Raw genomic sequence first — 55,334 nt, 5'->3', positions numbered from 1 at the left:
GCGGGGAGCTGGCCGGGGTTGACAGCGTCGGCGCCGCGGCCGCCCATGCCGCCCCCGCCGCCGGCGCCGCCATTGCCGATGAGCCCTACGCTGCCGCCGTTACCTCCAGGCGCACCGACGGCGCCGATGTCCACGGCGTTACCGCCGGAGCCGCCATCGCCAGCTAGTCCGATAAGCCCGACGTTGCCGCCATCGCCACCCGCTCCCGTCAGCCCGCCGGACCCGCCTATCCCACCAAAGCCGATCAACGCCGCGTCGCCGCCACGCCCGCCTTGCTGGCCGAACCCGCCGATGCCGCCGTCGCCACCCTGACCGAACAACTGCCCACCCGCTCCGCCGTTACCGCCCGTACCGACCAACCCGCCGATGCTCTGGGCACTTCCGTGCCCGCCGTTGCCGCCGATGCCGACCAGGCCACCGTTGCCGCCGTTACCGCCGAGCCCGGAGATTTCGCCGTTACCGCTGTCTCCGCCTGCTCCGCCAATGCCGAACAGCGCAGTGTTGCCGCCATTACCGCCGGCCCCACCCGTTCCACCGTTGGAGGCCCCACCGTCGCCGCCACGCCCGCCGGCGCCGCCGTTGCCCCACCAGCCGCCGTCTCCACCAGTCCCCCCAGCGCCGCCGGTCCGACTTGGCCCCAGCCCCCGCTGACTTAGCGCCGCCCGCACCGCCGGAAGACCTGCCCCCGGCCCCGGCCGACCTACCACCCGCGCCTCCCGCGGACGTGGTTCCGCCCGCTCCGGGTGACCAGCAGCCTGCTCCAGCCGACCAGCAGCCCGCGCCGGCACCCGCGGTCGTCGAAGCCGGGACCCAACTGCCCGACCCAGCCGCACAGCCGGCGGATGTGCCCCCGCCCGGTGATGTCGCTAACGCGCCCTTGGAAATCCACCAGGTCGCCGATGTCGCGTACACCAAGAGGCTGTGGGACGCGATCCGGGCGCAAGACGTCAGCGGCAACGACGCGCTCGACGCGCTCGCTCAGCCGTACGTCATCGGCTGACGCCGCAAGTCAGGCCGAACCCACCCATTCGTCGGACCCATCGTCGAAAAACTGGTGCTTCCACACCGGCAACCGCTCCTTGATGGTGTCCACGAGCCGCTCGCAGGTAGCAAACGCCGCTCGACGATGATCGGCGGCGACCGCCGCGACCAATGCCGCCTCCCCGACCTGCAGGAGCCCGATGCGGTGGCTGGCCGCCACAGCCCGCACCCCGGTGGATTCGGCAGCGACCTCGGCCACTACGTCGGCAAGGACCTGTGCGGCCGACGGGTGCGCGGAATACTCCAGTCGCAACACCCGACGTCCGCCGTCGTGGTCGCGGATCATTCCGACGAACCCGACAATCGCTCCGGCGGCCTGATGGCTCACCAACTCCTCATGGTCGGCCAGAAAGATCGGCTGCTCGGTCAGCTCCGCGCGCACGACGGACGTCATCAGCGCCACTCTCCCCCGCAAGCGGGTGGTACCCCCACCTCATCGCTGCGCTCTGCATCGTCGTCGGCGCGCGTCATCAGCGCTGGTGATCTTCGCCGGCGAGCTGGTCGAGCGCATGGTCCAGCACATCGGCAAGCACCGCAAGGCCGTCGCGAACACCGCCGGGTGAACCGGGCAAATTGACGATCAGGGTCCGGCCGGCCACGCCGCACACCCCTCGGGATAGCACCGACGTCGGCACCTTCGGCAGACCGGAGCGGCGAATCGCGTCGGCCAGCCCGGGGACGATGTAGTCCAGCACCGCTACGGTCTGTTCCGGGGTCGTATCGGTCTGCGAGATGCCAGTGCCGCCGGATGTAATGATGACGTCGACGCCGTCCTCAAGCGCGTCGTGCAGCGCCTCGCCCACCGGGTTCCCGTCGGCGACCACCCGTGCCTCGACAGACGAAAACCCATGTTGCTCAAGCCATTCGGCAATAATTGGCCCACATTGATCGGTGTATACACCTTTCGACCCGCGGGTCGAGGCAATGACGATACGGGCAGATCGGGCACGCTGCGTCGTCACTGCCGCACCCAGCTTCCACTGCGGCCGCCTTCTTTGCGGAGCACCCGAATATCATCGATGCGCGCGGCCGGGTCGACCGCTTTGATCATGTCGTACAAGGTCAGGGCGGCCACGCTGACTGCGGTGAGAGCCTCCATCTCGACCCCCGTTCGATCGGTGCTGCGCACCGTCGCGGTGATCTCGATATCCGACTCGCCGACGGTGAAATCGACGTCAACCCCGGTGAGCGCGAGCTGATGGCAGAGCGGAATCAGGTCGCTGGTGCGTTTGGCCGCCAAAATGCCCGCCACCCGTGCGGTAGCCAGCGCATCACCTTTGGGAAGGCCGCCGGTCGAGATCAACGCCACCACCTGCCCCGTGGTACGCAGGGCGCCCGCGGCAACGGCGGTGCGCCTGGTGGCTCCCTTCTCCGAAACGTCGACCATATGCGCCGCTCCCCGCTCGTCCAGGTGCGACAGCGCGTCTGACCTGGCCATCCCGACGCCTACCGGTTCACGACCGTCACCGGGTGGACGTAAGGCAAGTCGTCGGCGGAGACCGGGAACACCATTTCGCCGAAGGGCGATAAGGCACCCGTGCGGTCGGTCACCAGTTCGCTCACCGCATGGTCATCCGGGTCGGTGGTCGGCCAGCCGTTGTCCACATATTTGTTGTTCTTGCGCGCCTTGCCTTCAGCGATGTCAGCCACGGGAACCATTCTGACAGGTCGCCCACCCACCCGCGGCGCAAGGCCGTCGGTCGGGCCTACGCTGATCAGCAATGACCGAACACACGCCGGACATCCCGCTGGGGTCCTGGCTGGCCGACTTGCCCGATGAACGGCTGATCCTGCTGCTGGAGCTGCGACCAGACCTTGCGCAGCCGCCACCCGGCAGCATCTCCGCGCTCGCCGCGCGCGCGCAGGCCCGCCAGTCGGTCAAAGCCGCGACCGACGAGCTCGACTTTCTGCGACTGGGTGTGCTCGACGCCTTGCTGGTGCTGCACGCCGATAGCCAGCCGGTGCCCGTCGCCAAGCTGCTGGCGCTGATCGGTGATTACGCGCCCCAGCCTGACATCGTCGCGGCGCTGGACGACCTGAAGCTGCGCGCCCTGGTTTGGGGTGAGACCGTGGTCCGGGTGGCCGCCGACGCGGCCACGGCGCTGCCGTGGCATGCGGGGCAGGTCACGCTCGAGGACCGTTCGCACACTCGGGATGAGATCGCCGCCGCGCTCGACGGGCTCGACCAGCAGCAGCGCGACGTGCTGCAGAAGTTGCTCGAAGGATCCCCGATGGGGCGCACCCGAGACGCGGCACCCGGCGCACCGGCGGACCGGCCCGTGCCGCGGCTGCTGGCGACGGGCCTGCTGCGACGCATCGATGCCGAAACGGTGATCTTGCCCCGCCACGTCGGGCAGGTGCTGCGCGGTGAACCCCCCGGGCCGATGCAGCTGACGGCGCCCGACCCGGTGGTGTCCACCACCACACACGACGACGTGGATGCCTCGGCGGCCGGCGCGGTCATCGACCTGCTACGCGAGGTCGACGTCCTGCTCGAGCACCTTGGCGCCACACCGGTAGCCGAGCTACGCAGTGGCGGACTGGGCGTTCGCGAAATCAAGCGGCTGTCGAAGGCGACCGGAATCGACGAGGCGCGGCTGGGCCTGATCCTCGAGCTTGTGGCCGCGGCCGGACTGATCGCGAGCGGCATGCCGGATCCCGAACCGCTCTATGGAGAAGGGCCGTACGGGGCGCCAACGGCGACCGCCGACCGGTTCGTCTCGATGGCCACCGCCGACCGCTGGTACCTATTGGCCACCACCTGGCTGGATTTACCGGGCCGACCGGCGTTGATCGGCAGCCGCGGTCCCGACGCCAAACCATATGGTGCCCTGTCGGATTCGCTGTTCTCGACGGCAGCTCCGCTGGATCGTAGGCTATTACTCGACGCCCTTGCCGAGCTGCCCGCCGGTGCCGGTGTCAACGCGGACTCGGCGTCGGCGGCGTTGATCTGGCGACGGCCACGTTGGGCCCGGCGGCTGCAGCCGCGACCAGTCGCCGACCTGCTGACCGAAAGTCACACTTTGGGTCTGGTGGGACGCGGGGCGATCAGTAGGCCCGGCCGTGCACTGCTGGCCGCGGACGCCGATCCCACCGCCGTGGTTGATGCGATGACGCGGGCATTGCCCAAACCGATCGACCACTTTTTGGTCCAGGCCGACCTGACCGTCGTCGTGCCCGGGCCGCTGAATCGCGACCTCGCCGAGGACTTGGCCACGGTTGCCACCGTCGAATCTGCCGGCGCGGCAATGGTGTACCGGGTCAGCGAACAGTCGATCAGGCACGCACTTGACATTGGCAAGACCCGCGACTGGATGCAATCCTTCTTCGCCGGCCATTCCAAAACTCCGGTGCCGCAAGGGCTTACGTATCTTATCGACGATGTCGCACGCCGGCACGGGCAACTTCGAATCGGTATGGCCGCGTCGTTCGTGCGGTGCGAGGATCCGGCCCTGCTCGCGCAAGCGGTCGCAGACCCTGCCGCCGAAGGGCTTGCACTGCGTACCTTGGCGCCGACGGTGGCGGTCTCCCCGGCACCGATATCCGAAGTGCTCGTCGCGTTGCGCGCCGCGGGCCTGGCTCCGGCTGCCGAGGACTCCACCGGCGCCATCGTCGATGTCCGGCCCCGCGGGGCGCGGGTGCCCGCCCCGCAGCAGCGCCGCCCCTCCCGCCCGCCGGCGCGTCCAAGCAGTGAGACGCTCAACGCAGTCGTCGCGGTGCTTCGCAAGGTGACCGCCGCGCCGTTCGGCAATATCCGCGTTGACCCCGCCGTTGCGATGTCGCTGTTGCAGCGCGCGGCGCGGGATCAGGCCACCGTATTGATCGGCTACCTCGACGCCGCCGGGGTTGCCACGCAGCGGGTGGTCTCGCCGATCACCACCCGGGGTGGTCAGCTAATGGCCTTCGATTCGGCGTCCGGGCGGCTGCGGGAGTTCGCGATCCACCGCATCACCTCGGTGGTGTCGGCCGACGACCGATAATGGGTCCCATGAGCCACGGGCCGTTGATCGTGCAGTCCGACAAGACAGTGCTGCTCGAAGTCGACAATGAATTGGCAGGCGCGGCACGCGCCGCCATCGCGCCGTTCGCCGAGCTGGAACGCGCACCCGAACACGTGCACACCTACCGCATCACGCCGCTGGCGCTGTGGAACGCCCGCGCCGCCGGCCATGACGCCGAACAGGTCGTCGATGCGCTGGTCAGCTTCTCTCGCTACGCGGTGCCCCAGCCGCTGCTGGTCGACATCGTCGACACCATGGCGCGCTACGGCCGGCTGCAATTGGTCAAGAACCCCGCGCACGGCCTGACGCTGGTAAGCCTGGACCGCGCCGTCCTCGAAGAAGTGCTGCGCAACAAGAAGATCAGCCCGATGCTGGGCGCCCGCATCGACGACGACACCGTCGTCGTGCACCCCAGCGAGCGTGGCCGGGTCAAGCAGATGCTGCTCAAGATCGGTTGGCCCGCTGAGGATCTCGCTGGTTATGTGGACGGCGAGGCGCATCCGATCGGCCTGCAGCAGGACGGTTGGCAGCTCCGCGACTATCAGCAGATGGCCGCGGACTCGTTCTGGGCTGGCGGGTCCGGCGTGGTGGTACTGCCGTGCGGCGCGGGCAAGACGCTGGTCGGTGCGGCGGCCATGGCCAAGGCCAGTGCGACCACGCTGATTCTGGTCACCAACATCGTGGCCGCCCGGCAATGGAAACGCGAGCTGGTCGCGCGGACCTCGCTGACCGAGGACGAGATCGGTGAATATTCCGGCGAACGCAAGGAGATTCGGCCCGTCACTATCTCGACGTACCAGATGATCACTCGCCGCACCAAGGGCGAGTATCGACATCTGGAGCTCTTCGACAGCCGCGACTGGGGGCTGATCATCTACGACGAGGTGCATCTGCTGCCGGCGCCGGTGTTCCGGATGACCGCCGACCTGCAATCCAAGCGACGCCTGGGCCTGACCGCCACGTTGATCCGCGAGGACGGTCGCGAAGGCGATGTGTTCTCTCTCATTGGCCCAAAGCGCTACGACGCGCCGTGGAAAGACATTGAGGCCCAAGGCTGGATCGCGCCGGCGGAGTGTGTCGAAGTCCGGGTGACGATGACCGACAACGAGCGGATGATGTATGCCACCGCCGAGCCCGAAGAACGCTACCGGCTCTGCTCGACCGTGCACACGAAAATCGCTGTCGTCAAGTCGATTCTGGAGAAGCATCCCGGCGAGCAGACCCTGGTGATCGGTGCCTACCTGGATCAGCTGGATGAGCTCGGCGCTGAGTTAAACGCTCCAGTTATCCAGGGCGGCACCAAAACCTCTGACCGCGAAGCATTGTTCGACGCCTTCCGTCGGGGCGAAGTCTCCACGCTGGTGGTCTCCAAGGTCGCCAACTTCTCTATCGACTTGCCGGAAGCCGCTGTGGCGGTGCAGGTTTCGGGAACATTCGGGTCACGCCAGGAGGAAGCCCAGCGGTTGGGGCGACTGCTGCGACCCAAGTCCGACGGCGGCGGTGCCATGTTCTACTCGGTGGTGGCCCGCGACAGCTTGGATGCCGAGTACGCCGCGCACCGACAGCGGTTCTTGGCCGAGCAGGGATACGGCTACATCATCAAGGACGCCGACGACCTCTTGGGCCCGGCCATTTAGCGCACGCCGCTATTTGGCGCGCCAGCCTAGAGCGACAGGATGGTCGCCGACGCGGTGCCCGGCGCGCCGTACACCTGGGCCAGGCCGACGCGCGGGTTGCCCGGCACCTGACGCTCGCCCGCCTCGCCGCGCAGCTGTCGCACCAACTCGTGCACCTGCCGCAGCCCTGAGGCGCCGATCGGCTCTCCGTTGGCGATGAGTCCGCCGTCGGTATTGACCGGCAGCTCACCGCCGATCTCGGTGGCGCCGTCGGCCACCAACTTCTCTTGCTCACCGTCGGCGCATAAACCCGTCTCGGCCATGTGGATGACCTCGGCGCCGGCGTCGGTGTCCTGTAGCTGGGCCAGGTCGATGTCTTCGGGTCCCATTCCGGCGGCCTCGTAGGCCGCCTTGGCGGCGTAGACCGTCGGCGAGGAGTCCTCATCCAAGGGTGCCGATGTGGCGTGCACCTCGTAGGCACCGTAGCGGCGGGTGCGAATTTCACAGGCGCGCACGTACACCGGCCTGTCGGTAAACCGGTGCGCCAAGGATGCGCGGCACATAACAACCGCGGCCGCACCTTCGTCGGGCGCGCAGAACATGTATTGCGTCAGCGGGTAGTTGAGCACGGCCGAGTTCAGGATCTCGTCTTCGGGAATCGCTTTGCGACGGAATGCGTTCGGGTTCAGCGCACCGTTGCGATAGTTCTTGGCGGCGACCTTGGCCAGCGTGGCCTGAGAAATGTTGTGGTCGTAGATGTACTTGTTGGCCTTCATGCCGAAGAACTTGGTCGTGACGAATTGCCCGTTCTGGGCATACCACTGCGGCAGCGCCAATTTGGCGGGGTCGTCGGTGAATGCGCCGCGCGGGTGCTTGTCCAGGCCGACGGCGATGCCGATGTCGTATTTGCCCAATCGGATGGTGTCGGCGGTCTGCTGAATGGCGCTGGCCCCGGTGGCGCATGCGTTGAACACGTCGGTGAACGGAATACCGGTCAGACCCACCAGCCTGGTTACCGCGTCCGGGTTGGACACCTCGTAGCTGCCGCCAAAGCCGAACTGGATGTCCTTCCACTGAACACCGGCGTCCGCCAGTGCGGACTGGATAGCCTCGGCGCCCATCTGCATCGCGGTCTTTTCGAACCGGCCGAACGGATGCAGGCCCACGCCGACGATCGCTACGTCGTTAGTCATCTCAGGCTCCTACGGGTGTGAACGCGAACGTAAGGACCTCTTCGCCTTCCTCACTTACGGTGAGCGGAACCATGGTGAGCTCGACCTCCTGGCCGAATTTCATCTTGGCCGGGTCGTTCTCGGTCAGCCTGCCCTCAACCCGGATCACAGCGTCTTCCCCCAAGCCCAGCTGCACCAGAGCCATGCCGAACGGCACAAAATCCTTGCCAGTCGCACCGATATACGGAGGTCCAGGCGGGAAGCCCTGCGTGGTCCACGTCACGACGGTGCCACGGCGCGGCAACAACACCTCGCTCATCTCTCCAACGCTGCAGCGCGGACACCGTTGCTGCACCGGGAAGGTGGTAGCGCCACAGCTGTCACAGCGACTGCCGATCAGCTGCGGGTTCTGGTCAGGCCAGGTCGAGATTTCGGGGGCGAGCGCCTTCTGCATCGAAGGATCCTCCGTGTCGAGCGGGAGAATACTGCACCTCAAACCGTACAACAGCGTTCCAAAAAAGTGGAAATCCCGTTCTCTACGGCCCCGTGGCAGCATGGCGCCCATGCCGATCACCGTGATCCTCGAACTCAAGTTCAAACCCGAAGCGGTCGCAGCCGGACGCGAGCTCATGGCCCGCGCGCTGCAGGATACCCGGGCGTTTGACGGGAACCTCCGCACCGACGTGCTTGTCGATGAAGACGACGAAGCGCGCTGGCTTATCTACGAACTCTGGGAGACGGTCGAGCACGACGAGGCCTACCGCAGATTTCGCGCCGGCGCAGGTCGACTGACGGAGCTGCCGCCATTGCTGGCCGCGCCTCCCGTCAAGACGCGGTACGTCACGACCGATATCTAGCTCAACGCGGGTATCACTTCACGTTCAAACAACTCGATGCCGGAACGGTCATAGGCGGCTTCGGGGAAGTAGCAGATCGCGTACTCACATCCCAAGTCACGAATCTTCGCCATCCGCTCGATCACCTGTTCCGGCCTACCCGTTGCCGAATCCGGGCCGCTGCCACCGGCGATCATCGCATCCGCGACCGCCTCCGGGACGGAGCCGACCATCCGGTCGCGGACCCGCTGCAGCCGGTCTTTGACGTCGGCGTCCGAAGTCCCAATCAGGGTGGTGAAGTTGCTCGATCGCACGATGGCGTCGAAGTCGGTGCCCAGCTTCTGGCAGTGCTCAGCGAGCACCCCCGACTTGTGGGCGAAAGCCGTTGGCTCCGGCGAGAAATTCGTGTATTGCGCGTACTTGGCAGCGATGCGCAGCGTCACCTTTTCGCCGCCGCCAGCGATCCACAGTGGAATACTGTTGTCCTGCAACGGCTTCGGTGCCACAATCGCGCCATCGACCTGGTAGTGCTGGCCGTGGAAGGTGACCTTGCCGTCGCGCCAGGCTTCACGCAGTATCTGGACGCCCTCGTCCAGCCTGCCCAGCCGCACCCCCGCCGATGGAAACCCGTAACCGTAAGCCCGCCACTCGTGTTCGTACCAGCCGCCGCCGATACCCATCTGGATGCGACCGCCAGAGATGATGTCGGCGGTGGCGGCCACTTTGGCTAGGTAGACCGGATTTCGGTAGCTCATCGCCGTGCACATCTGGCCGAGCTTGATCCGCGATGTAGTCGCCGCATATGCGGCCATCAACGACCACGCCTCATGTGTGGCTTCGCCCGTGGGCATCGGAACGGTGTGGAAGTGGTCGTAGACCCACAATGAGTCCCAGGCGCTCTCGTCGGCGTAGGTGGCCAGGTCACGCATCACCGCCCAGTGGTTTTCCGGTTCGATGCCGACGAGATCCATTCGCCAGCCTTGCGGAATGAAGAGACCGAAGCGCATATCTAGGCACTCTAGTGCCGTGACGATGCGACCGGAATGGCCAAGCTCACGCCCACGCCGCGCCCAACCCGAGTCGCCCGCCGTAGTCATAGCAGACGCTCGTCGGCAGTGCGCAACGGAAGTCCGACGGATACCCCCCGGGGATAATATGGCATACCACACACGAAGGGATCATCACGATGGTTGGCGACGAAGACAGCATTGCCGCAGTACTGAATCGGTTGCGGCGTGCGCAGGGCCAGCTTGCCGGCGTGATCTCGATGATCGAGCAAGACCGCGACTGCAAGGACGTCGTCACACAGCTTGCCGCGGTTTCACGCGCGCTTGACCGTGCTGGATTCAAGATCGTCGCCACAGGTCTGCGCGAATGTGCCACGGGGAAAAGGAAAAAGGGAACTCAGCCGATGACCGAGGCGGAGCTCGAAAAACTCTTCCTCGCGCTGGCCTGACACGCCGGATCTGGGCCGCAGCGGAGGATTGGCCAAGTGGCGAGGCAATGGCGCACGGTCGCGCAGGCGGTCTGCCGAGAAAGTAGCTTCCCCACTGACACGCCCGCCGCATAACCAGTGACCGCGATAGCCTTTGAGTCACCGCTCTTTTGGCGGGCTACTTCGTCGGGGCGGTGTCGCCGAGCGCGCTTATCGCGGCCTGCAGTTTGGCAGCGGCTTCATCGGCGACGGCCTGCAGCGCGTCCGACTGGCCGGCGACCTGCACCATAATTTGCGGGTCCATTGCCTCCACCAGCACCGTGTCGCGCGGACTGCCTGTGTCGGCTCGCACTACGACGTTGCACGGCAATAGCTGACCGATCTGTCGGTCCACCCCCAGGGCGCGGTGTGCCAACGTCGGATTGCATGCACCGAGGATCAAGTAGTCCTCCATGTCCTCGCCAAGCTTTTGCTTCAGCGTGGCCTTGACGTCGATGGTGGTCAGCACGCCGAAACCCTGATCGGCCAGGGCTCGAGTGGTCCGTTCGACCACTTCCTCGAACGCGGCATTCAACTTGGTGCTTAGACCCAAAGTCATCGCTACTCCTTCCCTAATTGTGTTGCAGGCGCCGATATCGGCTGCGCGCCTGGTCTTTTAGGCATGGTCGACCAGCCGCAACCGATCAAGCACCGTGGTGATGCTCTGCTCGCCGGCCATCTGAGTCCGTCCCTCACGTATATCCCACGTTACCCCCTTGGGTATATCGACATCTCTCGTAGACGATAAGCGCGGCGACCGGAAATGGGCCGAATACCACTACGACTACCAAGAAGTACTCGACGACCTCGCCCCAAGGCATCGCGCCCTGCGCCAGATGATCCGCGAGCCGTACCAAGGTCGCCGCGCTTAAGGTCGCCGCAGGGATCTAGCGGATCGCGGTCACCACCCCGACCGCCTAATGAACGAGAGACCTTTTGCCAGCGTCGATTTCAGTGCCATGCCAGCGGCGGACGTAACGATGCGCTGCACACCGGTCACCTCGGCTACGTCTCACACATTAACGCGGCGAGCCCGGCTTTAACCGAGCTATCCCGCAGCTCTTCATAAGGCGCGTCGGGAAAATGCAGGCAACAGTCCTGCAAACCCCCGAACGCGACCACCGCACAGGTGGCCTGGGCGAGGGTCGGCTCGGGACCAAACACCAGCCTGCCGAGCCGCTCGCGCCACGCCAACACGGTCTCAATGAGGCCGAGGTCGGCAAGCATCGTCAGTTCGCTCAGCACCAGCATGAGGTCCTTTCGATGCCGATAGTGGAAATCGAAATAGCCCTCCAGCAACTCGCGGGCATCGATACCGCCAAGGCTTTCCCGATCGGAGACGAACCGCTCACCCTCTTCGATCAACGGCACCAGGATGCTGCGCACGAGGTCATCCCGCGAGGTGAAGTGGTAGTACAACGCGGGCTTGGTAATCCCCAGCTCGTCGGCGATGTCCTGCAGGCTGGTGCGTTGCACCCCTTGCCGCAGGAACAGTTCACGAGCCACATCTTGGATGCGCTGCCTGGTGTCCGACCTGGGCTTGGTCACGCAAAGAGCCTAACTGACTTAACGATAGGTAAGTGACCTGCTATACTTACCAAACGTTAAGTAAGGAGGGCGGCATGCGGATTCTGATCTCGGGGGCCAGCATCTCCGGCCCGGTGTTGGCGTACTGGCTCACCCGGTACGGGTACGACGTGACCGTCGTCGAACGGGCGCCCCAACTGCGCAAGACGGGCGGCCACGCCGTCGACCTATTCCGGCCGGCCATAGAGATCTCGGAGCGGATGGGTGTGCTGCCCCAGATCGAGGCACTGGCCACCGGGACAACGGAGCTGACGATCTATCGCGAAGGCGCCCGGCGACCGTCGCACGTTGATGTCACGAAGCTTGTCGGCGCCGCATCCGACCGCCATGTCGAAATCATGCGCGACGATCTCAGCGAGGCCTACTACTGCGCCGGCAAAGACGACATCGAGTACCTGTTCGGTGACTCGATCACCGCCATCTCCCCCGACGGCGATGTGACCTTCGAACACGCGGAGTCGCGCAGGTTCGACGTCGTCGTCGGCGCAGACGGCCTGCATTCGAACGTCCGGCGCCTGGTCTTCGGCGAGGACGCCGGACGCACCCAATTCCTCGGGGGATACTTGGCGGTATTGTCAGTGCCGAGAACGCTTGCGCGCGAACGACAGTCCTTAGGACACCTCGGCGTTGGCCGCGTGGCATTGATCTACACCGCACAACCTCTGGACGATGCACGCGTGGTGTTTCTGTTCCACAGCAAGGAAGAACTTCACTACCACTACCGAGATGTCCTGCGGCAGAAGGAGTTACTGCAAGGCGCCTTCGCCGGGATGCATCCGCGCGTGGACCGCTGGCTCGAAGAGCTGGACCTCACTCCGGCGTTTTACTTCGACTCGATCACCCAGTTGCAGCTCAACACCTGGTCGCGCGGACGGGTCACCCTGGTCGGCGACGCCGGATACTGTCCTGGACCCGCTGTGGGCGGCAGCACCAGCCTCTCGGTGTTCGGCGCGTATGTGCTCGCCGGCGAACTGGCTCAGGCCAATGGAGACTACCTGCGCGCGTTCGCGGCATACGAGCGACAGATGGACGAGCCTGTGCGCCGCAGCCGCGCGTTTGCGCGCAAGGCGGCCAAGCGCTTGGTCCCGGGCTCGGCAGCCGGCGTGTGGGCGCTGACCCGCGGCGCGCAGCTCATCTCAGCACTGCCTACCGGCCTAACCAGGGCACTTGCCAGGCTAAGCGCCAGGGGGATGCGTGTGTTCGACTCGATGCAGTACAGGGACTACGGCACGCTGGTCGCCGGCTGACCTCCCACCGAAGGCGTTGCGTCGCCCTCGACGCGGCCGCCTCCTGCGCGAGCAGACGTAAAGTCCCCCGAAATCAACAGATTTCGGGGGACTTTACGTCTGCTCGGCCTAGAAGTTACGTCAACGAGGCCGGTGGCAGGAAGCGGTCGCCGTACTTCGCCGCCAGCTCACGGGCGCGGGCGACGAACGCCTCCTTGCCGGTACCGGCCGGGCCGGAGTAGCCGACGATGAACTGCGCGCTGCCACCGGTCCACGGCGGGAACCCGATACCCATGATCGACCCGATGTTGGCGTCGGCCGTAGAGGTCAGCACGTTCTCGTCGAGGCACTTCTGCGTTTCCAGCGCCTCGGCGAACAACATCCGGTCGATCATGTCCTGCAACGGCGGCTCCGACGAGCCCGACTTGAACGTCTCACGCAGGCCTGACCATAGGCCGGACCGCTTGCCGTCGACGTACTCGTAGAAGCCGGCACCCTTGAGCCGGCCGGACCGACCGAGCTCGATCATCTTCTCGACGACGGCCTCGGCCGGATGCGGTTCGTACGTGCCGCCGGCGTCTTCGACACCCTTCCGGGTGGCGACGGCGATCTTGTGCATCAGCTCCAAGTTGAGCTCGTCGGACAGCTGCAACGGCGGCGCCGGGTACCCGGCCTGCGAGCCAGCCTGCTCGATGCTCGAAGGCTCCACACCCTCGCCGAGCATCGCCAGCGCCTCGTTGACGAAGGTGCCGATGACACGCGAAGTGAAGAAGCCGCGGCTGTCGTTGACCACGATCGGCGTCTTGCCGATGGCCAGCGTGTAGTCGAACACGCGGGCCAGCGCTTCGTCAGAAGTCTTCTCGCCCTTGATGATTTCGACCAGCGGCATCTTGTCGACCGGTGAGAAGAAGTGGATCCCGATGAAGTCCTCCTGGCGCTTGACGCCGGTCGCCAGACCGGTGATCGGCAGCGTGGAGGTGTTGGATCCAAGGACCGCGTTGGGCTCGACGATGTCCTCGATCTCCTGGAACACCTTGTGCTTGAGTTCCTGGTTCTCGAAGACGGCTTCGACCACGAAGTCCACGCCCTTGAGGTCGGCCGGGTCGGCCGTCGGGGTGATGCGTGCCAGCAGAGCGTCGCTCTTCTCCTGCGTCGTACGGCCCCGCTCCAGCGCCTTGGCCTCCAGCTTCTCGGAGTAGCCCTTGCCCTTCTGCGCGGCCTCGATGCTCACGTCCTTGAGCACCACGTCGTAGCCCGCCTTGGCCGAGACATAGGCGATGCCGGCGCCCATCATGCCGGCACCGAGCACACCGATCTTGTTGATCGGTGTTTTCGCGATGCCGTCGGGCCGCGACCCGCCTGCGTTAATGGCCTGCAGGTCGAAGAAGAACGCCTGCATCATGTTCTTGGCAACCTGGCCGGTGACCAGCGAAGCGAAATAACGGCTTTCGATGCGGGTGGCGGTGTCGAAGTCGACCTGTGCACCCTCGACAGCAGCGGCCAGGATGGCCCGCGGCGCGGGCATCGGCGCGCCCTTGAGCTGCTTGCGCAGGTTCGACGGGAACGACGGCAGGATGGCCGCAAGCGCCGGCGACGACGGAGTACCGCCCGGCATCTTGTAGCCCTTCTTGTCCCACGGCTGCTCGTGCGCGTCCGGATTGGCCTTGATCCACGCCTTGGCGGCGGGCACCAAATCGTCAACACCGCTCACCAGTTCATCGATCAACCCGAGGTCCTTGGCCTTGGCCGGCTTGAACCGGGTGCCCTGCGCCAGCACGCTGACAAACGCGTTCTGGATACCCAGCATTCGCACCGTGCGGGTTACCCCGCCGCCGCCCGGCAAGAGCCCCAGCGTGACTTCGGGCAGGCCGAGCTGGCTGCCCTTGACGTCGGCGGCGATCCGGTGATGACAGGCCAGCGCGATCTCCAGGCCACCACCAAGGGCCGCCCCGTTGATGGCAGCCACGACCGGCTTGCCCAACGTCTCCAGGGTGCGCAGTTGCTTTTTGACCGTCTCGACGGTATCGAAGACGTCCCCAGCATCCTCCGGGGTCGCCTGGATCATCGTCTTGACGTCACCGCCGGCGAAGAAGGTCTTCTTCGCGCTGGTGATCACCACACCGCTGATCGAATCCTTTTCGGCGACAAGGCGATCCACCGCCTTGCCCATTGACTCGATGTAGGCGTCGTTCATGACGTTGGCCGACCCCGACGGGTCGTCCAGGGTCAGCGTGACGATGCCGTCGGCATCCTTGTCCCACTGGATTGTGTTGTCTGCCATGCGCTTAAACCCTCTCGATGATCGTCGCGACACCCATGCCGCCGCCAATACACAGCGTGACCAGTGCGCGCCGGGCGTTGCGGCGCTCCAATTCGTCGACCATGGTGCCCAGAATCATTGCGCCGGTGGCACCCAGCGGGTGACCCATTGCGATGGCGCCGCCGTTGACGTTGAGCTTCTCGTCGGGAATGTTCAGGTCTTTCTGGAACTTCAGCACCACCGACGCGAACGCCTCGTTGAGCTCGAACAGGTCGATGTCATCAACGGTCAACCCGGCGCGGTCGAGCACCTTGCGGGTGGCGGGGGTCGGGCCGGTGAGCATGATCACCGGGTCGGCGCCGCTGGTGGCGGTGGCCACGATGCGCGCCCGTGGGGTCAGACCCTGCGACTTGCCGGCAGCCTCGCTACCGATCAAGACCAGCGCCGCACCATCGACAATCCCGGAGCTGTTACCGCCGGTGTGCACGTGGTTAATCTTTTCCACCCAGTGGTACTTCTGCAGCGCCACGTCGTCGAAGCCACCCAGCGCGGCGAGGCCCTCGAAGGCCGGCTTCAGCTTGCCCAGACCCTCCTTGGTGGTGTCGGGCCGCATGTGCTCGTCGTGGTCGAGGATCAGCAGACCGTTCTGGTCGCGGACCGGCACCACGGACTTGGCGAAGTAACCGCCCGACCACGCCGCGGCCGCCTTCTCCTGGCTGCGCAACGCATAGTTGTCGACATCATCGCGGGAGAAGCCCTCGATGGTGGCGATCAGGTCGGCGCCGATGCCCTGCGGAACAAACATGACGTCGTAGTTGGTCGCCGGGTCCAACCCCATGGCGCCGCCATCGGATCCCATTGGCACTCGGCTCATCGACTCCACGCCACCGGCCAGCACGAGGTCATCCCAGCCGGAGCGCACCTTCTGAGCGGCGGTGTTGACGGCTTCGAGGCCCGATGCGCAGAACCGGTTGAGCTGCACGCCGCCGGAAGTGACCGGCATGCCCGATGCGAGCACCGCTGCGCGGGCGATGTCGCCGCCCTGGTCCCCAACGGGTGAGACGCAGCCCAAGATGACGTCGCTGATCAGGTTCTCGTCGAGGTCGGGATTGCGCTTGCGCAGCTCCTCAATCAGGCCGACGACCAGGCTCAGCGGCTTGACTTCGTGCAGCGAGCCATTCTTTTGCTTGCCACGCGGCGTGCGGATGGCCTCATAGATGAAGGCTTCTTCGGACATGTCGATTCCTGTTCCAAAAGGGGGTTTCGGATCCGTCTTAAAGAGTAGGTCCAGTACAGGCACCCTAACAGGGTTGTCGGCCAACCTGTTGGTGGGGCGGACTTCGCAGGTCAGGTACGTTACGGGCAACCCACTGGTGCCCAAAGACGTCACCTTGGTCGCAGTGGCCACATCGGTCGCTAACACCAGCAGATACACGATTTGTCCACTTCGTAGCGACAGGCCATAAACCCGCGTTCGCAACCATACGTTGTCTCTACGAGGTGGGCACCAAGTAGGTCCCTACCCGCCAGAGGCTCATGTGGCGGATGTGACAGATGCGGCACGCATTTGCCACTCGGGATTAGGCTCGACCGCGATGACGGTGGAACGATTGCGGCCATACGCGACCACGGTGTTCGCCGAAATGTCGGCTCTGGCCGCTCGCATCGGCGCGGTGAACCTCGGCCAGGGGTTCCCCGACGAGGACGGACCGCCGGCGATGTTGAAGACCGCACAAGACGCCATCGCCGCCGGCGTCAACCAGTACCCGCCGGGCATAGGAATCCAACCGCTACGCCAGGCCATCGCAGCCCAGCGAAAACGGCGTTTTGGCATCGAGTACGACCCCGACACCGAGGTGCTGGTAACGGTCGGGGCCACCGAGGCCATTGCGGCAACGGTGTTGGGCCTGGTCGAACCCGGCTCGGAGATACTGCTCATCGAGCCGTTCTACGACTCCTACTCACCGGTGGTGGCGATGGCCGGCACACACCGGGTAGTCGTACCGTTGATCCCCGACGGCCGCGGCTTTGCTTTGGACACCGACGCATTGCGGCGCGCGCTGACACCGCGGACTCGGGCGCTAATCGTCAACTCGCCGCATAACCCGACCGGCACAGTGCTGAACGCGACCGAGTTGGCGACCATTGCCGAGATCGCCGTGGCCGCAGACCTTTTGGTGATCACCGACGAGGTGTACGAGCACCTGGTATATGACGGCCACCAACACCTGCCGCTCGCCGGCTTCGACGGCATGGCCGAGCGAACAATCACCATCTCCAGCGCCGCCAAGATGTTCAATTGCACCGGCTGGAAGATCGGATGGGCTTGCGGCCCAGCCAAACTCATCGCCGGAGTGCGGGCGGCCAAGCAGTACTTGAGTTATGTCGGCGGCGCGCCATTTCAGCCGGCGGTGGCCGCGGCTCTAGATACCCAGGACGCCTGGGTGACGCAGCTACGAAGCACGCTGCAACGCAGACGCGATCGGCTGTCGGCGGGACTGACCGACATCGGTTTCGCCGTCCACGACAGCTCCGGCACCTACTTCCTCTGCGCTGATCCGCGTCCGCTGGGATACGACGACAGCATGAAGTTCTGTGCGGCACTACCCGAGAAAGTGGGCGTGGCCGCGATCCCGATGTCACCGTTCTGTGATCCGACGGCGCAACACGCTTCAAAGCAACGCGATTTGTGGAATCACTTGGTGCGCTTCACGTTTTGCAAACGCGAGGACACCCTGGACGAAGCGATCCGACGATTGTCCGTGCTGCGCGACGGGCCCGCGTTCTAGCCGTCCATAACCCGCTTTCGGAGTCCCTCCAGGGCGGCATGCAGGATTTTCTTACGAGCGATCTTGACCCAAAACTGGGGCAGCGGCGCTGACGGTTCGACAGTGATGGTGAATCGCACCCGGGTCTTGTCGTCACCCTCTCGGCTCAGGTTGTACTCGCCGTGCTGGCCGTGTTGTTGGGCCGTCCTCTTGGCGTCCCACACCATCCAGTCCGGGCCCCAGTGGTATTCGAGCAATTCGGTGTCGACGATGCCGGTGATTTTGATGGTGACTTTCACGTGGTGCGGCCGACCGTCCGGATGGGTGTCGATAACATCGACTCGTTTGTGTACCGAAGACCACGACGGCACAGCGTCCATGTCGGCGAGCGCCTCCATGATCACTTCCGGCTGCGCGTCGATGACGATTTCGCCCGATGCTTGAACGGCCACTGCTATTAAATTAGCAACGCTGTGCGGTGACGGACCACGCCGAAACGCGGATGGGTCCGGCTAATTGTCACACCGACCAGCGCGACCCGGCCCAGGCGTACGGCCACGAATCAACTATGCGGAATGGCCCGGATCGGCGTCGCCGGTGACCAACTTTTGCAGTCCCTTCATCGCGGAATCCAACACATGCTCACTGGCCCGCTTGACGACGAAACCTGGTATCGGTCCTGCCGGTTCGACGGTGATGTCGAAACGCACCCGTGCTTTATCGACGCCTTCGGGCTTGACGGTGTACTCGATGTGCTGCCCGCGTTGCTGAAAAGTTCGGCCGGCGTCCCAGCACACCCAGTCTGGGCCCCAGTGATATTCGAGAACCTCTTTATCGGTCAGCCCCAGAATTTTGATGGTGGCCTTCACATGATGAGGGCGACCATCCGGGTAATAGTCGATGACTTCCACTTGCTTGTGCAGTGGTGACCAGGACGTCAAGACGCGAGGATCTGCTAGCGCCTCCATGACCTTTTCCGGGGGCGCATCAATGACAATTTCGCGTGAGACTTGTACGGCCACTGAACTCAACGCTAGCAACGCGGCCCGGCGTAGGGACGGTGTTCGGCCCGATACTTCATTACCATCCGATTTCGTTTAAGGGTGTGGTCTTAGCCGGTGGCGGCCCAACCGGGCCGGGCGGTGTACGGGAGAACCGGGGTGCCGGCGCGGCCTGCTCGACGCCATGGGCGGCGATTAGCGTCGATCGCGCCGTCAAATGGTCGTTGGTGGCCGCTTCGCTCCAGGTCAGTACCGGCGTCACGCATGCATCGGTGCCGGCGAAGACCTGGGTCCACTCATCGCGGGTTCGGCTGGAGAACCGTTCGGCGAAGGCGTCGTGCATCTTCGGATACGAGCCGATGTCGAGCTGATTCGGCACGTCGCCGGGCGCCAGCCCTAACCCGGCCAGCAACGCCGCGAAGAACTGCGGCTCGATGGCGCCGACGGCCATGTATTTGCCATCGGAGGTCTCATAGCAGCGATAGAACGGGGCGCCGCCGTCGAGCAGGAAGGATTCGCGCTGATCGCGCAGGCTGCCAACGGCCTTCATCGTCCACATCATCTGGGCCAGCACACTGACTCCGTCCACCATCGCGGCGTCCACAACCTGGCCCTGGCCCGAACGTTCGCGCTCGTACAGCGCGACCACGATGCCCACCAGCACCAGCATGGAACCACCGCCGAAGTCGGCGACCAGGTTCAGCGGCGGCATCGGCGGCCGGTCGGCGTAGCCGAGTGCCGACAGCGCACCGGTCTGCGATAGGTAGTTGATGTCGTGGCCCGCCGTCGGCGCCAACGGCCCGTCCTGTCCCCAGCCGGTGATGCGGGCAAAGATCAGTCTCGGGTTGACCGCCGCGCAGTCGTCGGGACCGATTCCGAGCCGCTCGCAGGTGCCTGGCCGAAAGCAGTCCAGCAGCACATCGGCTTTGGCGGCCAGCGCCAGCAGCGCCTCCGGCTGCGTCTTGACGTCCAGGTCGACAATCCGCTTCCCGCGGTGCAGCAAATCGCGATCCTCGGAGGGCATCTGCAGGCCGCCCGGCCGGCGCACCCGCACCACGTCGGCACCGAGATCGGCGAGCACCATGCCGGCGTGCGGGCCCGGTCCGATGCCGCCCAGTTCGATGACCCTCACTCCAGCTAGCGGCCCCCCGTTGGTCACTGTGCCTACTTACCCTGCTGCACCTGCAGCACCCGAGTGCGCAGATCCTTGGTCGCGGCATCGATCGTCCCCTTGATGGCCCGCTTGAGCACGAAGCCGGGCAGGGGAACGTTGGGATCGACGTTGATCTCCAACTTGACCAGGGTCTCGTCACCTTTGGGAACCAACGTGTACTTTCCGTCCTGCGACTTCTGCTGAGCTGAGCTGACCAGCGTCCAGCTCACCTCGTTGTCGCCCCACGTGTAGGCCACCACCTGTTCATCGGTGATGCCCGCCGTCTTGACTTTCATCTTCACTTGGCTGGGCCGGCCGTCGTCTCCGGTCTCGAGGATCTCGGCGCTCTGATGGGGCTCGGACCACTCGGGCATCGTTTCGAAATCGGCGATGACGTCCAGGATCTCCTCCGGGCTGGCTTCGATGACGATGTCGCGGGACTCTTTGATTGCCATGGCCCGCACGATATCGAACCAACGTCCCGGCCGGAATACCCTGCCACGGGCGTACCGTCGAGGCCGTGGCTGAACCCGTTTTTACCGTCGGTGACTATCTTCTCGATCGCCTCGCCGAGCTCGGCGTAACCGAGATCTTCGGCGTCCCCGGCGACTACAACCTGCAATTCCTCGACCACATCGTCGCCCATCCAGCCATCCGCTGGGTGGGCAACGCCAACGAGCTCAACGCGGGCTACGCAGCCGACGGCTATGGCCGCCTGCGCGGAATGTCAGCTGTGGTAACGACATTCGGAGTTGGCGAACTCTCGGTGGCCAATGCGATAGCGGGCAGCTACGCCGAGCACGTGCCCGTGGTACACATCGTCGGCGGCCCGACCAAGGACGCTCAGGGCACCCGCCGCGCGCTGCACCATTCGCTCGGAGACGGCGACTTCGAGCACTTTTTGCGGATCAGCCGCGAAATTACCTGCGCCCAAGCCAATCTCATGCCGGCAACCGCCTGCAGAGAGATCGACCGGGTGCTCTCCGAGGTGCGGGAGCAGAAACGTCCCGGGTACATTTTGCTGTCCAGCGACGTGGCGCGCTTCCCCACCGAGCCGCCGGTGGACCCGTTGCCCCGCTACACCGGGGGCACCAGCCCGCGAGCGCTGTCCCTGTTCACCGACGCCGCGGCCAAACTGATCGGCGAGCACCAATTGACCGTGCTCGCCGACCTGCTCGTGCATCGCCTGCAGGCCACCGCCGAGCTGGAGGCGCTGCTGGCCGCCGACGTCGTGCCGCACGCCACGTTGATGTGGGGTAAGAGTCTGCTCGACGAGAGTTCACCCAACTTTCTTGGCATCTACGCCGGAGCGGCCAGCACCGAACGGGTGCGCCTGGCGATTGAGCAGGCGCCGGTGCTCGTGACGGCCGGGGTGGTGTTCACCGATATGGTCAGCGGCTTCTTCAGCCAGCGGATTAGCCCAGCCCGCACGATCGACATCGGGCAACACCAAAGCAGCGTGGGCGACCAGGTGTTTGCTCCGCTCGAGATGGGCGCAGCGCTGGCGGCGCTGACCAAGATCCTGGCCCGGCGCGACGTGACGTCGCCACCGGTGTCCTCCCCTCCTGCCGAACCATCACCGCCGACCCCGGCGCGCGGCGAGCCGCTCACCCAACAGATGGTGTGGGACCGGCTCTGCGAAGCGCTTACACCGGGAAACGTGGTCCTGGCCGACCAGGGGACCTCGTTCTACGGGATGGCCGACCACCGATTGCCACACGGAGTCACGTTCATTGGCCAACCCTTATGGGGCTCAATCGGTTACACGCTGCCCGCGGCGCTCGGGGCCGGGCTAGCGCATCCGGATCGCAGGACGGTGTTACTGATCGGCGACGGGGCGGCGCAACTGACCGTCCAGGAGCTCGGCACCATTTCCCGCGAAGGGCTCTGCCCGGTGATCGTGGTGGTCAACAACGACGGCTACACCGTCGAGCGGGCAATTCATGGAAAGACGGCCCCCTACAACGACATTGTCGGATGGAGTTGGACCGAGATACCCAACGCGCTGGGAGTGGCCAATCACCTTGCGTTCCGGGCGCAGACGTATGGCGAACTCGACGACGCATTCACCGCGGCCGCCGCGAATAAGGATCGCATGGTGCTAGTCGAGGTGGTGTTGCCGCGACTCGAAATCCCGCGCCTGCTAGGCCAACTCGTCGGCTCCATGTCACCACCGGAGACCTAAGTTGCCCCAACATCGACTTGTTGGGCAAAAACACGACGACCATATTGCCCAATAACTCGACGCTCGGCGGTTATTCGATCCGCATCATGTTGAGGAAACGGCCGACGAATAGCGGTGGGTAGGTCCCCACTCCCGCCCCGCTCATCCATTGGGCCGCGGCATCGGGATGGTCGATCCACTGCCGCGCGCGCTCCTCGTCGGGAAACTCCTGCAGGATCAACACTTCGTCAACATCGTCGAAAGCCTGGAATACCCAAGTCTTCCGGATGCCGGCCGCGGTGAACCTGTCCATCGCGCGCCTGACCCCAGCGGTCAGGTTCGACACGTCATCGACCGACGCGAAGGCGGCCACCACAACTCCAGGCACGGCCGGTGTGGTCCGCGGCGCGGCGATGAACTTGTCGATGATCTCGCCGGCGAAGACCGCTGGAATGTCCTCAACGCCAACAGCATCGAACCAGTCGAGAAAAATTCGTGAGCGTAACAGCTCGACGATCGGCTCGCGGCTGTGCACGCCGATCATCACCAAGACACGGCCGCGGTCGTGCGTCGACGCATAGACGAGAACGTGGTGGGCGCCGATGTCGGCGAGAGCCGGCTTGTTGCGCTCGAGTATCGGCCACACCCGACTGGGATCCGGTATCCGGTAATCCGATGCGATCACCATCGAATGAATGTCGCCGTCGGTCACCGCAATCGGTCCTTCATCACTTTCCCGGTGGCATTGAGCGGCAGGCCGTCGAGAAACTCGACGGACCGCGGTGCCTTGAAGCCCGCCATCCGCTGGCGGCACCAATCGAGCAAGTCAGCCTCCGACACCGGCGTTTTCGGCACCACGAAGGCCTTGCCCACCTGACCGAGACGCTCGTCAGGAACGCCGATCACCGCAACTTGGGCAACCGCGGGGTGCTCCATCAGGAAGCCCTCGATCTCCGCGGGGTAGGCGTTGAACCCGCCTACGATGAACATGTCCTTCTTGCGTCCGTTGATTCGCAGTCGGCCCGCCGCATCCAGGCTGCCCAGATCGCCGGTGTGCAACCATCCCTCCTCATCGATCGCCTCCGCGGTGGCAACTGGATCGTCGAGATAACCTTGCATGACACTGTACCCGCGGACCAGCACCTCCCCGTCATCCGCGATGCGCACCTCAACCCCTTCGCAGGGCAGGCCGGCGGTGGTGGCCACGTCCTCGAAGGAATCGCCCGGCCTAGACAGCGTGACGTTGCCGGCCTCGGTGAGCCCGTAGCCGGTCATCAACGTCTGGAACGGCAGCTCGCCATGGATGCGACGGACCAGCTCGACCGGGATGTCCGCGGCCCCCGTTACGCCGGCCCGCAAGGTCGACAGCTTGGACTTGTCGCTAACCGTCAGCAGCGAGTGGTACAGCGTCGGCGGGCCGGGCAGCATCGTAATACGTTCGCGTTCAACGAGATCCACCACCGTGTCGATGTCGAAAACCGCGACGGGTACCATCGTCGCCCCACGCAGGAAGCACGTGATGAGGCCGGCTTTCAAGCCGAACGTGTGGAAGTACGGGTTGATCTGCAGGTAGCGGTCGCCCTCGCGCAGATCCGCCAGTGTCGCCCACTCGTCGTACATCCGCAGCGTTTGGCGATGATTCAACATCGCACCCTTTGGGCGGCCGGTAGTGCCGGAGGTGAAGATGATGTCCGAGATGTCGCTACCGCTCACGGCCCGCTCGAACGGCGAACCTCCGGAGAGGAAGTCAGATTTCAGATCGATGAGCGGTGTCCCCGCGGGCGCGGTGTAGTTCTCGCTCAGAAATCCCTTCTGCACCAATACGGCCTTCGCCCCGCTGCGGACGATGATGTCGCCCGCTTCTTCCGTCTTGAACCGGGTGTTGACCGGCACCAGCACACCGCCCGCGGTGAGCAACCCGAACGCTGCGACGATCCACTCGGCTGAGTTTGGCGCCCAGATGGCGACCCGGTCACCCTTGTCGATACCGATCGACGCGAACGCGCCTGCAGCACAACGTATTCGCTCGACGACCTCAACGAACGTGAGGCGCAGCCCACCGTCGACAACCGCCTCCGCGTCACCGAAGCGGTCCGCCGCGCTCAAGACCATCTCGGGGATGGTCTCCCATATCCGATTGGCCGGCTCCTCCTCATCGCGCTGCGCGCTCTGCATCGTCACCGCCCGGGCGTCATGTCGTGACGAGTCGACCGAGATTGCCGCCCATGATCTTCGCCTGATGCTCAACCGCCAGGTGTGACAGCGCGTTGACGTAGAACGTCGGCTCGGCCAGCCCTTCGGGGTGCGGCCAGTCCGAGCCGTACAGCACCCTATCCACGCCGACGAGGTTGACCAGATCGTCGATGCCGTCCTCGAAGAACGGGCTGACATGGATGCGGCTCTTGACCATCTCGACCGGGTCACTCGGGAAGACTTCCGGGGCCTTCCGGTAGACCTCGGCCAGGCCGTCCAGCAGCGGCGTCATCCACTTCGAACCGGCCTCTACGATCGCGACCTTCAGCTTCGGGTGGCGGTAGAGCGCGCCGTGGATCACCCACGAACCCACCGCATCCTGGATCGGCCGCCACTCGTTGAGGATGCCCATCGCATTGGTTTGGAACGGCAGCATTTCCTGTTCGGCGCCGTCCCATTCGGAGGTGTACCGGGAGTAGCCGCTGTCGCTGGAGTGCATGCCGACCAGCACGTCGTGCTCGACGACCCGCTCCCAGAACGGGTCGAACTCGGGTACCGCGAACGACCGCGGGCCGCGGAAGCCGGGGACGGGAGCCGGGCGGACCAGGATGGCGCGGGCGCCGCGCTTGACCGCCCACTCCAGCTCCTCGATCGCCTTCTCGACGATCGGCAGCGTGATGACCGGGGTCGTGAAAATCCGGTTCTGGTAGTTGAAGCCCCAGACCTCGTCGAGCCATTCGTTCAGCGCATGGATCAGGACGTGGATGGCAACCGGGTCGTCGCGCAGCCGTTCCTCGAGCAGGCTGGCCAGCGTCGGAAACATCAGGGTGCGGTCCAGCCCCAGCTCGTTCATCTTCTCCAGGCGCGGGCCGGGCTCGAAGAACGCCGGGATCGCGCGCATCGGCTCACCGAACAGCTCGCGCTTGGATTTGCCGTCCGGGTTGCCGTACTTGAAGTACTCCTCCCAGGCGCCCGGGCGGGCGACGACTTCGAAGGTCGGGTTGGGGATGTAGTTGCTGATGTGGCCGAGGATCGCGATCTTGGTGCGGCCGTTGATCTGCACGTACTGGACGAAGTCCTTGTACTCCTTGGGCAGGAACTTGGTCAGCGCCTCCGGCGGCTCGTAGAGATGGTTGTCCGCGTCAAAGATCGGAAACGGGACCTCTTCCCGGTGTGACAGTTGCCCCATGAAATCCTCCTTCGCATATTATGAGAATACTATTCTCTACAGGTGCGCAACCGCAACGTGGCCCCGGCGCCCGGACCGCACCGGCGCAGCACGGTTCAGCACGTGGCGATGATCTTGAACGTTGCGGTAGTCGGTTCACTCGGCTTGTCGACTGGGTAGCCCTCCGCGGTACCGGTGATCGTGAATTTGTCGCCGCTCAGGCTCATGGCGGCGTCGCCGCCTCCGCCCCGCGAGTACATGCCGGTGAAGCCGCCCACATTTTGGATCTGTACGGACTCGGCGGTGGCCCGTTCCGCACGTCCATCCACGACGACGGTGGCCCCGGCAGAGTCGCCGCCAATGTGAATCGTCCGGTACCACTGCACCTGCGTGCACTTGACGACATTGAACTTCGCGTCGGTTCCGTTGACCGTGACAGATGCCGTGCCATTGAGCGGGGTATGCGACGGTGAGGCGCAAGCCCCGACGGCAGCGGCAGCCAGCGCGGCAACGGCCGCTGCGATTCGGTTCCGCATCGGGCCGCCTCCATCCTCGGTTAGAAAGTTCTTCGGCCTGCGGCGATGATGTTATTCTCCTATTTAGAGAATGCCAATATCGGCTGTCTTCGTCCAAGGAGCAACGACGCATGGTGGACCCGGAGTACAGCGGTGTTTCGCCCGAGAGGCGATAGCATCCCTTGCACGGCTGTGGGTTGCCGACGCACACTGGCGGGCCGCCGAGCGGGTGACGAACCGCATCGCCGGTCCGGGCCCGGAAGCTAGAGGAGCGACATGATGTACAGGTTGTTGTGCGCGGGCTCGGCGATGTTGGTTGCTGTCTTGGCAGGGGGGGCGGGCCTACTGGTATGCACCGGACGGGCACTTGCCGATGACCCGGTCATGCATCACGTCAAGTACACCATCACCGCAAAGAATCCGATCTACGCCAACATCTATTACATCGATCAAGAACCGACGATCTTCTCCGATTACAGCCACGATCCCTACCGGTTCACCCCCAACGTCCAAGCCGACATCGCCCCGGGCAAACCCTGGAGCTACGAACTGAATTTGGCGAAACCCGAATACTGGGCCATGGTCGTCGTCAACACCGGCCCTGAGCCCAGCACGCCGGAGTTTCATTGCGACCTGTCGGTGGACGGGGCCGTCGTCGTGTCCAAGGACGGGCCCAGGGGCGTGCTCTGCTCGATCCGCAATTGGTGAACTAGCCAGGCCTCTGGTACGCCCGCAATCGGCTGCGGCTCGCCTTCGAGGCGGCGCAGATAACTTTCCACCAGCTCCAAGGTTTCGGCGTGACCGGCCGACATGCCCACCGCCTGCTCCAGCACCAGCATCCGCGACAGGCTGCTCATGAGCACGGTGAACACCCCCGGGGGCACATCCTTGCTTTCCACCCCGTAACGCTGCAGCGCGGCCGTCACCGCTCGCTGCTCTTCCTCGCGGAAACGCTCCGCGTAGTAAGCGATTTCGGCCCGCAGTTCCTTTCGGTGATTGGCCAGCGCCATGAATTCCATGGAAATCCGGGTAAACGCGGGATCGGTGCCGAACCGCCACAGCGCCCACAACGGCTGGGGCGATTGCAGCGCCTGCGCCTGCACCTGAAGTCCCTCTTCGGCGCGGCGGCGGAAGACCGCGACGAACAACTCCTCCATGGTGCGGAAGTAGTAGTGCACCAGCTGAGGTTTCAGCCCCGCTTTGTTCGCTAGCCGGCGCGACGTCACGGCGGCGTAGCCCTCTTCGACCATCAATTGCTCGGCCGCGTCGAGCAGCAGGCCGCGGTTCTTTGCGTCCGGCGCCCCGATCCTGCGGGCCGATGTCATGTCGCCACTCGCTCTCCAAACCCAATGTCGAACACGCCGATCGTACTGTCGCCCGGGGGCCGCGACCTTGACCACGACATTACCGTCATGCTAAGCAGGTGCTCAGCACACTATGGCATTCGGGGCGGCGCCAAGCTTCCGCCGCCTTGCAGTCGGTCGGGCAAAATTCGGCAAGCCAGCTCCGGGAGGCACGCACGACATGACCAGCACCTACGAATCGATCGACTTCTTCACCGACCCATCCCTGGTACCGGATCCACACCCCTACTTCGACTACCTGCGCAGCCAGAACCCGGTGCTGCGGCTGCCGCACTACGGGGTCGTCGCCGTCACCGGTCACGAGGAAGCCACCGAGGTCTACAAGGACCCCGAAACGTTCTCGAACATCGTCGCGCTGGGAGGCCCGTTCCCGCCGCTGCCGTTCCAACCCGACGGTGACGACATCAGCGCCCAGATCGAGCAACACCGCAGCTACTTTCCGATGTTCGAGCACATGGTCACCATGGATCCGCCGGACCACACGAAGGCACGGTCGGTGCTGAGCAAGCTGCTGACGCCGAGCCGGCTCAAGCAAAACGAGGAGTTCATGTGGCGCCTCGCCGACCGCCAGCTCGACGAGTTCCTCAGCAACGGCGAGTGCGAATTCATCTCCGAATACTCCAAACCCTTTGCCACCCTGGTGATCGCCGACCTGCTCGGTGTTCCGGAGGACGACCACAAGGATTTCCGCAGTGTCTTGGGCGCCGGCCAGGTCGGCGCGTTGGACCACGAGTCGATCGGCATCAATCCGCTCCAGTGGCTCGACGAGAAGTTCTGTTCCTATATCGAAGATCGGCGACGCGAACCGCGCGACGATGTGCTTACGCCGATGGCGACGGCGAAGTATCCCGACGGCTCCACACCAGAGGTCATCGAGGTGGTGCGCACGGCGACATTCCTTTTCGCCGCCGGGCAGGAGACCACGGCCAAGCTGCTCAGCGCCGCGCTACAGGTGCTGGGCGATCGCCCCGACATCCAGCAACAGGTGCGCGATGACCGCAGCCTGATTCCAAACTTCATCGAGGAATCGCTGCGCATCGAAAGTCCCGTCAAGTGCGACTCGCGGCTAGCCCGCCGTGGCACCACAATCGGCGGTGTCGACATCCCTGCCGGCACGGTGGTGATGGTGCTACCCGGCGCGGCCAACCGCGACCCCCGTCGGTTCGACAACCCGCACGAGTTCCGCCTCGACCGCAAAAACGTCCGCGAGCACATGTCTTTCGCCCGCGGCGTGCACTCCTGCCCGGGAGGACCGCTCGCCCGCGTGGAAGGCCGGGTATCCATCGAACGCATGCTGGACCGCATGGCCGACATCAGCATCAGCGAGGTCAACCACGGACCAAGGGGCGATCGCCGCTACACCTACGAGCCGACCTACATCCTGCGCGGGCTCAGCGAACTTCACCTCACCTTCACGCCGACGGGTTAGGCGAGCGCCAACCCGACGACGTAGCAAGTGAAGAGACTCACGCCGATCAGCACGACCCAGGCGTCCGTGATGCGGCATAGCAAGGCGGGAGCTTGGCGCACTTCCATAAACTCCCGAAAGATGATGCGCACCTTGATAAGAGCGATCACGATCACGCTCGACGTGACCACCACACTAGGTCTCAGCGATCCATTGACCGAGTGGTCAATCCACAGATAGGCCAGCGTGAACCCCGCCAGGATCAGCCAAACGACCAGCAGCCTCTTGTTGAATTTCAACTTCACCGATCACCTCACCATGTACAGCAGCGCGAAAATGAGCACCCAGAGGAAGTCGACGGTGTGCCAGTAGGTGGCGCACGTTTCGACCAGCTCCTGGGATCGCCGGGCCGGACTGCGGAGCTGATAGACGATGACACCGAGGACGATGAAGCCAATCAGCAGGTGTACGAAGTGGATTCCGGTGAGGAAGAAGTAGTAGGTGAAGAAGTCATTGCTGTCCGGCCCGTTTCCCGTGCCGACCAACCGGGCCCACTCGAAAACCTTGAAGAACAAGAATATTGCGGCGCATGCGACGGTGATATAGACGTCTCTGAGCGCCGCCCGGTGGGCGCCGGCACGCGATGACTGGACACACCGCGCCACCGACCAGGAACTCAGCAGCAAAACGAGGGTGTTGAACACACCGATGCGTAGATCCAGATGCGCCTGGGAGTGCAGGAACAGCACAGGGTTTCGGGTGCGATAGAACAGGTAGAAGGCGAAATACCCTGTGAAAACCAAAGTTTCGAACAACACGAAAGCCCACATGTCCGGCTGGCCCGGCACGAATGTCGCGCGCTTGTTCTCATCTGCGAGGTCGGTCATGAAGTCGCCGCCCGCTTCATCGTCCGTTTTCGAGCCAGGCCGGGCTTGAGTGTTGGGAGGGGCCCGGTACCAAAGTCTTCGCGCCGGATCATCTGAAAGAGCATGACGATAAACGTGACTTGGTAAATGCCGAACACGACCATGTCCAGCCACCACGCGATCTGCCCATTCCAGGCCAGTACGCCGCGCTGGAAGATCCAGCAGGGTGCCACGACGACCTCGGTAAGCGCGTTGCACAGATTCAGGTAGCCAAACCATTTGGGGAACACCCGATTCTTGTCGATCAGAATCGCGACCATCCAGATCAGCGAGCCGATCAGGAAGACCCCCATGGTGCCGTCGAACGACAGGAACGCGAAGTCGTAGAGCCAACCGATCGCCTCGGGGTCACGCTCGGGGCGCAGCGTCCCGACGATCAGCGCGATGCACAGGAGCAGCAGGCCGGGAACCGCGCTGAGCGAGTAGATGAGCAGATACGCATACCCGAAAGCGCGGCTGACCGACATGCGGCGCATCGAATACGCAATGAGCGCATTGTTTACCGCGGTCATGCCGGTGATGGCGAATACGACGCCTAAGCCAATCGGTATTCCCAGCTGTCGTTCATGGAACCAGTGGACCTGCGTCGCGAGGTCCCAGGTGGGTTGCGGCGGAGGCTGGACTTGCGCCACCACAAAGACCATCGGAAAGAAGAGGTTGTAGAAGACGACCATGATCCACCACGCCACCCACAGCTCGCGCTTGGGGTTGTGCCGCAGGTGCCAGGCGATCCGGCGATGCAACCGGCCGGAGGGGGGCCCGGCCTCGGAGTTGCCGCCCGACCCCGGCCGAGTTATCACGGTACTCATGGGGCGTCCAGTTCTTCTGCGCGCCTTGGGATCTCGGCACGCTCCCGATACACCGCATGGCCCAGGACGACACCCATCACGACCACCCAGACGCCGATGGCGACATTTTTCAACCAGAACGACAACCCACCGTCCCACGCCAGCGGACCGGACAACGACACACCGACGAATGCTGCCGGCACCAGCGCCGCCGCAACGAGAAGGTTGAAGTGGGCCACCCAGCGCGGCAGCACGAGGTTTGCAGGATCGTCGAAATAGATTGCGAGGGCAAGAATCACGCTTTGTCCGATCAAAAACGGAACCAAGATCGTGAAGGTGATCCAGGCGAAATCATTGAGCAACTGTGTCAGCTCCGGACTTCGTTCCGGGCGAAACGCGGCCAGTAGCCAACAGACATTAGCGATGAGAAACAATGTGGGACCGCCGGCTACGCAACCCAGCATCGCGTAGGAGAAGATCGGCGTGCGATGGGCCATCCTCCGGATCTGCATCACGGTCAGCATCAGGATCGGGATGAGGCTCGCGCCGAACCAGTTGAACAGGATCATGCTGTGACGGACACCCGACGGGTTTTCCCGGTAGAACGCCGCGACCTGCTCCGCCGACATCGTCGGCGACATCGGCGGCCTGAAGCCGGGAAACAGAAAAAACGCCGAGATCCAGATCAGCACCGTCACGGGCAGCGTCCACAGCAGGATCAGCTCACCATCGATTCGTCTCGGTGCGTAGCGCGCCTCACGGGCTTCGGACATTGGTGACTCCCTCCGGCGGTGTGATCGCTCCGCCCGTGAGCCGAAAGTAGCCGATCGGCTAGGACAGGTCAATAGCCGATCGGCTAGGCTCTCGGTGTGGTTCCGAACCAGACCCGGAGCAAGTTCCGATTCATCACGCGCAGCCCGGCACAGACGCGCATCCTGGACGCCGCGCTGAAATTGATCGCCGAGCACGGTGTCGGCGGCACCTCGCTGCAGATGATCGCCGACGCCATCGGGGTCACCAAGGCTGCCGTCTACCACCAGTTCAAGACGAAGGAGCAAATCGTCGTCGCGCTCACGGAACGCGAACTGGGCGGTCTGGAGGAGGCGCTGGAGGCCGCCGAGGCCCACGACGATTTCCCCCGGGCACGCGAGGTCTTGCTGGGCCGGGTCATCGACATGGCCATTGAGCGTCGCGGCGCGGCGAGCACCCTGCAGTTCGATCCGGTCATTGTGCGGCTACTCGCCGAGCAGGAACAGTTCCAGCACTTTATTCGGCGGCTCTACGGCGTGCTGGTCGACAATGCGTCCGAGGACGCCCGGGTCTCGGCGGCGGTCCTCTCGGGCGCCATCGCCGTCGGCGTCATGCATCCCCTGGTCGCCGACGTTGATGACGACACGCTGCGTGCGCACCTGCTGCGGATCACCAACCGTCTGATCGGTGCGCCCGAGGCGTAGGTTTCGCCACGGATCCAACAGGCCGCTCGACGACATTCGGATGCCGGAGTGGCCAGCAGCCTGGTGATAACGTGGTTCTCCGTGCACGAACCAACGCGACCGGGGGGTCAACTTGCCGTCGTGGCGGCGTCCACCGGGAGCACCTGACCCCGCCGCCGAGGACGACTCCGGCCGCGAGGAAGCACCCCGTTCGGTCGCCGAGGCAGAGGAAGAAGTCGCCAGGGCGGAGGCCCGGGCCGACGAGGCCCGTGCCCGTCTAGCGCGGCTGCAGCAAGCCTGGGCCTTGGAGAGCCCGGGCGCAGACGACACCGACGAGATCTACGCGGGCGACGCCGGCGAGTTCGAGCCACTGTCCGAGGTGCCTTATCGCCGGCAGTTGCCCAAGTTCCAGCGTCCCGGACCTAGAGCGATCGCGCTCGCGGCGGCATTCGGGATCATCGGCGCCTCGCTCGGCGGGAGCTTGTTCATGGAGCTGGAGCATCGCGCTCTCGCGCGTGAACAGCACCGCGCCGCCGAGTTCGCCGCGGCCGCGCGTGAGGGGGTCACGAAACTGATGTCGATTGACGCCAATCACGCTAGAGAGGACATCCAGCGCGCCCTCGACGACTCGACCGGAGATCTCAGGGACCAATTACTGCGCACCGGAGTTGCCCTGGCCCAGCAGGTGGAGCAGTCGCAGATCAGCACCAGGGTCATCGTGGACGCTACCGCCGTCGAATCGACGACCGATGACTCGGGAATCGTCCTTGTCGCGGCGAGGTCCGACAATCTCTATCCCGACGACGCAAAGCGATCAATGAACTCGTGGCGGATCAGCGTCCATCTCAGCCGCGAGGGTGGCCAGCTCAGGATGGCGAAAGTCGAGTTCCTGCAATGACACTCGAGCAACCCGGTGGTCCGGCGCGTCCCCCCGGAACGGCCGTGATCGAAGGTTGGATCCACTGGTGTGTGGCATATTGGCGGCCAATTCTGGTGACCACGTTGGTCATTGGCGCGCTGGGACTTGTCGGAGGCACATACTTCTACCGGTACAGTCCGGATCGGCGGATCGGCGACGCGGCGGCCCAACAGGCGATCCGGGCGGCCGCGGACGGCACCGTGGCAATGCTGTCATATTCCCCGGAGAGCCTGGATCAGGATTTCGCCCGGGCGAAGTCGCATCTCACCGGCGACTTGCTGGCGGACTACACCAAGTTCAGCGAGCAGATCATTGGTCCGGCGGCCAAGGCGAAGCAAATGGCGACTTCCGCCAAGGTGGTTCGCGCCGCTGTATCGGAGCTACACCAGAATTTGGCCGTCGTGCTCGTGTTCGTCAACCAGAGCACCATCACCAAGGACGAGCCCCAAGCGACGGTGACTGACAGCAGCGCCCTGGTCACTCTGGCGAAGATCAACGGCTCCTGGCTGATCGCCAAATTCGATCGCCTTTGACCCGAGTTGGCTCACGCACGACGCTGGCCCAGCACTCCGCCGAAACTCAACCCATGCACACTCGTCTCAGCGTGTCGCGTGCGTGGTGTGAGTGTCGCGGTTGAATCTCCTACGTGTCGGCGCGGACCCAGCTCATCATGCCGTCGTGGGCAAAGCAGATCAGAAACAGACCATCGGGCGCCTGCGCGACGTAGTTCTGGTAGTTCTGGCACGCCGCGCCTTCCTCCTTGACTCCCGCCATTGGAGGTGACCGGAACCATCGCGGCTGGTATCTCCTCGGCGAGCCGCAGAACATCAGCCGTCCGGGCTGCCCGGCGGGGGGAACGACACTGTCGTCGACACCGAAGGCGTAGTAGGTGGTGTTGTCACACGGCGCGCCTAGAACCTGATGCGGCATGATGCCGGGGGTACAGGCGGGGTAGTCGCAGACGGTCGGCTCGGCCAAGGACGGCGGCGCCGCCAGCACACCCGTGCCGAGTAGCGCGGCAACTGCGGCCACGATGAATCGCACCCCATTACTTTGCCACATCTAAAAAGGAGCTGAAAAGAAAATTCTCCTAATTGGAGAAGATAACCTGAGCCAATATCCGCCCACGCCGGATTGCGTCCGAACCGCACCCGCCTAACGGCCTGACGAGCGAGCATTTCCGCATGTAGAACCGCTAATGCGGCCGCCCGAGGACAGCGTTGAGCCCCGGCCGAAAGTGATAAGCTGTTTCTCCGTGCACGATCCGGAGGGGCCCGACGTCGACGATTCTGACGACCCGACGGACGGCGCCGTAGCTCCCGTTTCGGAGGCGGACGCAGAAGACGAAGTTGCCAGGGCTGAGGCGCGCGCGGAGGCGGCTCGGGCACGCGTGGAAAGGCTGCGCGACGCAGCCGAAACAGGCTCCGAAACAGGGAAAGCCGACGACGACGCCGCTTCCCGGGATGGCGAGCGGCGCCGCGCAAAGGTGACCCGGGCACGACTGGCGCGACTAGGCATGCCGCGGCGTCCGGGTCGACCGGGGTGGCTTCGACGCCCAGGCCGGAGAACAATGACCGCCGGCGTCGGCATCGTGCTGGTCTCCGCTTCCGTCGGCGCGAGCGCTTACATGGTGTGGCAGCACCGAACCACCGTGCACAAACGGCAGCTCGCCGCTGAGTTCAGCGCAGCAGCCCGGCACGGGGTCACGCTGCTGATGTCGATTGACGCCAACCATGCCAAGGAGGACATCCAGCGCATCCTCGACGACTCTACGGGCGACTTCAAGAGCCAGCTGTCAGTGATGTCAGGCCTGATGGCCGCGCAGGCGGGGGAATCGAAGGCAAGCAGCAAGGCCACTGTGGAAGCCATTGCCGTCGAGTCGTTGAGCGATGATTCGGCGGTCGTGCTCGTCGCGGCGAGATCCGATATCACCACTGCAGACAACACAACTCGGCCACCTGTCGTGTGGCGGATCAGCGTGGGCATCACGCGGGACGGCGGTCAGCTCAAAATGTCGAAAGTCGATTTCCTGCAATGACTGTCGGGCAATGTTCGTCGCTGGACAGCACGGAAACCACACCGTCCGACGAGGTGGCGCCGCCAATCAAGCGCTGGGTCCGCCGGTGTTTGACAAAGTGGCGTTCGATAGTCGCGACAGGGGTGGTCCTTACCGCGGTGGGCGTCACTGCCGTCCTGTTCTTCATTCTGTACCGGCCGGATCAGCAAGTCGGCGACGCGGCGGCACACCAGGCAATCCAAGCGGCATCAGACGGTGCCGTGGCGGTGCTGACGTACTCTCCCGACAACCTGGACCGTGATATCGCCAAGGCGAAGTCATATCTCACCGGCGACGTCCTCGCCTACTACACCAAGTTCTCAGAGCAGATCGCCGCGATGGCACTGCAAAAGCGAGTCACGCAGACAGCCAAGGTGATTCGAGCCGCCGTTTCAGAGTTGCACCCGAATTCAGCCGTTGTGTTGGTGTTCATCAACCAGACCGCCACAAGCAAAGAGAAGCCGGAACCGCAGACAACCGCGAGCATCGCCCAGGTGACGTTGACCAAGGTCAACGGCTCCTGGCTGATCTCGAAATTGGATCCGCTTGCGTGAGCTTCGGCCTTTTTGGCTAGTAGATCAGCGTCAATGTCCTTGTCCGCGTGGCTGATAGGCCACAAAACACCGCACTCGGGTAGCGGCGTCGTCCGGATTGACTCCCATACCCACCAAAATCTGAACTATTTGGGCAGGGGGAACACCGCCATCGAAATCCGTCTGGATCACATGGACGCTGGGAAACCAATTTTCTGCACTTACCCCCGGCGGCGGTGGCTTTGCGTCGCCTCCGAGGCACTGAACGTATCCATTGATGCCCGTGTCGGCGTGAGCGGACGACGCCTCCACCAGCACGACCGGGGCCATGAGCAGGACGGCGACACAGATGGAACGCATACTCATAAACGCCCAGCCTATCGCCATGGGTATAAGGCGACATAGACCTTCAACCTGACCTACTACCGCGGTATTATTCTCATCGCGCGAGAACGCCGCAACCGATGCCGAAAAGCTGCCATAGGCACTGTCGGATCATTCGCGCCGAGGAGCACATGATGCGTTCAGTTCAAACACTCACCACCGCAACGCTGGTCGCTGCCACGGTATTCGGCGGTTTGGGCTCGGCGCTGGATCCGTCCCTAGCCCGGGCAACAACCAAGGAAGAAGTGGCCATCAACGGGACTTTCCGTGCCACGTCAGTTGGCGATTACGCCCAGAGAAATGACCAGTACTTCGGCGAGCCGACGGTCTACCAAACATGGACCATCAGTTCGACGTGCGAGACATTCCAGGAATGCCACGGCATGGTGACCAGCGACCAGGGATGGAGCGCTGGCCTATATATGAACGATGGGCAGATGTGGAAGGTTAAACGCTCTATACCGGATTGGGAGCGGTGCGAGGACGGTACCGCGTTCCCCGGACAGCAGACCTTCTATTTCTATCCCGTGAACGAATACGGTGGATATCAACTCGGGTCGTCGACCATGGCCGGAAAGGACAAGACGGTCGGCCCGTCCGGTGCCTGCGGACAAAACCAGTGGCTTGATATCGCGATGCCGTTCCGCCTGGACAGAATCGGCTGACCGAGCACTCAGCGCGGCGAATCCGTGCGGATCGGCTTCAGGTGGGAAGCATGTCCTGCCACGTCTTGGGCGCTTTCGGCGCAACGAGATCCGACTGCTGGTACAGCTTTCCGTCCGGACCGACATAACGCCCCGTGTGCGGGTCGTACCGGGTGATCGTGACGGACGGCCCCGCCGCAGGACCGAATGCGCTTGGCGCTGCCTGCGGGCCTGGGCCGCCGGCCGTGCCGGGTGGTGCGGCATCGGGAGGCGTGGGCGGTGCGGGGGCGGCGGCTGGCGCGGGAAGTTCCGCCTCCGAAGGGACATCAAGTGGCGCTATGGGCGAAAGGTCGGCCGACATCCCCGACAACGGCGCCAGCGGGGGAGGTCCCGACGAGGGCACCGGCGGAACAGCCGCGGCAATCGCGCCCGGCGGTGGATTCTCTCCCCGCGGCCCCGGCGGTGTGCCGCGCGGCACCGCCCCCGGCGGCAGCGGCGTTCCCTCGAGCGGGGCGAAGAGTCTGTCGTTGACGGTAACCCGGTCATCGGGCGGGACGCCCTGGGCGATCAGGTTCGGGTCGAATGGATAGGGACCGAGGACGTGCTGGCGCATCGCCAGCGGCATGAAAGGCTTGTCGCTGTTGCAGATTTCGACGGTGGGTGCGCGCTTGCCCGGGTGACCCATGCAGGGATAGTTGCGGGCACCGCGAACCCCGATCGGTGAATCCTGCGGGAGTTTGCAATACAACCCGTCCGGTGTGTCGATGTCGGTGAGGTCGTCCGGGGATCGCCATGTGTTGGGTGGCATGAAGCCGACCGTGCAAATAGGAGGATCGTCGATCGTGAGGGCGAAGTCGCCTTGGGCCGTACCCTCGGGATGGTTCTCCGCCGTCGCGGCCTGCTCGATAGCAACCGCCGACGGCAGCAACACCAGCAGCTGCTCCAGGGAGGGGTGGTAGGTGACGCCGATCTGCCCGATGGTAGTCAGGTTGGCCAGCAACACCGGCAGCGTCGGTTTGATTTGTTCGAGAAGCCGGGATGTTTCGTTCGCCGCCTCGGGACCGTTTCGCAGCAGAGTGCGAACGTGTAAATCGTCCTGTGCGAACACGTCCGTAATCCCCGCGAGGCTGCGCGCCCACGTTCTGATCGATTCGGTGGTGCGTGCTTGCGAATCCAATAGCGGCCCAGTGTCTTCGGTGAGGATTCGGGTCTGATCGACGACGCCGTTGGCGTCGCGGGACACCGTCGATGTGGAGTCGAACAGCGATCCGAGGTCGTAACCGGAACCGTTGAAGCCCCGGAAGCCCTCGTCGAGCAATTGGCCGAGTTTGGTCTTCGGGATGCTTTGGACCAAAGCATTGACCTGATCGAGCATCGGCCCCACCGGCTGCGGAATTGTGGTGTTGCGCATAGCGATTACCGAGCCGTCGTGCAGATACGGCGGCGAATCGGTTCTGGGCTGCAGGTCCACGTACTGTTCCCCCACCGCGGAGACACTGAGCACCGCCGCTGTCAGGTCCGCGGGGACCTTGGGTGAAGTGCTAAGCGACAGTGTGGCTTTCGCTCCGGTCGGCGTCAAGCTTACCGAGGTGACCTTGCCGAGTTGAACCCCACGATAGGTCACGTTGGAAAACCGGTAGAGACCGCCGGTGGCCGGCAGCTCCAGCGTAACCGTCATCCGACCGATGCCCAGCAGGGTCGGCACTTGGATGTAGAAGAGCACCATCGCAATCACGCCAATGGTTCCCACGATCGTGAAAATCACCAGCTGGATCCGGATGAAGCGCGTCAGCATCTATCCGCCACCTTCCGTGGGTGCTGGCGCAGGTGGCGGGCCGGGCAGCCGGGCACCGGCCGGAGGCGCGGGCAGCGGCAACGCCTCCGGATCGACCCACGGCGGCCTGATCGGGTCATGCATCGGATCATGGGTGTAATTCAGGTAATACGGGTCCCCGGGAGCCGGTACCAACGGCTGGTCCAGCTGCCCCCAGTGCGTCCCCAACAGCAGTCCTCGCTTGAGCCGTGGAATCGACAGGTCCAAATCGACGTGCAGGTTGAAGTAGTCGCCTCGGACCGCTCGGTCGACGAAGTTCTGGGTGAACGGGAACACGAACGCCGCCGCGATGGCCGTGCCGAGCTCCGGTCCGACATCGGAAAGCGCGCGAAGGGTCGGCTCCAGGTTTTTGAGATTCTTGACCAGGTCGGCCTGAGAATCGTTGATCAACCGGGTGGCGGTGTTGCTGAAAACGCGAAGCCTGTCCAGGGCCGCCGTCAGGCGCGGCCGCTCCCTGATCAGCACATCGAGTGCGGGCGGTACTTTGCGCAGCGCCTGGGTGAGAACATCGCGTTGCTCGGCAAATGTGCCGGCAAGCCGGTTCAGCGCCTGGATGGAGTCGACGATGTTGTCCCGCTGGTCGTTCAGTGTTCCGACGAACGTGTCGAGGCGGGTTAGCAGATCGCGTACGGCGCCCTCGCGCCCGGACAGGGCGATGGAGAAATTGTGGATGATTTCCCCGATCTGTCCCAGTCCCCCGCCGTTGACGACCGCCGCCAGCGACGACAGCGTCTGCTCTGTCGACGGGTAGGCCGATGACCGACTGAGCGGGATGGTGGCGCCCGGCTGCAGCCGTCCGGTTCCCTGCTGGCCGAGCGGCGGATTGAGTTCCAGATGCATCGACCCCAGCAGGCTGGTCTGACCGACGGTGGCTACCACGTTGGCCGGGACAACGACATCGCGCTTCACCGAGATCTCGACGTCGGCGTGCCAGCCTTGCACCCTCATGTTGCCGACACTGCCGACGATGACGTCGTCGATCATCACCGGCGAATTCGACTCCATCGTACCGACATTCGGGAGTTCGACGTGGTAGATGTCGGCCCCCGGCCCGCGTCCGACCGCGCCCGGCAAGGGTAGTGAGTTCAGGCCGTGGAATGCGCATCCGGTCAGCGTCAACACCACGCAACCGCCCATGGCGAACACCCGCCGAGCCGCTCGCCGGGCCATCATGGTTGCCCCCCTTCGGCAGGCAGTAGCATGCCCGACACGCTTGGCGCCGGTGGTGACTCCACCGGTGTCGACGGCGGGGGCGGCAACGGCATCGCCGCGCCCGGTATCCGCGCCGGAGGCACTGCCCCCGGCGGTCCCACCGGATCACCCGGCAGGCCGGTGTAGGCCGACACCGCGGGCGGGATCTCGGGCGGTCCGGGTTTGGGGCCCTCGCCTCCGGGTGCCAGGCGCGGTTCGGTGTAGAGGATGTTCTCCGGGTCCATCGACTTCTGCAGGAATATGTTGATGGGGATCGGCAGGCTGTTGAAGTTGAGCACACGCAGCCCGGGACCGAGGAACATTGAGCACAGCTTGCCCGATTCAACCGCGGTGACGTTTTCGATGGCGCCGACTGCCGTGCAGCCGGGCACCGGCAGCGGAACCATCAGACCCGAAAACGTGGGATTCGCGAAGTTCATAATCCCGAACCCTCCCACGATGGTTCCGGTGTCGGCGTTGTAGTCGTTGAAGAAGTTGCCGAGTGCATTCGGCGCGGCGTGCAGGATGTTTTCCAGCGGCATGCGCTGATTGACCAGGATCTGCGTGACATCGGCCAACCGGGCAATCTGCTCGCTCGCCTGGTCACGGCTTCCGGCGATGAATCGCTGCACCTCGCCGACAGCGGTCGACAGCTCGGTCAGCGCCGCGTCCAGCTCGGATTTGCTGTCGTTGACCACGCTGGTGAGCGTGGCCAGGCGATCATTGAACTGCACGAGTTGAATGTTGCTGTCGCGCAGCGCGGTGACGAAGGTCTGCAGGCCCTTGATGATGTCGACGATGTTGCCGCTGCCGTTGGCGAGGATGCGGCCCACCCCTGACAGTTGAGCGAGTGTTTGCCGCAGCTTGTCGCCGTTGCCGTCGAGCGCATTGGCGGCGCTGTCGATGAACCGACCCACCGACGTGCCCGAAACACCACTCTTAGGTCCCAAATCCGTTGCCAGCCGCATCAACTGGGTTTTGACCTCGTCCCACTCGACGGGCACCGCGGTCCGTTCGACCGGGATCACCGCACCGTCAGCCATGACCGGGCCGCTGGTCCGGTAGGCGGGAGTGAGCTGAACATAGCGGGCAGCTACCAGGTTCGAGGCAACGATAACCGCTTTCGCGTCCGCCGGAACGGGCACTGAGCGGTCGACCTCGAGGGTCATCTTGACCTGTTTCCCCTGCGGCTCAATGGACTTGATGGTACCGACCCTGACACCCGACACCCGCACCTCGTCACCGGGGTAGACCGCGGTGGCGGTGGTGAAATAGGCGGTAATCGTCCTTGGGCCAAAGAACGTATTCCGGACGAGCACGGCAGCGCCGCCAACGACGAGTCCGACCAGGACAACCGCCGCCACGGTCACCAGCCGCTTGCGCTGAATCGGAGGAATCCCAGAAATCACTGCGATCCTCCGACCCTGCCGCCCAACGTACATTCGGGGCATACCGGAATACCGTTGTACGGCCACGGAATAAGCGACCGAGGTACCGGCGAAGGGTAGCCAGGACCGCGAGCCGGGTCGAAGGTGCGGAACCCCCAGAGGTAGTCGAGGAATGGCTGGAAGATTTGCGGGGCAAGGAAGTTCGGGACGAACGCCTGGTAGGCGTACATGCTGGAGATGCCCTCACCGACCGTGATCTGGAATTTGGCGAGGCCCGGCAGCGCCTTGCTGATGTTGTCGCGGTTCTTTTCCAGCATCGCGGTCAGCGAATTCAGCCTCTGCAGCGTCGGTGCCAGTTCGCTTTCGTTGTCGTGCACCAAGGCCGTCAGCTGTTTGGCCACCGCCGATGTGTTGGCCAGCAGGTCCACGATCTCCTGCCGGCGCGCCACCAGTACTTGGAGCAGAGCGTCGGAGTTGAGAATGAGTTTGTTGACCTGCTGGCTGCGTTCGGAGAGCACCCCGGTGACGTCGGCAGCGCTCTTGAATAGCTCACCCAGATTCTTGTTACGGCTATTGAGGGTGCGTGACAGCCGAGTGAGCGCGTCGAAGGCCGGTCCCATTTGGGGCGCGATCTGGTCGAGCGTCGCCGCCAGTGTGTCCAACGACTGGTTCAGCGTCGCGGTGTTGGTTCCGGCGGTGTTCGATGTGAAGTCGCTGACCGCTTCCGTCAACGAGTAGGGCGAAGACGTGCGCGAGACGGGAATGAGAGCCATCGGACGCATGGCGCCGGTGCCGGCGGACTCCACTGTCAGTACCCGCTCGCCCAACAGGGTGCCCGTGCGGATGTGCGCGGAAGTCTCCGAGCCGAACAGGATGTTGCCCTTCACCGCGAACGTCACCAGAGCATCGCCGTGGCTCAGCTCGATATTCGACACGGTGCCGACCTTCACCCCCGATACCGTCACGGGGTTGCCCGTCGCAAGGCCGCCGGCCTCCGAGAACAGGGCCTGGTACCTGACCATCGTCGCCCATGTGACGAACCGGTCGGGCGACAGGCCCACCAAGATGGTCAGCGCGATCAAGACCGCGCCGATGAATCCGGCCCTGATCAACCCAGCTCCGCGATATTTCAGCATCAGGGTTCCGTGCACCTTCCAGCGTCTGACCTAAATATCGGGGCTTTCACCGTTCTGCCCTGAAGATCCGTGCCGCGCAGCTCCAACTGGCAGAGGTAGTACGGGATGGTGGAGCCGTTCACTCCGAGTCGGACCAGCTTGCGGTAGTTCTTTGGCGCCTTCCCGATTGCGGCTTCGAGGCGGTCCTTGTCGTTGTCGAGTATCGGCGCCAGCCGATTCAACTGGTCTATGGTGCCGGCCAGCGGCGGCCGCGCGCTGGTTAGCAGATCCGCCAGCGAGGCGGTTCCCGTGTCGAGGGCCTCGATCGCGGACCCGATGGTGTCGCGGTCGTCCGACAGCCCGCTGACAAGCCGCTCGAGGCGATCGACCGCGCCGGAGAACTGGGTGCCGTCCTTGGAGATCGTGCCGATCACGATGTTGAGGTTGTCGATCAGTTGCTGCACGGCTTGATCGTTGTCGGCCAAGGCGTTCGAAAACGACGTCGTCTTGGCGAACAGGGACTCGAGAGTCCCGCCTTGACCCTGGAAGACCTGCAACAAGCCTGAGGTCAGCGCGTTGACATCGCGCGGATTCAGGCCCTGGGTAACGGGTTTCAGCCCGCCGAGCAGCAGATCGAGGTCAAGCGCCGGCGCGGTGCGGTTGACGGGAATCTGACCGCCGGCCGGCAGATGCTTGGCCGAGCCCGGACCGTCGAGCAGTTCGAGGTAGCGGTCGCCCACCAGGTTGAGGTAGCGCACCGCCGCCCGGGTGCCCTCGGTGAGGACGACGTTGCGGTCGGTGTCGAACTTCACCACAACTTTTTTGTCCGGCCGCAGCGAAACGCTGTTGACCGTGCCCACCCGGATCCCGGCGACCCGCACCGACTGCCCCTCCTTGAGACGCGACACATCGGTGAACACCGCCGAATACCCGGTCGTCGCACCCGTTCGGTACTGGCCGAAGATGAAGAACAGGGAGGCGGTCAGCATCACCATCACGACCGCGAAGATCGCGAACTTGATCAGCGTGGCGCGCGTCCTCATCCGGGTTGTCCGATCTGTTGGGGGTTGCGTGGCGGTCCCGCGATCGGCCCGTATAACAGCTGCTTTAGCAGATCGGAGTTGATCAGCACCTGTGGGTTTCCGTACCCCACCGGGTTGGCGCCGATATCGGAAATCAGCTGCTTTGGATGCGAGTTGAACGGTATTCGCGGCAGACCCATGCACTGCGGGCCGCCCGTCGCCGCAACCTTGGGCAGGTTCGTCGGATACCGATAGCGTTCACCGCCCCACGTGAGGCTCGCCGATATGTTGATGCTCGGTTCCGACAACGGCGCACCGTGCGAGATCGTGATCAGGCCGCCGAAACCACAGGTGAACACCTCGTGGTACTCGTTGGTCAGATCGGTGGTCGGCACCAGCAGATGCAACACATTCGTCAGCGGTTGGCGATTGTTCGACAAGACGTCGTTGCCGATGTCGGCCAAGCCGATCGCGCTGATCAGCAATGCATCCAGGTTGCGCTGCTCGTCGACGATCGTCGTGCTAATCCGGGTCGCGTTGGCGACGGTCTGCACCAGGTTCGGCGCCGCGTCGGCATAGGCGTTCGACACCGCCGGTAACACCGCGAGGTCATGACGGAGTGCGGGGAGGCTCGGCTCCAGCTTGGCCAGAAACGAATCCAAGTCGCTCAGCGATTGGCCAAGCTGTGTGCCCCGCCCACTAAACGCTTTTGCCAGCGCGCCCAGTGACTCGTTGAGCTTCGCCGGATCGATCTGGTTCAGCACCGACACCAATTGCTGGAACACGGTGTTGATTTCGACCATGACGTGCTCGCCCGACAGCGTCTGGCCGGCATGTAGCCGTTGCGCCGAGGGCTTGTCGGGCGCTATCAGCTCAACGGACTTCGCGCCGAACACCGTCGACGACGTGATGTCGACGAGCACGTTGGCGGGAATGTATTGCAATTGCGACGGGAACATCGCCAAGTGAAGAGCCGCCCGGCCGTTCGGCAGCGGCTCGATCGATTCAACTTTGCCCACCTGCACGCCGCGCATCTTGACCTTGGCGTCCGCGTTCATCACCAGGCCGGCGCGCTGTGAGATCACCGTCACCGGCACGGTTTTGGTGAGGTCGCCCCGGAACAGGGTCACCGCCAGCGCGAAGATCGCCGCGACCAGCAGGACGGTCCCCAGGCCGGCCAGCGGCCGTGCATACGATCGGACGCCGAAGTGGCGGCCGGGTGATGCCGCGACAGGTGAAGCGGCACTGGTGGTTTCAGACCGGTGAGCAGGCCGGGGGCCGAAGTTGCGCGTCACTTTCCTTTCACCACCCTTCGCTAGCCGGACAGGTTGAAGTTTCCGTTGGCGCCGTAGACGGCCAGCGAAACCAGGAGTATCACCGACACCACCACGATCAGCGATGTCCGCACCGCGTTACCGGTCGCGACCCCCACGCCGGCTGGTCCGCCCGAAGCGAAATAGCCGTGGTACGTATGGATCAACAGGATCGTGATCGCCATCGCGATGGCTTGCAGGAACGACCACAGCAAGTCGATCGGGTTCAAGAACGTGGTGAAGTAGTGGTTGTACAAGCCGCTTGATTGGCCGAAGAGCATCGTCGTGATGAACTGGCTAGCCAGGAACGACAGGACGACGGCGATGCTGTACAAGGGCGTGATCGCCATCATTCCGGCCATGATCCGGGTACTGACAAGATACGAGATCGGCCGGATCGCCATGGATTCCAGAGCGTCAATTTCTTCGTTGATCCGCATGGCACCCAGCTGGGCTGTGACGCCGGCACCGAAGGTGGCTGCCAAACCGATGCCCGCGACGATCGGCGCTGCGATGCGAACGTTGATGAAGGCTGCCAGGAATCCGGTCAATGCCTCGATGCCGATATTGCCCAGCGAGCTGTATCCTTGGACCGCCAGCGTGCCGCCCGCGGCGAGAGTCATGAAGCCGACAATCGCCAGCGTCCCGCCAATCATCGCCAAAGTCCCTGCACCCATGCTGATTTCGGCGATGAGACGGATGATCTCCCGCCGGTAGTGAGTGAGCGCGAATGGTATCCCGGCCATCGCTTTGCCGTAGAACAGCGTGTGATCGCCGATTCGGCCCAAGGTGGAGACCGGTTTCTGGAGTTGTCGCGTCAGACGCGGATAGACAGCGCCCAGTGCCATCGCGTGTCCTACACCTCCTTCGCGCTACTTGGTCGAGAACCGGATACCGATAGCGGTGACAACCACATTGACGACCATCAGCGACATGAACGCGAACACCACGGTTTCGTTCACCGCGTTACCGACCGCCTTGGCACCCCCACCAGACACCGTGAGCCCGCGATAACACGCGACCAATCCCGCGATCAGACCGAAAAGCGCTGCCTTGACACACGAAATGATCATCTCCGGAACGCCGGTCAACAACGTGATGCCCGCGGCGAACGCGCCGGGATTAACGTCTTGAACGAAAACCGAGAAGATGTAGCCACCCAGAATGCCGATGATGACGACCAAGCTGTTCAGCAACAGAGCAACCAATCCCGCGGCCAACATGCGTGGCGTCACCAAGCGCTGAACCGGATTGATACCCAGCACTTCCATCGCGTCGATCTCTTCGCGGATCGTGCGCGAACCCAAGTCCGCGCACATCGCCGTTGCTCCGGCACCGGCCACGATCAACACCGTCACCAACGGGCCGACCTGGGTTACCGCGCCGAAGGCGGCACCCGCACCGGACAGGTCGGCGGCACCCAGTTCCCGCAACAAGATATTGAGGGTAAAGCTGACCAGCACGGTGAACGGAATAGCCACCAACAACGTCGGCACGAGCGCGACGCGCGCCACGAACCAAGACTGATCCAAGAACTCGCGCCACTGGAACGGGCGCACAAAGACGAATTTGATGGCGTCCGCCGACATCGCAAACAGGCCTCCGACCGCCTGCATCGGCTTGGAGCCACGGCCCAATGAGATGCCGGGTGACCAGCGGTCGCCTCCCTTACTCGCCATCGGTACGGGACCCCTCTCGCCCAACGACACAGCGCTGGCCAGCCACCCCGAAATCCTCAGCGAGCGGCCACATTCCGACCCTACCGCCGGGCACGACAGCCGCTACCATCCGCACGCCAGGCCTCCGTTCTGGTGCCTGAGTTGGGCTTCAAAACGCGGCACGCCGAAACATGCCGCTGGGTCTTGAAGCGTGCGGCGATTATGACTCATGTCACGTCCATGCGGAACAAAAAATCCACAACTGTTATCGAATAACTAGTGCTGCGGGCGGCCAGGCAGGGCCGGTGAGTCTCAACGGAAGTGATGTTCGGCTTAGACATTTCAGGCCAGCTCCACTCCTAGGTGACCGCGCCGGCCGTCTTGAGTTCGATGATCCGATCCCAATCCAGTCCGAGTTCCAACAGGATTTCGTCGGTCTGTTCGGCGAATCCGGGTGCGGGCCCGGTCTGCGGCGCGGTGACATCGAACTGCACGGGGTTGGCGACAAGGTCGAGTTCGCCTGCGCGCACTATATATTCGTTCGCCCGGATCTGCGGGTCGTCTGCCACTTGCAGGGTGTCCTGCACCGGCGCCCACGGACCGGCAAGTGTCGCAAAGCGTTCGCTCCACTCGGCAAGCGTGCGTGTTGCGAAGACCTTGGTCAAGATCTCTACCGCATCTGCTGTATTGGCCGCGATTTTCTCGCCATCGGTGAAGCGGGGATCGTCGATCAAATCGGGTCGGTCGATGTGCTGGCATACGTCGGCCCAGAACTTCCCGGGTTGCATCATCACCAGGGACATGTGGCGACCGTCGGATGTCGGGTACACCCCGACGAGCGGGTTGACCGGCGAGCCGTGTATGCCGGGCGGCGGGCCTTGCATGAGCTGACCAAGGTGGTTGGTCAACGCCACCGTGTGGCCCAGCGACCACACGCCGCTGCCGAGCAACGACACGTCGACGACGGACGGTTCGCCGCTGCGCTCGCGCTTGAGCAACGCCGCCGCGATACCACCGGCGAGGTTGGTGCCGGAGATGGTGTCGCCGTAGGCCGGCCCGGGCGGGTTGATCATCCCGTCGTAGCCCATCGGCGTGATGGTGGCGGCGGTTCCGGCGCGGCACCAGAACGCGGTCATGTCGTAGCCGCCCTTGACGGACTCCGCGCCGCGGGGACCCAGCGCGCTTCCGCGCGCGTAGATGATCTTCGGGTTCACCGCCCGAATGTCGTCTACGTCGATACCGAACTTTTGTCGTGCGCCGGGCAGGAAGCTGGTCAGGAACACATCGGACCGGCGGGCCAGCTCATAGAGCACTTCCTTGCCCTCGGCTACCGACATGTCCAGCCCGAGGCTGCGCTTGCCGCGGTTGGCGTGCTCGATGTTGGGGTTGGGGTCGCCTTCGACCCGCAGCATGCCGGTCTGCCGGAGCCCGCGCTGGGGGTCGCCGGTCACCGCATGCTCGACCTTGACCACGTCGGCGCCCCATTCGACCAACACGGCACCGGCCGACGGGACAAACCCGTACATGGCGACTTCCAGGACCCGGATGCCCTCGAGCGGTTTCATACGGGAGCCCCCCTGGCCGGCTCCGCCGGCCCCGTCGGCACAGCAAAAGTCTTGCGTTCCAAGAACTCTTCCAACCCGGCCACTCCCATCTCCCGGCCGACACCCGACTGCTTGAATCCGCCGAACGGGCTGTCCGCGCCGAAGTAGTTGCCGCCGTTGATGGAAAACGATCCGGTGCGGATGCGGCGCGCCACGGCCAGCGCCCGGTCCTGGTCGCGGCTGAAGACCGCGCCGGCCAATCCGTAGATCGAGTTGTTGGCGATGCGCACCGCTTGAGCAGGTACATAGTCGTCATCGTCGAAGCCGATCACGACGAGGACTGGGCCGAACACCTCATCCTGCGCGATCTCGCTGTCGGGATCGACATTGGTGAGCAGCGTGGGCGCATAGAAGAAGCCAGGATCCAAGCGCTGGCCCCCGGTGACCAGGGTGGCGCCCGCGGCCACGGCGCGTTGGACCATGCCGTCGACCTTGTCCCGCTGACGCTCGTTGATCAGCGGGCCCATGTAGGTCTTCGGGTCGGCCGGGTCGCCGTGTCGTACCTTGGCGAAGTTCTGCGCGATCAGCTCGACGATTTCGTCGTGGCGCTTGTTGGGCACTAGCAGCCGCGACGTCAAAGCGCATCCCTGGCCCGCGTGGGTGACCATGCTGAACGCCGCGAACATGCTGGCGGCGGCGAAGTCGGCGTCGTCGAGCATGATCACCGCCGACTTGCCGCCCAATTCAAGGAAGACGCGCTTGACGGTTTCACTCGCCGCGGCCATGATCCGCCGCCCGACGGCCGTCGACCCGGTGAAGGTGATGACGTCGACGTCGGGACTGGTAGTCAGCGCCGCTCCCGCCGCGGCATCCGACGACGTCAGCACGTTCACCACGCCATCCGGGATATCGGTGTGGTTGGCGATCAGCTCACCCAGCGCCAGCGTGATCAGCGGTGTATCCGGCGCTCCCTTGAGCACCACCGTGCAGCCTGCGGCCAGGGCGGGGGCGAGCTTGGCCAGCGCGAGTTGGTTCGGGTAGTTGTAGGCGATGATGGCGCCGACAACGCCGGCGGCTTCCTTTTCCACCCAACGGTGATGCCGCATGCCCCGCGATTCCTTCTCGCCGAGGTCTTCGGAGAACTGATAGCTGCGCAACAGATCGGCGTAGAAGCGCACGATGCCGATCGGCTCGTCGAGCTGGGCGCCCTGAGTCAGCGCGCGGGTCGCGCCGACTTCGGCGATGGTCAGCTCACGCAATTCCTCGGCGTGGTCTAACAGCGCCTGGTGTAGTTGGTCAAGGCAGTGGACCCGCAACTCGACATCGGTTGACCAGTTCGTGGCATCGAAGGCACGCCGTGCCGCCGCGATCGCCGCCTCGGCCTCCTCGACGCCGGCGTCCGGGGCGTGTCCCAGGACCGCGCCGGTGGCGGGATTGATCGACGGGAACGTCTTCGCGGTCGCGACCAGCCGGCCGTCGATCAACAGTCGGCGGTCAGCCCGCGACGGCGACACGGCTGCTCCCCCGACTGCTCCCGCGACCTCTCGCGAGGCGGTATCGGCCGTGCCCTGCGCTGGCATAAAACTCCCTGTTGTGCTGACGGTCACGATAATTTCATTCTCATCCTTGGCGAATCCTACATTCGGGCGCTGAGAATTCAAGGCTGTCTCAGGACCGGATTGGCCCGCTGACCAGCTATGCAATCGCTCAGCGACTTGCGGGATAGGGCCGTTGCAGCAGGCTGGGCGTGGTATCGACGTCCGCTTGCGAGCCACCGGAATGCGAGAGTAAGATTCTCATAATTGTAAGGGAGATTCTTTGAGATGGAGACCGTTGCGTTTGTAGAGGCCTCTCGGTGAAGGCTGCCGTCGTCACCGGTGGCGGGTCCGGCATCGGGCTTGCCGTCGCGCATCGGCTGCGCGCCGACGGCATCGACGTGGCCACCATCGACCTCACACCATCCGACGCCGAGCTTGCCTACACCGCCGACGTGACCGACCGCGCCCAGATCGACGCCGCGCTCTCGGAGATCCGCGGCCGGCTGGGACCCGTCACGATTCTGGTCAATGCCGCCGGCCTGGACGGGTTCAAGCGGTTCACCGCCATTTCGTTCCAGGACTGGCAGCGGGTGATAGACGTCAACCTCAACGGGGTGTTCCATGCGATCCAGGCGGTGCTGCCCGACATGCTGGAAGCCGGGTGGGGACGGATCGTCAATATCTCGTCGTCGAGCACTCACTCGGGTACCGCATATATGTCGCACTATGTGGCGGCCAAGTCCGCGGTCAACGGGCTGACCAAGTCGCTGGCGCTCGAATACGGTCCCAGCGGCATCACCGTCAACGCCGTGCCCCCCGGGTTCATCGACACCCCGATGCTGCGCAATGCGGCCGAGCACGGGTTCCTCGGCGACATCGAGCAGAACATCGCCAAAACCCCGGTACGCCGTATGGGCAAGCCGGAAGACATCGCCGCCGCCTGCGCCTTTCTCGTTTCCGAGGAAGCCGGCTACATCACCGGTCAGATCCTGGGTGTCAACGGCGGCCGCAACACCTGAGCTCAAGGAGACACCGTGAAGGTATGGGTTGATCCCGAACGCTGCCAGGGCCACACGCTGTGCGCGATGATCGCTCCGGATTCCTTCCAACTCAGCGACATTGACGGCAGCTCCTCGGCGATCAGCGAGGTGGTTCCGGCCGATCAGCAAGACCAGGTCCGCGAAGCCGCGCACTCCTGTCCGGAGCAGGCCATCCTCGTCACGGACGAAACATAAAGGGGGGACGGCACCTTGACCGTGGACGACGTCGTCAGCGACAGCGACAGCGATCGGAAGAAGAACCGTTATCAGTTCGATCGGCACGCGGCCGAGTACCGGGGGAAGTTCAAGACCATCACCGAGGAGATGCACGCCAAGTGCCCGATGGCGTGGACCGACACCTACGGCGGGCACTGGGTCGCGGCGGGCAGCAGCGAGGTGTTCGAACTGGCGCGGTGCCCGGCGGTCTCCAACGATCACGATATCCACGGCGAACGACGCGGCTACAAAGGCATTTCCATCCCGACGGCCAGCCGCGTCAGCGCGGTGCGCGGCGGCATTCTGGAGATGGATGACCCCGAGCACCGCACCTATCGCACGGTGCTGAATCCGTATCTGTCCCCGGCCGCGGTCAAGCGCTGGGAGCCGTTCATCGACGACGTGACCCGCGCCTGCCTCGACGAGAAGATCGAGACGGGCCACATCGACTTCGTCGACGACCTGGCCAACATCGTGCCCGCCGTGTTGACACTGGCGATGCTGGGCATCCCACTGAAGAAGTGGAATCTGTACAGCGAGCCGGTCCATGCCGCGGTCTACACCCCGGAGCACTCCCCAGACATCGAGCGCGTCACCGCGATGCACCGGGAAATGGGCCTCGACATGGTCAACAACATGCTCGAGATTCGCGAGAATCCGCGCCCCGGCATCGTGAATGGGCTACTGCAGATGCGGATCGACGGCGAACCCGCGCCGGACCTGGAGATTCTCGGCAATCTCGGCTTGGTCATCGGTGGCGGATTCGACACCACCACGGCGTTGACCGCGCATTCGCTGGAATGGCTTTCGGAGTATCCCGAACAACGAGAACGCCTGCGGGACAAACTGGATACCCTGCTCGACCCGGCGACCGAGGAGTTCTTGCGCTTCTTCACACCGGCACCCGGTGATGGCCGGACCTTCTCCGACGATGTCGAAGTCAACGGTTACCAGTTCAAAGAGGGTGAGCGGCTGTGGATTTCGTGGGCCATGGCCAATCGCGACCCGGCGGTGTTCGCCGAACCGGACCAGCTCATCCTCGACCGTAAAGGCAACCGGCACTTCAGCTTTGGCATCGGCGTGCACCGATGCGTCGGATCGAACGTGGCGCGCACCGTATTCAAGTCCATGCTCACCGCGGTGCTCGACCGGATGCCCGATTACCACTGCGATCCCGATGGCGCCGTGCACTACGAGAGCATCGGCGTCATTCAGGGCATGCGTAAGCTGCCGGCCACCTTCACACCCGGCCGCACCGTCGATGCGGGCCTCGACGAAACCCTGGACAAGCTGCAACGCATCTGCGACGAACAAGAGCTCGCCAGGCCCGTCACCGAACGCAAGGAAGCCGCGGTCATCGACTAATGGCGATCGCAAGCGCGGCGTGGCGATCGCAAGCGCGGCGGAGCCGGGCGCGGCGGGTCGCCACAACGCGGTACAGCCGGGCGCAGCGGGTCGCCACCCAACGTCACGCTGACCACCTGATGGCGGGCCCGTTGACGCGCGCGATTTTTCAGAGTAGGCCTGGGCAGCATGGCCGCGCTCTATATTCAGTCCGAGCACGTGCACTAAAGATGGGAGACGCGTCGGTGAAGACTGTCGCAGTGAGCCTTGCGCTTGCCCTCGTGATTGGCACGGCCGCGCTGACTCCTACGCCCACTGCCCATGCGGACATGCAGATTGGCAACTACACGGCGAACACGGACCGGGATCGCGGCCACAACTGGATTTGGGCGATTCGGCCGTGCGTTTCTCGCGCACCGGGATGCCTGACCATCCAAGGGGTACCGCAACCCAACGGGCAAGCGGCGCCTTACAAGGAAGACGCGTATCTGTCCAATGGCCGCTACACGATGACCGTCGATGTGCCAGATGGTGTGCGCTGCGTGGTCCAGTTTTTTCCCTCGCATGACGTCTATTCGTGGGATGCGGTCACATTGAGCGGTGAATTGGTCACCACATACGACACCGGGTGTGGCGGCGGCCCGGAGGGTACAGACACTTATCCCTTCACGCTCGTGCGATGGTAGCCCGCGAACGCCTTTGCGTGCGGGAACGAATTCCCGTGCTAAGCCCGTTCCGCAGCGACCCTGATGCGCTGACGATGGTGACGGGCGGGACTCGCAGTGGGTGAGGAGACGCCTCCGGAAGATTCGGCCATATCGCAAGCCGACGCGATGGCGTTGCTCGAGGAAGCCGAGGCAGAAGCCGCCGAAGCCGAAGCGTTGGCCGCCGCCGCTCGCGCGCGTGCCCGTGCCGCCCGGCTACGGCGCGAAGTGCGGAAGGCCGAATCCACCGAGTCCGGCGAGGGCGAGGCCGAATCCGCCGAGAGCCCTGAGGCCGAGGCCGCCGACGAACAAGGCCCCGACGTCGAAGAGTCCGATTCGGAGACCGTCGAAGCTGCGGCGCCGGAATCCGCACGGCCGAGGTGGCTGAGGTCCGCCAGCCGGTTGCCGTCACTGTCAGCGACTTTCAAAGTGGTCGCGATCATCCTCATCTGCGCACTTGTTGGCGCCAGCGGATACGTGCTGTGGCAAGAACGTAACGCCACCGAGCGACGGCAGCGCGCCGCGAACTTCATCGCCGGGGCCAAGCAGGGCGTAGTCAACATGGCGTCCTTGGACTTCCGTAGGGCAAAGGATGACGTCCAGCGGCTGCTGGACAGCTCCACCGGCCAGTTCAGGGACGACTTCCAGCAGCGTGCAAAGGATTTCGTGTCGGTGGTCGAGGAGTCCAAAGTGGTCACGCAGGGAACGATCAACGCGGCGGCCGTCGAATCCATGGACGAGCATTCCGCATCGGTGTTGGTCGTGGCGACATCGTCGATCACCAATGCCGCTGGTGCCAAAGACGAACCACGCGTGTGGCGGCTGCGGGTAACCGTGACCGAAGAAGGCGGACAGTACAAGATGTCGAAATTGGAATTCGTACCGTGACCGGTGAAAGGGATGAAACCCACGACATCGAAGCCACCGATGCGGCGACCACGGCTCCCACTCAAGACGACTCCCCCAAACGAGCCAAACGCGAGCGGCGTGACTGGTCACGCGCGCTGCGCAAGGTGAAAGTCGTTCCTGCGACTCTGACACTCCTGCTGCTGATATCCGCCGGTGTGGCGACGTGGCTGTACTTTGAGCGCTACCAGCCGAACCGACGGACCGACCCCAGCGTCGCCCGTGCGGTCGTCACCGCGGCCTCCGAGGGAACGGTTGCGCTGCTCTCCTATTCACCCGAGTCGCTCGACAAGGACTTCGCCACCGCCAAGGCGCACCTTTCCGGGAATTTCCTGTCGTACTACAACCAATTCACCGAGCAGATCGTGGCTCCGGCGGCCAAGCAGAAGTCGCTGAAAACCACCGCCCACGTTGTCGGGACCGCAGTGTCGGAGTTACACCCGGATTCGGCCGTCGTCCTCGTGTACGTCAATCAGACCACCACAAGCAAAGACAAGCCCGACCCCGCCATGTCGGCCAGCAGCGTCCTGGTGAGCATGACCCGCGTCAACGGCGCCTGGCTGATCACCAAGTTCGACCCGGTCTAGTCTCTCCGCCGAGCAGACGCAGAATCGCACAAAATCACGAGATTTTGTGCGATTCTGCGTCTGCTCGCGGGAAAACCTAGCCGCGGGGCAACCCGAGCACGCGCTGGGCGATGATGTTGCGCTGGATTTCCGACGTGCCACCGGCGATGGTGCCGGAGAAGCTGCGGGCATAACGCTCGAACCAGCTCGCGAAATAGTGGTCCAGGTTCATCGGTGCATACGGACCGCTCAGCGCCGGATGGATGAGCCCGTCGGACCCGGCGGCGTGCAGGGCATGTTCGTATGCGCCCCGCTCGGCTTCAGAGCCGAGCAGCTTGAGCACCGACAGTTGGGCCACGTCGTCTTCGCCCCGGGCGGCGCGTGCCAGCGCCACGGAACCCAAGAGCCGCAACGCATGTTTGTCCATGATCGCGGTTGCGTAATAGTCCCGATCGAGCGCCGTGCCAGGACGGAAATCGGCGATCATGTTGTCCAGCCGGTCAGCGAACCCCAGCCACATCATGGTGCGCTCGTGCCCGAGGGACCCGTTGGCTACCGCCCAGCCCTGGTTGAGCTCACCGACCAGGTTCTCCGCCGGAACCCGCACATCGGTGAAGAACACCTCGTTGAAATCCAGGTCGTCGGCCGAGCAGATCGACGGGAACGGCCGCCGCACGATGCCCTCGGTATCCGTCGGGATCACTAAGGCGCTGATGCCCTTGTGTTTTGGCGCGTCGGGATCAGTGCGTACAAACGTCAACAACACGTCGGCATCATGGGCGCCGGAGGTCCACACCTTCTGGCCGTTGACCACGAAGTGATCGCCCTCGCGCACCGCACTGGTGCGCAACGACGCCAAGTCCGAACCGGCACTCGGCTCGCTCATCCCCAGCGAGGCCGTGATCTCGGCGCGCAGGATCGGCACCGCCCAGCGGTGCTTTTGCTCCTCGCTTCCGAACGACAACAGCGAGGCCGCAACGATATTCACGCCTTGCGGGTTGAGGCTGTGATAGATCCGGCGGCGGCACAGTTCTTCCAGGTACACGAACTGCTGCAGCACCGTGGCATTGCGCCCACCGAATTCCGATGGCTGACTTGGTAATAGCCAACCATTGTCGAAAAGCAGTCGCTGCCAACGTCGCGCCCACAGCGGCATGTGTGACACCGAGCGGGGACGCTCCAGGGTTTCGCTTGCCGGCGGCAGATTTGCGTCGAGGAAGGCCGCAAACTCGGCACGGAACGCCTCGACATCGGGATCAAAAGTCAGCTGCACGGTACTCCTCGGCGATCTGCGCACGATGCTCGGCGGCGCCGCCGAGCATCAG

The 55,334-nt window shown here is 64.2% G+C and carries 61 protein-coding genes and 1 pseudogene (2 of these 62 running past the window's edge); 23 read left to right on the top strand and 39 right to left on the bottom strand.

Annotated elements, in window-relative coordinates; all coding sequences use genetic code 11:
* Nucleotides 1–707, bottom strand: the start of a protein-coding gene (locus MSIMFI_RS28920; protein ID WP_191497322.1) for a hypothetical protein. The gene continues 943 nt to the left of window position 1, outside the view; only the first 707 of its 1,650 coding nucleotides appear in the window; the start codon lies at nt 705–707; the stop codon falls past the left edge of the window.
* 17 nt (nt 708–724) lie between these two features.
* Here MSIMFI_RS28920 and MSIMFI_RS11690 point away from each other — a divergent pair, with 17 nt between their 5' ends.
* Nucleotides 725–1,000, top strand: a complete 276-nt coding sequence (locus MSIMFI_RS11690; protein ID WP_191497321.1) for a hypothetical protein — start codon at nt 725–727, stop codon at nt 998–1,000.
* Nucleotides 1,001–1,009: 9 nt separating this feature from the next.
* Here the strand turns inward: MSIMFI_RS11690 and MSIMFI_RS11685 are convergent, their stop codons facing one another.
* The 4 genes from MSIMFI_RS11685 to MSIMFI_RS11670 all read right to left on the bottom strand — a co-directional run bounded on the left by MSIMFI_RS11685 (nt 1,010) and on the right by MSIMFI_RS11670 (nt 2,691).
* Entirely contained in the window at nt 1,010–1,435 is a 426-nt protein-coding gene (locus MSIMFI_RS11685; RefSeq protein ID WP_191497320.1) for a molybdenum cofactor biosynthesis protein MoaE, read from the bottom strand.
* Nucleotides 1,436–1,511: 76 nt separating this feature from the next.
* On the bottom strand, nt 1,512–2,003 hold the full coding sequence (locus tag MSIMFI_RS11680; protein WP_191497319.1) for a MogA/MoaB family molybdenum cofactor biosynthesis protein: 492 nt from the start codon (nt 2,001–2,003) through the stop codon (nt 1,512–1,514).
* Nucleotides 2,000–2,479, bottom strand: coding sequence for a cyclic pyranopterin monophosphate synthase MoaC (gene moaC / locus MSIMFI_RS11675; protein ID WP_191497318.1), 480 nt, complete (start codon nt 2,477–2,479; stop codon nt 2,000–2,002). The genes MSIMFI_RS11680 and moaC overlap by 4 nt, the downstream gene beginning before the upstream one ends.
* Before the next feature lie 8 nt (nt 2,480–2,487).
* Nucleotides 2,488–2,691: a hypothetical protein gene (locus MSIMFI_RS11670; protein WP_139828519.1), complete on the bottom strand. Its 204-nt coding sequence runs from the start codon at nt 2,689–2,691 to the stop codon at nt 2,488–2,490.
* Nucleotides 2,692–2,762: 71 nt separating this feature from the next.
* Between MSIMFI_RS11670 and MSIMFI_RS11665 the strand changes: the two genes are divergently transcribed.
* Both MSIMFI_RS11665 and MSIMFI_RS11660 read left to right on the top strand, forming a co-directional pair.
* Nucleotides 2,763–5,021, top strand: coding sequence for a helicase-associated domain-containing protein (locus MSIMFI_RS11665; protein ID WP_191497317.1), 2,259 nt, complete (start codon nt 2,763–2,765; stop codon nt 5,019–5,021).
* An 8-nt stretch (nt 5,022–5,029) separates the two neighbouring features.
* Nucleotides 5,030–6,679 carry a DNA repair helicase XPB gene (locus MSIMFI_RS11660; RefSeq protein ID WP_191497316.1) on the top strand — a complete coding sequence of 550 codons (1,650 nt, stop codon included), beginning with the start codon at nt 5,030–5,032 and terminating at the stop codon, nt 6,677–6,679.
* Nucleotides 6,680–6,705: 26 nt separating this feature from the next.
* On the opposite strand, the gene MSIMFI_RS11655 is transcribed toward MSIMFI_RS11660, so the two are convergent.
* Entirely contained in the window at nt 6,706–7,851 is a 1,146-nt protein-coding gene (locus MSIMFI_RS11655; RefSeq protein ID WP_191497315.1) for a thiolase family protein, read from the bottom strand.
* A gap of 1 nt (nt 7,852) precedes the next feature.
* Nucleotides 7,853–8,284 (bottom strand): Zn-ribbon domain-containing OB-fold protein, encoded by a 432-nt coding sequence (locus MSIMFI_RS11650; protein WP_191497314.1) that lies wholly within the window; start codon nt 8,282–8,284, stop codon nt 7,853–7,855.
* Nucleotides 8,285–8,393: 109 nt separating this feature from the next.
* On the opposite strand from MSIMFI_RS11650, the gene MSIMFI_RS11645 reads away from it, so the two are divergent.
* Nucleotides 8,394–8,687: a putative quinol monooxygenase gene (locus MSIMFI_RS11645; RefSeq protein WP_191497313.1), complete on the top strand. Its 294-nt coding sequence runs from the start codon at nt 8,394–8,396 to the stop codon at nt 8,685–8,687.
* On the opposite strand, the gene MSIMFI_RS11640 is transcribed toward MSIMFI_RS11645, so the two are convergent.
* Nucleotides 8,684–9,673 carry an LLM class F420-dependent oxidoreductase gene (locus MSIMFI_RS11640; protein WP_191497312.1) on the bottom strand — a complete coding sequence of 330 codons (990 nt, stop codon included), beginning with the start codon at nt 9,671–9,673 and terminating at the stop codon, nt 8,684–8,686. The genes MSIMFI_RS11645 and MSIMFI_RS11640 overlap by 4 nt on opposite strands.
* A gap of 179 nt (nt 9,674–9,852) precedes the next feature.
* Here MSIMFI_RS11640 and MSIMFI_RS11635 point away from each other — a divergent pair, with 179 nt between their 5' ends.
* A complete protein-coding gene (locus MSIMFI_RS11635; RefSeq protein WP_186244625.1) occupies nt 9,853–10,122 on the top strand; it encodes a metal-sensitive transcriptional regulator in 270 nt (89 codons plus the stop codon).
* A gap of 157 nt (nt 10,123–10,279) precedes the next feature.
* Here MSIMFI_RS11635 and MSIMFI_RS11630 read toward each other — a convergent pair whose 3' ends face one another.
* Together MSIMFI_RS11630 and MSIMFI_RS11625 are read right to left on the bottom strand one after the other, a co-directional pair.
* Nucleotides 10,280–10,699: a DUF302 domain-containing protein gene (locus MSIMFI_RS11630; protein ID WP_191497311.1), complete on the bottom strand. Its 420-nt coding sequence runs from the start codon at nt 10,697–10,699 to the stop codon at nt 10,280–10,282.
* A gap of 446 nt (nt 10,700–11,145) precedes the next feature.
* Nucleotides 11,146–11,688 (bottom strand): TetR/AcrR family transcriptional regulator, encoded by a 543-nt coding sequence (locus MSIMFI_RS11625; protein WP_191497310.1) that lies wholly within the window; start codon nt 11,686–11,688, stop codon nt 11,146–11,148.
* A gap of 74 nt (nt 11,689–11,762) precedes the next feature.
* Here MSIMFI_RS11625 and MSIMFI_RS11620 point away from each other — a divergent pair, with 74 nt between their 5' ends.
* Nucleotides 11,763–12,974 (top strand): FAD-dependent monooxygenase, encoded by a 1,212-nt coding sequence (locus MSIMFI_RS11620; RefSeq protein ID WP_191497309.1) that lies wholly within the window; start codon nt 11,763–11,765, stop codon nt 12,972–12,974.
* A gap of 115 nt (nt 12,975–13,089) precedes the next feature.
* On the opposite strand, the gene MSIMFI_RS11615 is transcribed toward MSIMFI_RS11620, so the two are convergent.
* Both MSIMFI_RS11615 and MSIMFI_RS11610 read right to left on the bottom strand, forming a co-directional pair.
* Nucleotides 13,090–15,234 (bottom strand): 3-hydroxyacyl-CoA dehydrogenase NAD-binding domain-containing protein, encoded by a 2,145-nt coding sequence (locus MSIMFI_RS11615; RefSeq protein WP_191497308.1) that lies wholly within the window; start codon nt 15,232–15,234, stop codon nt 13,090–13,092.
* Nucleotides 15,235–15,238: 4 nt separating this feature from the next.
* Entirely contained in the window at nt 15,239–16,450 is a 1,212-nt protein-coding gene (locus MSIMFI_RS11610; RefSeq protein WP_186244632.1) for an acetyl-CoA C-acetyltransferase, read from the bottom strand.
* A gap of 358 nt (nt 16,451–16,808) precedes the next feature.
* Between MSIMFI_RS11610 and MSIMFI_RS11605 the strand changes: the two genes are divergently transcribed.
* Nucleotides 16,809–18,002, top strand: a complete 1,194-nt coding sequence (locus MSIMFI_RS11605) for a pyridoxal phosphate-dependent aminotransferase (protein ID WP_191497307.1) — start codon at nt 16,809–16,811, stop codon at nt 18,000–18,002.
* Here MSIMFI_RS11605 and MSIMFI_RS11600 read toward each other — a convergent pair.
* The 4 genes from MSIMFI_RS11600 to MSIMFI_RS11585 form a co-directional block, all read right to left on the bottom strand.
* The gene (locus MSIMFI_RS11600) at nt 17,999–18,433 is read right to left on the bottom strand and encodes an SRPBCC family protein (RefSeq protein WP_191497306.1); all 435 of its coding nucleotides are present in this window, start codon (nt 18,431–18,433) and stop codon (nt 17,999–18,001) included. The genes MSIMFI_RS11605 and MSIMFI_RS11600 overlap by 4 nt on opposite strands.
* Nucleotides 18,434–18,547: 114 nt before the next feature.
* Nucleotides 18,548–19,003, bottom strand: a complete 456-nt coding sequence (locus MSIMFI_RS11595) for an SRPBCC family protein (RefSeq protein WP_191497305.1) — start codon at nt 19,001–19,003, stop codon at nt 18,548–18,550.
* Nucleotides 19,004–19,061: 58 nt separating this feature from the next.
* Nucleotides 19,062–20,141 carry a CaiB/BaiF CoA transferase family protein gene (locus tag MSIMFI_RS11590; protein WP_191497304.1) on the bottom strand — a complete coding sequence of 360 codons (1,080 nt, stop codon included), beginning with the start codon at nt 20,139–20,141 and terminating at the stop codon, nt 19,062–19,064.
* Nucleotides 20,142–20,146: 5 nt separating this feature from the next.
* Complete coding sequence (locus MSIMFI_RS11585) at nt 20,147–20,590, bottom strand: SRPBCC family protein (protein ID WP_191497303.1); 444 nt, start codon at nt 20,588–20,590, stop codon at nt 20,147–20,149.
* A gap of 35 nt (nt 20,591–20,625) precedes the next feature.
* Between MSIMFI_RS11585 and MSIMFI_RS11580 the strand changes: the two genes are divergently transcribed.
* Entirely contained in the window at nt 20,626–22,320 is a 1,695-nt protein-coding gene (locus MSIMFI_RS11580) for an alpha-keto acid decarboxylase family protein (RefSeq protein WP_191498151.1), read from the top strand.
* 70 nt (nt 22,321–22,390) lie between these two features.
* Here MSIMFI_RS11580 and MSIMFI_RS11575 read toward each other — a convergent pair whose 3' ends face one another.
* From MSIMFI_RS11575 to MSIMFI_RS11560, 4 genes are all read right to left on the bottom strand, one after another.
* A complete protein-coding gene (locus tag MSIMFI_RS11575; protein ID WP_191497302.1) occupies nt 22,391–23,011 on the bottom strand; it encodes a fatty-acid--CoA ligase in 621 nt (206 codons plus the stop codon).
* Entirely contained in the window at nt 23,008–24,474 is a 1,467-nt protein-coding gene (locus tag MSIMFI_RS11570) for a FadD3 family acyl-CoA ligase (RefSeq protein WP_191498150.1), read from the bottom strand. Before MSIMFI_RS11570 ends, MSIMFI_RS11575 begins: the two co-directional genes overlap by 4 nt.
* A 16-nt stretch (nt 24,475–24,490) precedes the next feature.
* Entirely contained in the window at nt 24,491–25,681 is a 1,191-nt protein-coding gene (locus MSIMFI_RS11565) for an amidohydrolase family protein (RefSeq protein ID WP_191497301.1), read from the bottom strand.
* A gap of 95 nt (nt 25,682–25,776) precedes the next feature.
* Nucleotides 25,777–26,196: a lipoprotein LpqH gene (locus MSIMFI_RS11560; protein ID WP_191497300.1), complete on the bottom strand. Its 420-nt coding sequence runs from the start codon at nt 26,194–26,196 to the stop codon at nt 25,777–25,779.
* 145 nt (nt 26,197–26,341) lie between these two features.
* On the opposite strand from MSIMFI_RS11560, the pseudogene MSIMFI_RS28015 reads away from it, so the two are divergent.
* A pseudogene (locus MSIMFI_RS28015) lies at nt 26,342–26,455 on the top strand (enoyl-CoA hydratase/isomerase family protein); the annotation flags it as partial.
* A 29-nt stretch (nt 26,456–26,484) separates the two neighbouring features.
* On the top strand, nt 26,485–26,883 hold the full coding sequence (locus MSIMFI_RS11555) for a hypothetical protein (RefSeq protein WP_191498149.1): 399 nt from the start codon (nt 26,485–26,487) through the stop codon (nt 26,881–26,883).
* Here the strand turns inward: MSIMFI_RS11555 and MSIMFI_RS11550 are convergent.
* A complete protein-coding gene (locus tag MSIMFI_RS11550) occupies nt 26,799–27,500 on the bottom strand; it encodes a TetR/AcrR family transcriptional regulator (protein ID WP_191497299.1) in 702 nt (233 codons plus the stop codon). The two genes, MSIMFI_RS11555 and MSIMFI_RS11550, sit on opposite strands and share 85 nt — an antisense overlap.
* Before the next feature lie 199 nt (nt 27,501–27,699).
* On the opposite strand from MSIMFI_RS11550, the gene MSIMFI_RS11545 reads away from it, so the two are divergent.
* On the top strand, nt 27,700–28,968 hold the full coding sequence (locus tag MSIMFI_RS11545) for a cytochrome P450 (RefSeq protein WP_191497298.1): 1,269 nt from the start codon (nt 27,700–27,702) through the stop codon (nt 28,966–28,968).
* Here the strand turns inward: MSIMFI_RS11545 and MSIMFI_RS11540 are convergent.
* From MSIMFI_RS11540 to MSIMFI_RS11525, 4 genes are read right to left on the bottom strand one after another with little or no spacing between them, the layout of a single operon-like run.
* Complete coding sequence (locus MSIMFI_RS11540; RefSeq protein ID WP_191497297.1) at nt 28,965–29,252, bottom strand: cytochrome C oxidase subunit IV family protein; 288 nt, start codon at nt 29,250–29,252, stop codon at nt 28,965–28,967. The genes MSIMFI_RS11545 and MSIMFI_RS11540 overlap by 4 nt on opposite strands.
* 3 nt (nt 29,253–29,255) lie before the next feature.
* Nucleotides 29,256–29,834, bottom strand: coding sequence for a cytochrome c oxidase subunit 3 family protein (locus MSIMFI_RS11535; RefSeq protein ID WP_191497296.1), 579 nt, complete (start codon nt 29,832–29,834; stop codon nt 29,256–29,258).
* On the bottom strand, nt 29,831–30,682 hold the full coding sequence (locus MSIMFI_RS11530) for a hypothetical protein (protein ID WP_191497295.1): 852 nt from the start codon (nt 30,680–30,682) through the stop codon (nt 29,831–29,833). The genes MSIMFI_RS11535 and MSIMFI_RS11530 overlap by 4 nt, the downstream gene beginning before the upstream one ends.
* A complete protein-coding gene (locus tag MSIMFI_RS11525) occupies nt 30,679–31,434 on the bottom strand; it encodes a hypothetical protein (protein ID WP_191497294.1) in 756 nt (251 codons plus the stop codon). Before MSIMFI_RS11525 ends, MSIMFI_RS11530 begins: the two co-directional genes overlap by 4 nt.
* Before the next feature lie 96 nt (nt 31,435–31,530).
* Here MSIMFI_RS11525 and MSIMFI_RS11520 point away from each other — a divergent pair, with 96 nt between their 5' ends.
* The 3 genes from MSIMFI_RS11520 (at nt 31,531) to MSIMFI_RS11510 (ending at nt 33,546) form a co-directional block, all read left to right on the top strand.
* The gene (locus MSIMFI_RS11520) at nt 31,531–32,115 is read left to right on the top strand and encodes a TetR/AcrR family transcriptional regulator (RefSeq protein ID WP_191497293.1); all 585 of its coding nucleotides are present in this window, start codon (nt 31,531–31,533) and stop codon (nt 32,113–32,115) included.
* Between the two features lie 112 nt (nt 32,116–32,227).
* Nucleotides 32,228–32,992: a hypothetical protein gene (locus MSIMFI_RS11515; protein ID WP_191497292.1), complete on the top strand. Its 765-nt coding sequence runs from the start codon at nt 32,228–32,230 to the stop codon at nt 32,990–32,992.
* Nucleotides 32,989–33,546: a hypothetical protein gene (locus MSIMFI_RS11510; protein WP_224770158.1), complete on the top strand. Its 558-nt coding sequence runs from the start codon at nt 32,989–32,991 to the stop codon at nt 33,544–33,546. Before MSIMFI_RS11515 ends, MSIMFI_RS11510 begins: the two co-directional genes overlap by 4 nt.
* Before the next feature lie 109 nt (nt 33,547–33,655).
* Here MSIMFI_RS11510 and MSIMFI_RS11505 read toward each other — a convergent pair whose 3' ends face one another.
* Entirely contained in the window at nt 33,656–34,075 is a 420-nt protein-coding gene (locus MSIMFI_RS11505; protein ID WP_191497291.1) for a hypothetical protein, read from the bottom strand.
* A 193-nt stretch (nt 34,076–34,268) separates the two neighbouring features.
* Here MSIMFI_RS11505 and MSIMFI_RS11500 point away from each other — a divergent pair, with 193 nt between their 5' ends.
* A complete protein-coding gene (locus tag MSIMFI_RS11500; RefSeq protein ID WP_191497290.1) occupies nt 34,269–35,051 on the top strand; it encodes a hypothetical protein in 783 nt (260 codons plus the stop codon).
* Complete coding sequence (locus tag MSIMFI_RS11495) at nt 35,048–35,623, top strand: hypothetical protein (RefSeq protein ID WP_186244652.1); 576 nt, start codon at nt 35,048–35,050, stop codon at nt 35,621–35,623. The genes MSIMFI_RS11500 and MSIMFI_RS11495 overlap by 4 nt, the downstream gene beginning before the upstream one ends.
* 30 nt (nt 35,624–35,653) lie before the next feature.
* On the opposite strand, the gene MSIMFI_RS11490 is transcribed toward MSIMFI_RS11495, so the two are convergent.
* Entirely contained in the window at nt 35,654–35,962 is a 309-nt protein-coding gene (locus tag MSIMFI_RS11490) for a hypothetical protein (protein ID WP_186245953.1), read from the bottom strand.
* Nucleotides 35,963–36,120: 158 nt separating this feature from the next.
* Between MSIMFI_RS11490 and MSIMFI_RS11485 the strand changes: the two genes are divergently transcribed.
* A complete protein-coding gene (locus MSIMFI_RS11485) occupies nt 36,121–36,651 on the top strand; it encodes an Rv2253/PknI dimerization domain-containing protein (RefSeq protein ID WP_085250725.1) in 531 nt (176 codons plus the stop codon).
* Between the two features lie 37 nt (nt 36,652–36,688).
* On the opposite strand, the gene MSIMFI_RS11480 is transcribed toward MSIMFI_RS11485, so the two are convergent.
* The 10 genes from MSIMFI_RS11480 to MSIMFI_RS11435 all read right to left on the bottom strand — a co-directional run bounded on the left by MSIMFI_RS11480 (nt 36,689) and on the right by MSIMFI_RS11435 (nt 49,275).
* Nucleotides 36,689–38,425 (bottom strand): MCE family protein, encoded by a 1,737-nt coding sequence (locus MSIMFI_RS11480; protein ID WP_186244653.1) that lies wholly within the window; start codon nt 38,423–38,425, stop codon nt 36,689–36,691.
* Complete coding sequence (locus tag MSIMFI_RS11475; RefSeq protein ID WP_186244654.1) at nt 38,426–39,637, bottom strand: MCE family protein; 1,212 nt, start codon at nt 39,635–39,637, stop codon at nt 38,426–38,428.
* Nucleotides 39,634–41,064: an MCE family protein gene (locus MSIMFI_RS11470; protein ID WP_224770156.1), complete on the bottom strand. Its 1,431-nt coding sequence runs from the start codon at nt 41,062–41,064 to the stop codon at nt 39,634–39,636. Before MSIMFI_RS11470 ends, MSIMFI_RS11475 begins: the two co-directional genes overlap by 4 nt.
* Nucleotides 41,061–42,179: an MCE family protein gene (locus MSIMFI_RS11465; protein WP_191497289.1), complete on the bottom strand. Its 1,119-nt coding sequence runs from the start codon at nt 42,177–42,179 to the stop codon at nt 41,061–41,063. Before MSIMFI_RS11465 ends, MSIMFI_RS11470 begins: the two co-directional genes overlap by 4 nt.
* Nucleotides 42,179–43,201 carry an MCE family protein gene (locus tag MSIMFI_RS11460; protein WP_191497288.1) on the bottom strand — a complete coding sequence of 341 codons (1,023 nt, stop codon included), beginning with the start codon at nt 43,199–43,201 and terminating at the stop codon, nt 42,179–42,181. The genes MSIMFI_RS11465 and MSIMFI_RS11460 overlap by 1 nt, the downstream gene beginning before the upstream one ends.
* Nucleotides 43,198–44,475 (bottom strand): MCE family protein, encoded by a 1,278-nt coding sequence (locus MSIMFI_RS11455; protein ID WP_191497287.1) that lies wholly within the window; start codon nt 44,473–44,475, stop codon nt 43,198–43,200. Before MSIMFI_RS11455 ends, MSIMFI_RS11460 begins: the two co-directional genes overlap by 4 nt.
* A gap of 20 nt (nt 44,476–44,495) precedes the next feature.
* On the bottom strand, nt 44,496–45,341 hold the full coding sequence (locus tag MSIMFI_RS11450) for an MlaE family ABC transporter permease (protein ID WP_186244658.1): 846 nt from the start codon (nt 45,339–45,341) through the stop codon (nt 44,496–44,498).
* A 24-nt stretch (nt 45,342–45,365) separates the two neighbouring features.
* Nucleotides 45,366–46,172, bottom strand: coding sequence for an MlaE family ABC transporter permease (locus MSIMFI_RS11445; RefSeq protein WP_085250679.1), 807 nt, complete (start codon nt 46,170–46,172; stop codon nt 45,366–45,368).
* 338 nt (nt 46,173–46,510) lie between these two features.
* Nucleotides 46,511–47,716, bottom strand: coding sequence for a CaiB/BaiF CoA transferase family protein (locus tag MSIMFI_RS11440; RefSeq protein ID WP_191497286.1), 1,206 nt, complete (start codon nt 47,714–47,716; stop codon nt 46,511–46,513).
* The gene (locus MSIMFI_RS11435; RefSeq protein ID WP_396819839.1) at nt 47,713–49,275 is read right to left on the bottom strand and encodes an aldehyde dehydrogenase family protein; all 1,563 of its coding nucleotides are present in this window, start codon (nt 49,273–49,275) and stop codon (nt 47,713–47,715) included. Before MSIMFI_RS11435 ends, MSIMFI_RS11440 begins: the two co-directional genes overlap by 4 nt.
* A gap of 275 nt (nt 49,276–49,550) precedes the next feature.
* On the opposite strand from MSIMFI_RS11435, the gene MSIMFI_RS11430 reads away from it, so the two are divergent.
* The 6 genes from MSIMFI_RS11430 (at nt 49,551) to MSIMFI_RS11405 (ending at nt 54,030) form a co-directional block, all read left to right on the top strand.
* On the top strand, nt 49,551–50,252 hold the full coding sequence (locus tag MSIMFI_RS11430; RefSeq protein ID WP_191497284.1) for an SDR family NAD(P)-dependent oxidoreductase: 702 nt from the start codon (nt 49,551–49,553) through the stop codon (nt 50,250–50,252).
* A gap of 15 nt (nt 50,253–50,267) precedes the next feature.
* The gene (locus MSIMFI_RS11425) at nt 50,268–50,468 is read left to right on the top strand and encodes a ferredoxin (protein WP_191497283.1); all 201 of its coding nucleotides are present in this window, start codon (nt 50,268–50,270) and stop codon (nt 50,466–50,468) included.
* Nucleotides 50,469–50,483: 15 nt separating this feature from the next.
* Nucleotides 50,484–51,854: a cytochrome P450 gene (locus tag MSIMFI_RS11420; RefSeq protein WP_191497282.1), complete on the top strand. Its 1,371-nt coding sequence runs from the start codon at nt 50,484–50,486 to the stop codon at nt 51,852–51,854.
* A gap of 209 nt (nt 51,855–52,063) precedes the next feature.
* Nucleotides 52,064–52,519, top strand: a complete 456-nt coding sequence (locus MSIMFI_RS11415) for a hypothetical protein (protein ID WP_191497281.1) — start codon at nt 52,064–52,066, stop codon at nt 52,517–52,519.
* Between the two features lie 147 nt (nt 52,520–52,666).
* Nucleotides 52,667–53,425, top strand: a complete 759-nt coding sequence (locus MSIMFI_RS11410; RefSeq protein WP_396820195.1) for a hypothetical protein — start codon at nt 52,667–52,669, stop codon at nt 53,423–53,425.
* Nucleotides 53,422–54,030: a hypothetical protein gene (locus MSIMFI_RS11405; RefSeq protein ID WP_396819837.1), complete on the top strand. Its 609-nt coding sequence runs from the start codon at nt 53,422–53,424 to the stop codon at nt 54,028–54,030. Before MSIMFI_RS11410 ends, MSIMFI_RS11405 begins: the two co-directional genes overlap by 4 nt.
* Nucleotides 54,031–54,106: 76 nt before the next feature.
* Here MSIMFI_RS11405 and MSIMFI_RS11400 read toward each other — a convergent pair whose 3' ends face one another.
* Together MSIMFI_RS11400 and MSIMFI_RS11395 are read right to left on the bottom strand one after the other, a co-directional pair.
* Nucleotides 54,107–55,282, bottom strand: coding sequence for an acyl-CoA dehydrogenase family protein (locus tag MSIMFI_RS11400; protein WP_191497279.1), 1,176 nt, complete (start codon nt 55,280–55,282; stop codon nt 54,107–54,109).
* Nucleotides 55,266–55,334, bottom strand: partial view of an acyl-CoA dehydrogenase family protein gene (locus MSIMFI_RS11395; protein ID WP_191497278.1) — the 3' portion only. The gene runs 942 nt beyond the window's last position; only the last 69 of its 1,011 coding nucleotides appear in the window; its start codon lies beyond the right edge, outside the window; it ends in the stop codon at nt 55,266–55,268. Before MSIMFI_RS11395 ends, MSIMFI_RS11400 begins: the two co-directional genes overlap by 17 nt.

This window comes from Mycobacterium simulans (assembly GCF_900232995.1).
GTDB classification, from domain to species: Bacteria; Actinomycetota; Actinomycetes; order Mycobacteriales; family Mycobacteriaceae; genus Mycobacterium; species Mycobacterium simulans.
This window is presented reverse-complemented; position numbering and strand designations above follow the sequence as displayed.

Coding starts and splice junctions, on each gene's coding strand:
- MSIMFI_RS11685 (WP_191497320.1), bottom strand. CDS start 1,435: ATGACGTCCGTCGTGCGCGCGGAGCTGACCGAGCAGCCGATCTTTCTG.
- moaC (WP_191497318.1), bottom strand. CDS start 2,479: ATGGCCAGGTCAGACGCGCTGTCGCACCTGGACGAGCGGGGAGCGGCG.
- MSIMFI_RS11665 (WP_191497317.1), top strand. CDS start 2,763: ATGACCGAACACACGCCGGACATCCCGCTGGGGTCCTGGCTGGCCGAC.
- MSIMFI_RS11660 (WP_191497316.1), top strand. CDS start 5,030: ATGAGCCACGGGCCGTTGATCGTGCAGTCCGACAAGACAGTGCTGCTC.
- MSIMFI_RS11655 (WP_191497315.1), bottom strand. CDS start 7,851: ATGACTAACGACGTAGCGATCGTCGGCGTGGGCCTGCATCCGTTCGGC.
- MSIMFI_RS11650 (WP_191497314.1), bottom strand. CDS start 8,284: ATGCAGAAGGCGCTCGCCCCCGAAATCTCGACCTGGCCTGACCAGAAC.
- MSIMFI_RS11645 (WP_191497313.1), top strand. CDS start 8,394: ATGCCGATCACCGTGATCCTCGAACTCAAGTTCAAACCCGAAGCGGTC.
- MSIMFI_RS11640 (WP_191497312.1), bottom strand. CDS start 9,673: ATGCGCTTCGGTCTCTTCATTCCGCAAGGCTGGCGAATGGATCTCGTC.
- MSIMFI_RS11635 (WP_186244625.1), top strand. CDS start 9,853: ATGGTTGGCGACGAAGACAGCATTGCCGCAGTACTGAATCGGTTGCGG.
- MSIMFI_RS11630 (WP_191497311.1), bottom strand. CDS start 10,699: ATGACTTTGGGTCTAAGCACCAAGTTGAATGCCGCGTTCGAGGAAGTG.
- MSIMFI_RS11620 (WP_191497309.1), top strand. CDS start 11,763: ATGCGGATTCTGATCTCGGGGGCCAGCATCTCCGGCCCGGTGTTGGCG.
- MSIMFI_RS11615 (WP_191497308.1), bottom strand. CDS start 15,234: ATGGCAGACAACACAATCCAGTGGGACAAGGATGCCGACGGCATCGTC.
- MSIMFI_RS11610 (WP_186244632.1), bottom strand. CDS start 16,450: ATGTCCGAAGAAGCCTTCATCTATGAGGCCATCCGCACGCCGCGTGGC.
- MSIMFI_RS11605 (WP_191497307.1), top strand. CDS start 16,809: ATGACGGTGGAACGATTGCGGCCATACGCGACCACGGTGTTCGCCGAA.
- MSIMFI_RS11585 (WP_191497303.1), bottom strand. CDS start 20,590: ATGGCAATCAAAGAGTCCCGCGACATCGTCATCGAAGCCAGCCCGGAG.
- MSIMFI_RS11570 (WP_191498150.1), bottom strand. CDS start 24,474: ATGCAGAGCGCGCAGCGCGATGAGGAGGAGCCGGCCAATCGGATATGG.
- MSIMFI_RS11565 (WP_191497301.1), bottom strand. CDS start 25,681: ATGGGGCAACTGTCACACCGGGAAGAGGTCCCGTTTCCGATCTTTGAC.
- MSIMFI_RS11560 (WP_191497300.1), bottom strand. CDS start 26,196: ATGCGGAACCGAATCGCAGCGGCCGTTGCCGCGCTGGCTGCCGCTGCC.
- MSIMFI_RS11555 (WP_191498149.1), top strand. CDS start 26,485: ATGTTGGTTGCTGTCTTGGCAGGGGGGGCGGGCCTACTGGTATGCACC.
- MSIMFI_RS11550 (WP_191497299.1), bottom strand. CDS start 27,500: ATGACATCGGCCCGCAGGATCGGGGCGCCGGACGCAAAGAACCGCGGC.
- MSIMFI_RS11545 (WP_191497298.1), top strand. CDS start 27,700: ATGACCAGCACCTACGAATCGATCGACTTCTTCACCGACCCATCCCTG.
- MSIMFI_RS11535 (WP_191497296.1), bottom strand. CDS start 29,834: ATGACCGACCTCGCAGATGAGAACAAGCGCGCGACATTCGTGCCGGGC.
- MSIMFI_RS11530 (WP_191497295.1), bottom strand. CDS start 30,682: ATGAGTACCGTGATAACTCGGCCGGGGTCGGGCGGCAACTCCGAGGCC.
- MSIMFI_RS11525 (WP_191497294.1), bottom strand. CDS start 31,434: ATGTCCGAAGCCCGTGAGGCGCGCTACGCACCGAGACGAATCGATGGT.
- MSIMFI_RS11510 (WP_224770158.1), top strand. CDS start 32,989: ATGACACTCGAGCAACCCGGTGGTCCGGCGCGTCCCCCCGGAACGGCC.
- MSIMFI_RS11505 (WP_191497291.1), bottom strand. CDS start 34,075: ATGTGGCAAAGTAATGGGGTGCGATTCATCGTGGCCGCAGTTGCCGCG.
- MSIMFI_RS11495 (WP_186244652.1), top strand. CDS start 35,048: ATGACTGTCGGGCAATGTTCGTCGCTGGACAGCACGGAAACCACACCG.
- MSIMFI_RS11490 (WP_186245953.1), bottom strand. CDS start 35,962: ATGCGTTCCATCTGTGTCGCCGTCCTGCTCATGGCCCCGGTCGTGCTG.
- MSIMFI_RS11485 (WP_085250725.1), top strand. CDS start 36,121: ATGCGTTCAGTTCAAACACTCACCACCGCAACGCTGGTCGCTGCCACG.
- MSIMFI_RS11480 (WP_186244653.1), bottom strand. CDS start 38,425: ATGCTGACGCGCTTCATCCGGATCCAGCTGGTGATTTTCACGATCGTG.
- MSIMFI_RS11475 (WP_186244654.1), bottom strand. CDS start 39,637: ATGATGGCCCGGCGAGCGGCTCGGCGGGTGTTCGCCATGGGCGGTTGC.
- MSIMFI_RS11465 (WP_191497289.1), bottom strand. CDS start 42,179: ATGCTGAAATATCGCGGAGCTGGGTTGATCAGGGCCGGATTCATCGGC.
- MSIMFI_RS11460 (WP_191497288.1), bottom strand. CDS start 43,201: ATGAGGACGCGCGCCACGCTGATCAAGTTCGCGATCTTCGCGGTCGTG.
- MSIMFI_RS11450 (WP_186244658.1), bottom strand. CDS start 45,341: ATGGCACTGGGCGCTGTCTATCCGCGTCTGACGCGACAACTCCAGAAA.
- MSIMFI_RS11445 (WP_085250679.1), bottom strand. CDS start 46,172: ATGGCGAGTAAGGGAGGCGACCGCTGGTCACCCGGCATCTCATTGGGC.
- MSIMFI_RS11440 (WP_191497286.1), bottom strand. CDS start 47,716: ATGAAACCGCTCGAGGGCATCCGGGTCCTGGAAGTCGCCATGTACGGG.
- MSIMFI_RS11435 (WP_396819839.1), bottom strand. CDS start 49,275: ATGCCAGCGCAGGGCACGGCCGATACCGCCTCGCGAGAGGTCGCGGGA.
- MSIMFI_RS11415 (WP_191497281.1), top strand. CDS start 52,064: ATGGGAGACGCGTCGGTGAAGACTGTCGCAGTGAGCCTTGCGCTTGCC.
- MSIMFI_RS11410 (WP_396820195.1), top strand. CDS start 52,667: ATGGCGTTGCTCGAGGAAGCCGAGGCAGAAGCCGCCGAAGCCGAAGCG.